Here is a 57,671-nt window from a genome sequence, read left to right as displayed (position 1 = left end):
AGTGATTCCGTCTGTAGAAATATCATCAAGACGTCCAAGGAAAGGAGAAACATAAGTAGCACCTGCTCTTGCAGCAAGAAGAGCCTGTGTAGCTGTGAAGATAAGAGTTACATTTGTATGGATGCCTTCACTTGAAAGAACCTTAACAGCCTTAAGACCTTCCGGAGTCATAGGAATCTTAACAACCATGTTCTTGTGCATCTTGGCAATCTCTCTGCCCTCTGCGATCATCCCCTCAGCTGTAGTTGTGCTTGCCTTAACCTCGCCTGAAATAGGACCATCAACGATCTCTGTGATCTCCTTCAATGTAGCCATGTAATCACGTCCCTCTTTTGCGATAAGTGAAGGATTGGTTGTTACACCGGCGATGATGCCCATGTCATTAGCCTGACGAATCTCATCTACATTTGCGGTATCAATAAAAAATTTCATGTTTTTCCTCCTGGTATTTTGACCAAAAACCAAGTCTTATCATCCTTGAAATCTCATTTCACAGACTCGGTCCATTACTACTAATATTTTATGACTTGAGCGCTGAAAGTCAATACTTCTGGGCATTATGTTACATCACAATTATGCGTTCCATATCCTTATCGATAAGTTCGATATGTCGCTTCATATAAACCTCGGCCACATCAGCATCCCTGTCCATAAGAGCTCTCAGGATTTTCTCGTGTGCCTTAATTCCATTCTCAACATTGTGTTTAATTTTAAAGGTCTGGAAACGGAAATTCATTATCCTTTTACTTACACTCTGATTGATCATTTCCATGACCTCATTTCCGGTCATCTTCATTATCCTGGTGTGGAATTCTTCATCAAGAAGTGCCAGCTTTTCGTCATCCATGACAGCTGCATATTCGATAAAATCATTATGAATCTTTTCAAGAGCCTTCAGATCCTTGTCAGAAGCTCTTTCTGCCGCCATTCTTGCCGCCGCAGGTTCAAGGATATTTCTGAACTCAACATAATCCTGTATTTTTCCTCTGTTTTTTGTAAACCAGCTGGCAAGAGCATCCTCATCATTTTGGGATTTTTTTACTATAAAAGCTCCTTTTCCGGGATTAATTGAAATGTAGCCTTCCGCCTCCAGATTTCTGAAAGCTTCTCTCACTGTACCTCTGCCGACGGATAATCTTTCACATACTTCTTTCTCCGTTGCAAGCTTATCTCCTATTTTTGCCTCATCAGACAATAAATACTTCTTTAATTCATTTATCGTTTTTTGTGTTGCCGATATTTTTTTCATAATCAGTGTCTCCTGGGAATGACCTCTCCCTGCTCGAGGATGTCACCGTTTCTGTATGCTGCCAGAAGCTCTTCGAGATCAGCTATCTGACTCTTAAGATTCTTTCCGTTGTCGGTTGCGCCTACTCTTACTCTTGTCTTCATCTGCTCCACGATCTGGATTTCAGGAGTATTCTCGGCGCCCTTCTGGAATCCCTTATGCTTAGCCAGAGCCAGATGACGGGAATTAAAGATAAGTGTGTAGCCGGCTATACCTGTTCTCGAGTGATAAGCCTTTGAGATACCACCATCAATGATAAACAGCTTACCGTTTGCCTTGATAGGTGACTCGCCAAGCTTCGTCTTAACCGGAACATGACCGTTAACGATATGTCCGACGGAAGCGTCCACGCCAAATTCCTCAAAGATCTTGTCTACATACTTCTCTTCCTTTGCGAAGTCATAGTAAACATTGAATTTTTCCTTGTGAGTCGCAGGATCTTCAATAAAGCAGTGCTCAAAGGTTGTTATCTTGTCCTTTCCGAAAAGAGGAGAATTGGGACCGCACCACATATACCAGAAAAAATCTGTTGCATAGAGCTTACCCTGAGGATCGTTTTCACCGTTAAGGAAATAAGCATCGATAGCCTTGTCATTAAAGTAATCAAGAAGCGCCTTTCCGGAGAATGTACCGTCAGGTGTCTTTATCTTTGTAAAGCTGCCGTCCTTTTCCATAGGTATGCAGCCGTGGTAAAGGATGTTGTTATTTACAACCTTATACATTGATCCGTTTGTAAAGAAGAAACGAATGTGTTTCTGAAGAAGCTGGGAATGAGTAAAGCTGTATATAAGCGTCTTCATCAAGGTCTCTTCTCTCTCTGTGAGCTTATAAGGATTCTTAGGATCAATGGTCGGGAAATTCTTGTCCTTCAGCGGATAAACCTTTCCGTCGATGTTTACGGTTCCCTTCGCATAGTCCACCCTCTCCAGAAGAAGTCTGTGCTCCAGATGGTACTCCGGGTGTCTCTTGATGAGAAGACCTTCCTCCTTAAGCATGATAATGGATATGGCTTTACACATCTTTGCCGCGAGATCCGGTGAAACCGAGTCGGAAACATTGGAATCCAGAAGATGTGGCTGGAAGCATTCACATGGATCATCCCCGTAAACCTCCTCCGCATACATGGAAAGCGGTCTCAGGTTTATACCGTAACCGTCCTCAAGTACATCAAATGAATTGTAGGAGGTGGCGATACGGAGAACGTTGGCGATACATGCAGGATTACCGCAGACAGCCCCCATCCAGTCAGCATCATGATTGCCCCACTGGATATCCACATCGTGGAAGCTCATAAGCTCCTCCATGATACGGTCAGCGTGAGGACCTCTGTCGAAAACATCACCGATTATATGGAGGTTATCGATAACGAGATTCTGTATAAGCTCACAGAGGGCAATAATGAAATCGTCCCCCATGCCGGTGTCGATTATGGCATTCATGATCTCGCGTAGATAATCCTTTTTGTCTTCATCATGATTGTCTATATGCAAAAGCTCATCGATGGCGTAAGCATAGCTCTGGGGCATCTTCTTACGAACCTTTGAACGGGTGAACTTTGATGAAACCACTCGGCAAATGTTTATAAGCCTGTTTATAGTTATGCGGTTCCACTCAGGAGTATCCTTTTCTTTATGTTTAGGACTTGAAAGGATGTCTCTCGGATAGTAAATAAGATTTGCAAGCTCAAGCTGCTCCTCCTCAGGAAGAAGATTTCCGAAGGTCTCATCAATCTTATCTCTTACGATACCGGATGCAGAACGCATAAGGTAGATAAATGCCTCACTCTCCCCGTGAAGGTCAGAGAAGAAATATTCTGTCCCCTTAGGCAAAGCACAGATAGCACGCAGGTTGATGATCTCCGCACCTGCTGCAGTAGCAGTGGGAAACTGTTTTGCCAAAAGTTTTAAATAATCAAGATCACGCATAATTACTCCCTAAAAATTATGTATACAGCCTTCGTCATGTTGTAATTATAACGATGAAGTAATATTTTTACTATACAAAATCACCATTGTACTAATAAAAAAACGTGCATAAATGATATAAAATTAACAAAAAACGCAGTGAAAGCGGGGGATGCCTGAACGGCCGGTATTATATTAGTTTGTCGGAGCCACAACCGAAGGATCAACTTCCTTTCGGTTAAGTATCTCCATGAACTCAGCTCCTGTAATGGTCTCCTTTTCGTAAAGGAACTTTGTGATCTCATGGAGCTTGTTGATATTGTCCTTAAGAAGCTCCATGGCCTTGTCATGCTGCGCCTTCACAAGGTCAACCGTCATCTTGTCAATCTTAGTCTGGGTCTCAGGCGAACAGGTAAGTGACGCATCACCGCCGAGATACTGATTCTGAAGCTGCTCCATGGCAACCATACCGATCTCGTCGGACATACCGTAGCGAGTGATCATGGCACGGGCATACTTTGTAGCCTGCTCGATATCATTGCTTGCACCTGTGGTGCAGGTATGGAAGATCAGCTCCTCGGCACATCTTCCGCCTGTAAGCGTTGCGATCTTGTTCTCAAGCTCTTCCTTTGAGTAAAGGTAATGGTTACCCTCTTCCTCAACCTGCATGGTATAGCCAAGAGCACCTGAGGTTCTCGGGATAATAGTAATCTTCTGAACGGGTGCACTATTCTTCTGAAGAGCCGCCACAAGAGCATGTCCCACCTCATGATATGAAACGATAAGCTTTTCCTTATCCGTCATTACCTTATTCTTCTTCTGGTAACCGGCTATAACAACTTCTATGGACTCTTCGAGGTCTGACTGGATAACTCTTTCACGTCCGGCTCTTACAGCTCTTAATGCAGATTCATTTATAATGTTGGCAAGCTCTGCACCGCTGGCACCTGCTGCGGCCTTTGCGATAGCTTCCAAATTAACATTTTCCGCCATCTTGATATCCTTTGCATGAACCTTCAGGATATCTACTCTGCCCTGGAAATCAGGAAGCTCAACCGGAACACGTCTGTCAAAACGTCCCGGTCTAAGGAGAGCGGGATCCAGGGAATCCGGCTGGTTTGTTGCCGCCAGGATAATGATGGCCTTTGAGGAGTCGAAACCGTCCATTTCGGTAAGCAGCTGGTTCAATGTCTGCTCACGCTCATCATTACCGCCCAGGGCACCGCCGCCTCTCTTTTTACCTATGGCATCGATCTCATCGATAAAAATGATACAAGGTGCTTTTTTCTTTGCCTGATCAAAAAGGTCTCTGACCTTGGCTGCACCCATACCTACGAACATCTCAACAAATTCAGAACCGGAAATGGAAAAGAATGGAACATTTGCTTCTCCGGCCACAGCCTTTGCCAGAAGTGTCTTACCTGTTCCCGGAGGACCTACAAGAAGAGCACCCTTCGGAATATGGGCACCGATCTCGGTATACTTGTCAGGCTCCTTAAGATAGTCCACCATCTCGCTGAGAAGCTCCTTGGCTTCATCCTCACCTGCAACGTCCTTAAAGGTTACCTTATTGTCGCCATTGGCTTCATATTCTCTGGCATTGGACTTTCCGAAGCCTCCGAACATTCCGCCGCCTCCCATGGAACCCATGCTTGAGGCCATTTTTCTGGAAAGCCAGTTTCCAAGCGCCCAGAAAATAAGGATAGGGAATATCCAGCTTAAAAGGAAGCTGATTATGGGACTTGTCTCAACCGGTATCTCCTCGATAAAATTAACATTCTGGTTGTAGAGAATGTCCAGCACAGAGGCTTCTGTGTACTCGTTTTTTATTCGTCCCGTGCGGCAGGTAAGTGCCTGGCCGTTAACATTGGCAACATAATAAATAGTGTCGTCGGTGAATTTAACATCCGTTATTGCGTTGTTGTTAACGGCATTTATGAACTCGGTATAGGTCGTGTCCTTCACTGAGCGGGTCATAATGGAAGGAAAAACAAAGGTGTTCAGCAAAAGTATGATCACCAGAGCCACGAAATAATAGAAAATCAGCGGCTTCCTGTTGCGGGGCTTGTAGCTGTTTCCTCCATTCTGGTTATTTTTATTGAACTGATTGAAAAAATCATTGAAATTGTCAAATCCATTGTCATTTCGGTTATTGTTCCCGGAATAGTTTTCATTTGCAAGATTCATCTGTGACTGTGGCTTCCTGCCTTTGAAAACATTTAAGATATTTATCATAAAATGTCCTTTCTGCTACTCTGTCTATATATCTATAAAACTATGGGTTTTAATGATTTTTGATTATATCTGGCAAATGTGTATTCATTGTGAACAATTGAAGAACCAAAAGAATGGATTTAAATAGTCATAGGGGACGGTTCTCACCGGAGAGAACCGTCCCCTATGGCTCGTCGAAATCCCGTAAAAAACAAATACTTCCGAAGAATAAAACCTCCGGAAGTTATATGGTATTGTTATTTCATTGTTTTCTTCAGAAGCTCACACAGCTCATCCACCGCGTCTTCTTTTCCGTCTTTTATATCCTCCACAACACAGGACTTGATATGCGAACTCAGGAGTTCTTTGTTAAATGAATTGAGAGATGCCTGAACCGAACTTACCTGGATAAGGATATCGGGGCAATACCTGTTGTCCTCGATCATCTTTTTTATCCCGCAGATCTGACCTTCTATACGGTTAAGCCTGGTTGTCAGGGCCTTTATCTGCTCAGGGGTTCTGTTCTTATGTCTTACATTTTCTCCGTCACAACAAGCAGGCATGTCATTCACCTTACTTTACGATGGAAACGAACTCGAAGTCGTGATCCTCCACAGCCTTTTTAATTGCTGCCTCATCAACGTCCTTTGAAAGCTCAATAACGGCTGTTCCGCTGTCATGGGAAACTGTTGCTGAAGTAACTCCGTCAAGGGCCTCCAGAGCCTTCTTAACTGTTGCCTCGCAATGTCCGCACATCATTCCCTTGATATTAACTGTTTCTGTCATGATTTCATTCTCCTTTTTTGTTTCTTCATTTGTATTTAACTCAGCTTCCTTTTCCGCGGTCGCTGTAGTTTTCCTTTTTATTTTTTTATCCTTTGATGCGTCGAATACATCGAAAAGATTCAGTCTCAGGGCATTCATACATACCGTGAAGCTGGAAATGCTCATGGCGGCTGCTCCCACCATAGGATTCATTTCAAAATCCCATCCGAAAAGAGCCGAGTAAAAGCCTGCCGCAAGAGGTATGCAGATAACATTATAAAAGAATGCCCAGAAAAGATTTTCATGGATATTCCTTATGGTGGCCCTGCCAAGTCTTATGGCTGCAGCTACATCCGTAAGCTTTGACTTCATGATGACCACGTCGGCAGCGTCAATGGCTACATCAGCCCCCGCTCCTATGGCTACACCAAGATCCGATCTTGTTAATGCCGGCGCATCATTGATTCCGTCACCAACCATTGCAACCTTGCCCTTTTTCTGAAGCTCACGGATAACCGCTTCCTTACCGTCCGGAAGAACACCGGCAATCACGTGATAGACTCCTGCCTGCTTAGCGATTGCCTGTGCGGTCTTTTCATTATCACCTGTGATCATATAGACCTCGATGCCCATACCTTTAAGCTCTTTTATGGCTTTGGCGGAATCCTCTTTTATTGTATCAGAGACAGCAATCATGCCAAGAAGCTTATTATCTTCGGAAAAGAAAAGCGGTGTTTTTCCCATTTCAGAAAGCTCATCGGACTTACGGACAATTGTATCATCAGCTCCGAATTTCTCCATCATGAACTTCCCGGAACCGCCGTAAAGCTCATGGCAGTCAAGCTTTGCAGTTATGCCGTTTCCCGGTAATGCGCGGAAGTCACTTACCTCAGGAATACGTATATGGTTTTCATTGGCATAGCTCATAACAGCCTTTGCCAAAGGATGCTCCGATTTCTGTTCCAGGGAAGCCGCAAGACTCAGCAGTTCTTCCTTTGTGACACCTTCCTCAGGTATTATATCCGTCACCACCGGCTCACCCTTTGTGATGGTGCCTGTCTTATCAAGTGCAACTATCTCTATACGTCCTGACTGTTCCTGGGAAGCAGCGGTTTTATACAGGATACCGTTTTTGGCTCCCATGCCGTTTCCTACCATTATGGCCACCGGTGTTGCAAGTCCCAAAGCACATGGGCAGGAAATAACCAGTACCGCAACTGCTCTCGGAATGGAGAACTCGATGCCTTTTCCCATAAAAAGCCAGATAAATAATGTAAGCACCGAAACGGTAATGACGAAAGGCACAAATACAGAAGCGACCTTATCCGCAATTCTTGCTATAGGAGCCTTTGTTGCGGCTGCATCCGAAACCATATTTATGATCTGGGATAATGTTGTATCCTTGCCGACTCTCGTAGCCCTTGACTTTACATATCCTGACTGATTGATGGTTCCGGCAGAAACCATATCCCCTAAAGTTTTGTCAACCGGTATGGATTCTCCCGTAAGGGCTGACTCATTTACAGAAGTTTCTCCTTCTTCTATGATTCCGTCCACGGGGATATTCTCTCCGGGTCTTACAACAAACAGGTCTCCGGTTTTAACCTCGGCAATAGGAACTTCTGTCTCCTTTCCGTCGCGGTAAAGAACCGCAGTTTTTGGAGAAAGCTTCATGAGGCTCTTAAGCGCATCTGTTGTATGTCCTTTTGACATTGCTTCCAGAAGCTTTCCTACAGTTATGAGCGTAGGTATCATTGCCGCTGTCTCAAAATATAGGTTATGTGCCAGATGATGGACTGTCTCCGACTCACCTCTGCCCATGGCATTTATCATGATATAAAGAGATACAAGTGAATATGCAAAGGATGCTGTGGATCCCAAAGCGATAAGCGCATCCATATTGGGGGAGCCGTCAAAAAGCGTCCTGAAGCCGTCTATGAAAAACTTCCGGTTTATATACATCACAACTATTGCGATGAGCATCTGAGTCAATGCATTGGCCGCAGGATTTTCAAGAAAGGCGGGAACCGGGAATCCTGCCATGTTGTGTCCCATGGAGAGATACATGAGTGTCAGGAGCAGTACCGCAGATCTGAGTAAGCGATTCTTCAATACCGGTGTTTCATGGTCTTTTAATGCTTCTTCCTGGGCCTTGAGGCTGTCTTCGTAGGTATTTTCCTCTGTCTTCTGTGCGCCTTTAACCGAAGCTCCGTAGCCGGCTTCTTCCACTGCTTTTATGATGTCACAGGATTCGGCGGTGCCGTCGACCATAAGTGTATTGGTCAGAAGTGAGACGTTGGCTTCTTTAACACCGGGTACTTTTTTTGCGGCTTTTTCTACTCTTGCCTGGCATGCGGCGCAGCTCATGCCGGTTACTATATACTGTTCCATCTCGTCCTCCGTGATGATCGTTAATCAATATACCCCCACTCCCTATCTTGAGGTGTGAGCTAAATATACCACCCGGGGGTATGTTAGTCAATACCTGTTTTTTTTAAATGGGACAGAAAATGCAGGGGATGCGCGACGGCCCACGAGATTGAAATAACAGTCGGCTTCACATGTTCGCCCCAACTGCACTGACGTGCATCTGGGTCGTACATGTGAAGCCGACTGTTATTTCAACTCGCAAGCCTAGCCGCACATCCCCTGCATTTTCTTCACGTATTGGCTAAAAGTACTTATTTATGCATTATTTATCAGAGATAAAAATTCTTTGACGTTCGCGGCTGCGTCACCAGCGTAAATGGCGGAGCCGGCAACGATGACGTTGGCTCCGGCTTTTACGATTTCCTGGACATTGTCTTTTTTGATGCCGCCGTCAACTTCGAGGTCGGCGTTGGAGCCGGCATCTTCGAGCATTTTTCTGACGGCTTTGATTCTGTCAAAGCTTTCGGGGATAATCTTCTGACCGCCGAAACCGGGTTCCACTGTCATGAGCAGAATCATTTCAACCTTGTCAAGATATGGTTTAAGTGTTGCTACATCTGTGCCGGGTTTGATGGAAATTCCTGCGTGCTTTCCGAGGCTGTGAATCTTATCGATAACAGCCATGGGATCCTCGGCAGCTTCCAGATGGAAGGTTATGCCGTCAGCTCCGGAAGCGGCTATTTCTTCAATATATCTTATAGGATCCACAATCATAAGGTGTACATCAAAAAAGATATCGCATGCGCTTCTGGCACTTTTTATAACCGGCATACCGAGTGATATGGACTTTACAAAAACACCGTCCATTACATCCACATGAAGATACTCTGCACCCGCATTCTTTACATCAACGATCTGCTGTCCCAGATTTTTGAAATCCGCAGACAGGATAGAGGGACTTAGTATTCTCATTTTATTTTCCCTGTCCGTAATATGCATTAGCACCGTGCTTACGATAATAATGCTTATCCATAAGCTCCTGAGGTGCAGGCTTAACATCTTTGTTGATAACTTCGCATCTGTATGCCATCTTTGCTACTTCCTCAGTAACAACCGCGTTATGAACTGCTTCATGGCCGTCCTTGCCCCAGGCAAATACACCGTGATTCTTGCAAAGAACCGCAGGAACTGCCACAGGATCCTTCTCCATACGTTGGAATTCGGATACGATAAGTTTTCCTGTATTCTCCTCGTAAGCTGACTCGATCTCATCCTTTGTGAGACATCTTACGCATGGGATCTCTCCATAGAAGTAGTCAGCATGTGTTGTACCGTAGCAAGGAATGCTGCGTCCGGCCTGAGCCCAGCTTGTAGCATATGAGGAATGGGTATGAACAACTCCGCCTACGTCTTTAAATGCCTTATATATTTCCAAATGTGTAGGAGTATCTGATGAAGGATTGAGTTTTCCTTCAACCTTATTTCCGTCAAGATCCATAACCACCATATCATCCGGAGTCATTGTCTCATAATCAACCCCACTTGGTTTGATTACAAATAAGCCGGACTCTCTGTCTATTGCGCTTACGTTGCCCCATGTGAAGGTAACAAGCCCATACTTTGGAAGAAGTATATTTGCCTCATAGACTTTTTTCTTAAGTTCCTCTAACATTGGAAAACCTCCTGTTTGTTAATAATAACTATCCCGGTACTTCAAAAGAACCCCGAGGATTCTTTCTATATTATATAGCAGTCAATATCGAAAATGCTACTGCTATACCCAGTATCAAAAGCATAAGTCCAATAATAAGTTGTATTGGTTGTGCATTCTTTTCCCTGATCTGTTGGGTTTTTTCATCATAAAACAGCGTTATCTTATCTCCTATGGGAAATGTCTTCTCATATTCAGAATCCACATGCAGGCGCATGATATTTTCGCTTCTGTTCATTTCATATTTAACCACAGGATAATAAATGAATTTATCTCCTCTTAATATCTTTGAAGACTTGGATATCTGCCTCTTATAGGTATCGATTATTTCTGCTTCAAATGGTTTAAGTCCCATACGGGAAACATTCACATAATTATGCACAAGGCAGGCTCCTGCTCCCATGAACAGCGCTGCCAGACATCCCATGGCATAAACCTCGTTTCCCTGATTTGTCCAGAGAGCCAGCAGGATAGTCAGTGCACCTCCCACCATAACGGCTACAGGATGAAATATGGTACTTTCATCTGCATCATTGATTACGATATTTCCGAATTCCGATGTTTTGGTCAGACGTACCTGCTGCCCCACCGCATATTCTGTCGGTGTCTTTATGGCGTGTATTTCTTTGTTTCCTGTTTTGGGATTAACATATTCGACTGTAGTATTGAAATAGTTGAAGGCTTCCCGGTTCTTTCTGTCTTTTTTTACAACATGCTCGCAGCGCACTACAAGTCCGTCTACAGAACCGTTCCTGTTGCTTGTGATCCACTTCCGCACCTGACCTGAGCCAAGAAGAAATATCACAATTCCCGGTATATATAAAAAATACTGTGTGAAATCCTGCATTACGCCTCCAACCATCACCTAACTACAATTATTTCCATTCCTAATCCCCTAAGCCTTTCAAGGATCTCTGGATCTGCCATATCATCCGTTATCAATGTCACCGGCTGCTCGTATATAAAGCTGCCATACAGGCTGCTTCTTTCCGAACCATGCATAAGCTTGGAATGATCTGCAAGGATATAAAATGATTCCTTTGTCCTGCTTATCATGGCTTCATTGATACCTATCTCGGTAGGTATGTCATACCTGAACTCACCATTATCATACACAGCAGCACAGCCTACAAAGGTTTTGTCCACAGACATATCCAGAAGATTTCTCATAACGTAATCTCCCACCATGGCCTTACCTCTGACCTGTCCGCCGGTAATGTGGATGGAAACATTCTCCGGATACTGTTCTTCAAATATCCATCCGTTGTTTGTTATTGCAGTGATATGTTTGTCATTTACAAATTTAAGTATTCCCAAAGCCGTTTTACTGGCATTGATAAAAATAGTGTCTCCATCTTCAAGAAGACTTGAAGCATATTGAGATATCTTATCACGATAAACTGCTATCTCAGGAGTAATCAATTTTGTATATCTGCTTCTTTCAAGAGACATGGCTCCTCCATGTGTCCTGAAAAGCATCTGCCTGTCCTCCAGATACTGGAGGTCTCTTCTGACTGTCATGGCAGATATACCGTATAGCTCAACCAGATCCTCTACCTTTATCTCACCCCGCTGGTTAACAGCTTTCAGGATATTCAGTTGTCGCTCCTCAACACTTTTTCGCGTATTCTTCATTAGTAATCTCCAAGAGCTTTTTTAGTAAAGATGGCAGAGTCGGTTAACACAAATGGTACTGATGCATCGACTCGGAAAACACACTTAGTATATACGGAAATACTGATCAATTACCGTCCTTAAGTATGAGCTTGTATATCACTTCCGCAACTGCAGAATTGTTGTTGTCATTTTCTGTTACCATATCGGCCACATCTTTTAGTTTTTGTGTTGCATTTTTTGTAGCTACACCTATCCCTGCCTGTTCCAGCATGGGAATATCATTTTCTTCATCTCCGACTGCTATGGAATGTCTCTTATCTATTCCAAGAACCTCCATAACCTTGTCAATTCCTGTTCCCTTATTCTGTCCGGATATCACGATCTCAAGCAGCGTACTGTGAGAAAGGAATGCATCGATCCGACCATCGGATATACGCTTTAGTTTATCACCGAACTCTTTAAGTCTTTCTTTTGAAGATTGGTCCACTCCGCTTATCTTATAGGAGTAAATATCATCCAGTCCATTCTCAGGAATAATCTTATACTTCAAACCCGGAAGACGGCCTATATAGTATCTGAGATCATCATCATCCCAATGGGACTCACAAAGTACATCCCATTCGTCAAACATATGGATATGCACCTTCTCTTTTACAGCTTCGGAAGATACCATTTTTATAAGTTCAGGAGATAAAGTAGATTTAAACAGAATCTTTTTGGTAAGAGGCTCATAAAGAAGACCTCCGTTAAAAGCAAGAACGTAACAACCCTCTCTTTCAAGGGACAGTTCCTTTATGATTCCGGTTACCCCGTAGAGAGGACGACCGGTATTTATGATAACTTTATGCCCTTTGGAGAGCATCAAATCTATCGCACTTTTATTTTCATTGCTGATCTTTTTCTGATCGTCCAAAAGAGTGCCATCTATATCAAGAAACAATACTTTTTTGTCCATAGCCGTTCTCTCAATCTGTTCTTATATGGAATAACAGCGAAACTCTCTATTTTTGAATTTCGCTGTTATCAAAGACATCGTTATCTGAATGAAGAATTAATCAAGCAGTTCTCTCTCTGCAAGTGCTGCTTCGATTTCCTTATCTGACATTACATTCTTAAGAGGAATAAGAACAGTTCCGCTTGCCTCAACACCCTCAAAAGTGTTAACAAAGGTCTTTGCACAGAACACAACATCATAGTTTCTTGAAGCTGTCTTTCCTTCAGAGATAGGTGCATGACGAAGCTCTGCAACCTTGATTCCGTTACGTGTAAGAACCTTCTTGATAGCATTCTCCATCATAAGTGAAGAACCTGCTCCATTTGCACAACATGCAAGAATTTTCTTATTATCTAATTTCTTTGCCATTTAATAGCCTCCTTTGAGAATATCGGAGTGACACATCTTTTGAAAGAATATGTCACTCCTTTTTTAGTTACATGTGATAATGTTTAAACCCCCGGCTTAAGCATTCCTCTTAGCAATGTGCTCCTTGTATGCCTCATAGTCCTCTGTGATAAGGAAGTATCCTTCAGGATCCTGACGATACTCAAGCTGAGGAAGAGCAAAGAGGATAACAACAACGATAGCGATACCAATATATCCAAGATAGTGCATAAGAACTGTGAAGCAAGGCCATACTGTATCCCAGTCGAACATTCCGAGATATCCGCCGTAGTTTGCAAGTCCAACCCATCCTGAGATGAAAGCTGCACCGAATACCTGGATGAGACCTGAAAGGAATGGAATTATGAGACAAGCCTTAAGTCCGCCCTTTTCGTTGGCAACAAGTCCGATTGTAGCATTATCAAAGAATACAGGAACGAATCCGCAGATGATGATGGTCGGGCTACCCATAACGATAAGTGCAAGGATAGCAACGATCTGACCTGTAAGACCTGCGAGGAAACCAAATGTAACAGCGTTTGAATCACCGAATCCGTAGCAAACTGCACAGTCAACACCGGGAACTGATGCAGGAAGAAGCTTATCAGCGATACCCTGGAAAGAAGCTGTGAGCTCTGTAACGAAGGTACGAACACCGAGCTGAAGGATTGCAAGATATACAGCGAACTGAAGTGATGTATTGATGATGTAGAAACCAAAGCTGTCAACCTTCATTGAACCATTCTCAACGAAGAAATCCTTACCGATAACCATCATGATGATTCCGAAGAATACAGTCATTAGGATCGCTGTACATACCATGTTCTCGTTAAAGATTGAGAAGAAACCGGGCATCTCCATCTCGCCAACCTTCTTAACTTCTCTCTTCTTCTTTCCACCGTCTGTTCCGAAGAACTTGTCAGCAACGATATAAGCAAGACGGATACCGAACATCTGCTGATGAGCGATAGCAAAGCCTGCACCATCTGTAAGCTCCTGCATAGGCTTAACTGTAAGGTTTGAACCAACTGCCCAATAAGAACCAAGAATGACAGCCATAACGATAAGGAGTGTCATATCATTGTTTCTGAGTGCAGGAAGTGCGAAGAGGATGAGCCAGTAAGCTGTAGCCGCCTGCTGTACCTGAACGTGACCTGTTGTGAAAAGTGAACGGCACTTTGTGATCTTGTTGAATCTTACAAGCAGGATATTTACGATGAACGCGATCAGGAGAAGTGTAAGAGCCTGTGAGAAGCCCTTTCCGAATACTTCCTCAACACCTGCCTCTACGGCGTTCTGTCCATAATAAGGATCGATAACTGCTGCGTTAAGGTTGAAACGCTCACGAAGACCTGCAAGGATAGGTCTGAAGTTACTTGTCAATCCGCCGGAACCAGCGTTCAGGATCAGGAAACCAACGATAGCTTTGATAGTACCACTGAGTGTCTCATACCATTTTTTGCCCATAAGGCAGTAACCGATAAGTGTAAGAAAGCCTACCATGTATGGAGCCTGTCTTAAGATATAGGTCGTGAAAAATTTCCAAATTTCCACAAGAATAGACATTTATTTTTCCTCCGTTTAAATAAATATAAACAACAATAAACTTTTATTCTTCGCAAGGATACTTCTTTGCTGCTTCAAGAATATCCTCAGGTGATGTCGCCTTTGCAAGTGCATCGATAAGCGGCTCATTTAAGAAAATCTCTGTGAGCTGCGAAATATTATCCAGATGCTCGTCAGGATTTGTGGAAGAAAGTGTAAAGAAAACATTGGCTTCTTTCTTCTCTCCGTCCTCATCTTCTCCGAAATCTATAAGCTTCTTTGATGCCATGAAGCCAATTCCGGTTTTCAATGCGCCGGTTGCATTTTCCTGGGTATGGGGCATAGCGATGTTATGCTCGAAAACCACATATGGTCCATACTTCTCGATGCACGCAACGATCTGTTTATAATAATCCTCAGATACAGTGCCTGATTTTATCATTGGAAGTGTTGACAGTCTGACAGCTTCCTGCCATGTGACGCCCTCTCCATCGATGAAACTGTAGTTGCCGGTTTCAACAATTTTTTCTAAAACTCCCATATGTTTCCCCTTTCATTTACAGACATGATCTGAATGGAATATTCTGTGGATGCTCGAAGCAATCCTCGAATCCTCTGCGGTGGTGATAGTAGATCTTATCCTTATCCTGAGGATATACATACTTACCGCCTACCTGCCAGAAGAATGGATGGAACTTGTACTCGTTACGATCCTTCTTGAAGTCGTAAAGAAGCTTGATCTCTTCGCAGTCAGCCTGGAAGTTTGTCCATACATCCCAGTGGATAGGAATAACAACCTTGCACTGAAGATTCTCAGCCATTCTGAGGACATCAACAGATGTCATCTTATCCTGCATACCGATAGGATTCTCTCCGAATGAGCCGAATGCCACATCAATGTCATGATCCTTGCCATGCTTAGCAAAGTAGATTGAGAAGTGTGAATCACCGGAATGATAAATGTTTCCTCCGGGTGTCTTAACAAGGTAGTTAACTGCCTTCTCATCCATATCTGTAGGACACTTTCCAGTAAGCTCTTCTCTGTCCTCACCGGTTGAATCTGTTGTTACGATACAAGTTCTGTCAAAGCTGTCGAGACATACGATCTCAATGTCCTTAATCTTGATCACATCGCCGGGCTTTACAACCTTACATCTTTCAACAGGAACGCCCCACTTAACCCAGGTATCAACTGACTTCTGTGGTCCGATGAAAGGAACAGGAATCTCTTTTCCGTTCTCATCAGTTGTTGTCATTCCTGAATTGATAACATGTGCTGCCCACTCAGCTGACATATGATCCTGATGATAATGTGTTGCAAGAACCGCATCAACCTGCTTGAAAGCAAACGGATCGATCACGAAGGGAACATTTCTCAGGTTAGGCTGCATCATACGTCCGCCGCACATATTTGCCATCTGATGGCCAACGGCCATCTTGCCGTTTCCATGGGTTCTCTTTCCGTTGCCGCACCACAAATCTATGGTAAGATTTGCGCCGCCCGGAGTCTTGAACCAGATTCCTGTACAACCAAGCCACCACATGGCAACCTGACCCTCGGGAACAACCTCATTCTCGATATCCTCGACCAACCATGTTCCCCACTCAGGGAATGTGCTATTGATCCAGCTCTCTCGTGTCATTTCTGAAATCTTGCTCATCAAAGATTTCCTCCTTTTTATAGATTCATTAAATAACTCAATGCGCCTTTATGAAAACATTAACAGAATAATGTGAATTTCGCAATAGTTATTTGTTTGTTTATATGTTCGTTTATTTTTGGTTTACACGTGAAAATCAACCATTTAATCACGTAAAATGGCGGTTTTATTGACATTTTATAAAAATTTTATATGTTCGTTTTACTAAATTTTTAACACATTAAAATTTTAAGGTGATTTTTTGTGCATATTTTTTACCATATTAGATGTTATAAGCTTGTATTAGTTGATTTTTATGTATTATAATAACTGTGGCTATCGCAAAAAACGCATTTTGACCGTTTTGCAAGCCGGTAAACCTTATTTTTTCACTTCTTTTGTTTACATTTAACGTTTATTTTATGAGCGTTTGTAACATTAGTAAATCCAGTTAAAGGAGAATGGTATGAAAGCATACAGTATCGGCCTTTATGAAAAGGCCATGCCGGGAAATCTTTCCTGGAAGGAGAAGCTACTATGTGCAAAGGAATGCGGTTATGATTTCGTCGAAATATCCATAGACGAAACAGATGACAAGCTTTCCCGTCTGGAATGGTCCAAAGAAGAACGTCTGGATCTCATCAAGACTATGTTTGAGACAGGTGTTCCACTCAGAAGCATGTGCCTGTCCGGTCACAGAAAGTATCCCTTCGGTTCCAAAGATAAGGCCACAAGAGACAGAAGTATGGAAATCATGGAAAAGGCCATATGTCTCGCCGATGACCTTGGCATAAGGATCATTCAGCTTGCGGGATACGACGTTTATTATGAAGACAGTACTCCGGAAAGTAAGGCTCTCTTCCTTGAAAACCTCAAAAAAGCCACTCTTATGGCTTCAGCCAGGGGCATAGTCATGGGCTTCGAGACCATGGAAACAGAATTTATGAACACCACCGAAAAGTCCATGAAGTATGTTTCTCAAGTGGATAATGCCTATCTCGGGGTTTATCCCGACTCCGGAAATCTTACAAACGCCGCAGTAACCTATTGCACCAGCGTTCTGGATGACCTGGAAACCGGCCGGGGACACCTTTTTGCATTACATCTTAAGGAAACTGTTCCGGGCAAATTCAGAGAGATCCCGTTCCTTACAGGTCATGTTGATTTCAAGAGCGTTGTAGAGAAGGCCTGGGATCTGGGCATCAGACGTTTCGTAACAGAAATGTGGTATGTCGGTCAGGACAGTTGGAAGGAAGACATTAAGTTTGCCAATAAGAGTATGAGTGAAATCATTGATAAGGTTTCAGAGTCTAAATAAGAGAGGTGAAAAATATGCATGTAGAAAAAAAGGTAATATCAAATCTCAATAAGTGTTATTCCATGGCAGAGCTGAACTACAAGGGTCAGCATTGTTTCCTTGTTGCAGCGGAGAAACAGGATCCCTGCTATCTCTTCAGTGAGGACGGGACACAGCTCACAACAGTATGGGAACAGCCCGGCGGCGTTATGACCATGGCACAGGTTCCCGGAACAGACGGACAGTTCCTTGCAACCCACAAGTTCTACTCCCCTAACGATTCTCTGAATGCAAAGATCGTTATCGCCACTCCGAGAGCCGATGGCTCCTTTGAGATAAGAACTCTGTGTAATGCTCCTTTTGTTCACCGCTTTGGTATACTTCACAGGGCAGGCGTCGATTATCTCATTGTCTGCTGCCTGAAGTCAGGACATGAGTATAAAAATGACTGGCGCTTCAAGGGTGCCTGCTACGGTGCAGTACTTCCCAAGGATCTTTCAGGTTTCAATGAAGACAATCAGTTGAAGCTCACCCTTATAAAGGATGGCATGCTTAAAAACCACGGATATGCAAAGACTTCTCACGGCGGTCACGATGCTGCATTGGTTGGCTGCGAAGAAGGAACCTTCCTCTTCGATCCTCCTGCAGTACCCGGTGCAGACTGGACTGTAACCCAGGTTTGTGATGTTCCTTCAAGTGATTCCGTACTTATCGATTTCGACGGAGACGGAAAGCCTGAACTCGGAATGATAAGTCCGTTCCATGGCAATTCACTTACAATCTGGCATCTCGACGAGCATGACAGATATGTTCCTCAATGGAAATATTCAGCTCCCGAAAAGGACACAGAGATGGTTCACGCAACCTGGGCCGCAGAGATACTCGGCAAGCAGACATGGATCGTTGGATGGAGAAAAGGAACAAAGGACACCATTGCCATCACATGGGACGATGCTGCCGGTGATTACCACGTTGATTTCATCGACAAGAATACCGGATGTGCCAACGCTCTTCATTTCAAAGACAAGGATGGCGTAGACGTTATCGTTGCAACCAACCGTGAGATAGACGAAGTTGCATATTACAAGATCACTCCTTAAAACGGATTTTCAAAAATCGAGTAGGGAAGATGAAATCGCACCCTACTCGCATGCGAGCCGCCGGTCAGCTTCAGCTGACATCTTCCTTTCGGCGGCTCTGCAATAATAAAGCCTCAGGGATTTTTAAATCCCTGAGGCTTTATCATGTTACAGATCAATCTGTTTGGGAACCCCTCAATTACTTTGAAAAACCGATCAATCTTCGCTTTGACTATTTTGGGTCATCACTCTTTGACCTTTTTTATAAGCATAAGGACATTCTCGTCCCCGTCCCTCTCATAAAGCACCTTGTCCATGGACTTCTTCACCATGAATATACCGAGGCCGCCTATCTGACGTTCGTTTGCGCTTAAAGTTATATCCGGATCTTCCTTTGCAAGAGGATTATAGGATATTCCCCTGTCCCTGAAGGTAATCTGAACATTATTCCCGGAAGGATCCTGTGACAGGGAAACTGAGGCAAGCCTGGGTACCCCGGGGTCAATATCCTGATAAGCGTAATGTGCAATATTTACAAAGATCTCTTCACAGGCGATACATATTTTAATTTCCATCGGTGTGCTGCAGCCCATTTCGGCCAGATACTCACTGATATAATCTGTAACATTATCAAGCTCTTCCAGAACTGCATCTACTACGATCTCTTTTTTATTGGTCTCAACTATATCCTTCATAACTATCGCACCTCTCCGTATGGTACTTTATAATTCATCTCTGCAGTTACCCTTGTAGCAGAATCCCAACATGGTAATATCATCAAACTGTTCCGACTCCCCCACAAAATTGTCTATTTTTTTCTTTACCTCTTTAAGAAGCTGCATCGGAACAGCATCGGGATCTTTGTTCAACGCTTCCAGCATCCTGTCTGTACCAAACTGCTCGTCCCCCACATCAGTGGCTTCCGGAACTCCGTCTGTATAGGTAAAAAGAGAAGCTTCTTCTTTCAGCTGGAACTCATATTCCTTATATCTTGAGCCTTCAAGCACACCCAACGGGAGACCATGAACATCCTCCATAAGCTCAAACCTTCCCTTAGGCTGCTTTAGGGAAGGATATTCATGTCCGGCATTGACCGCAGTAACTTTACCTGTATTGATATCTATTTTTGCAAGCCATGCGGTAACGAACATATTCTCATCATTATGATCACAAAGCTGATTGTTAACTATGCGAAAAAGCTCTGAAGGTGAACTTTCGGCAAAAGCATTGGTCTTTATGAGAATCTTGCTGATCATCATAAAAAGAGCCGCCGGTACGCCCTTACCCGAAACATCTGCTATCACCAGTACGATATTATCATCGTCGATTCTGAAAAAATCATAAAAGTCTCCCGCAACTTCTTTAGCGGGCGTCATGGTTGCATAGAGATCGAAATTCCGTCCTTCCGTAAACTCCGAAAAATTCACCGGCAGCATATGTGCCTGTATATCCGTAGCCAGAGACAGTTCCATTGCAGTATGTTCTTCCCTGGAAACAGCTTCTTTCATATCCGCCTGATATTTTTCAAGAGATTCCGCCATGTTGTTGAAGGATACGGCAAGACTTCCTATTTCATCATTCGTATACACTAAAGTCCTGTATTTCAGGTTCCCGAGACTTATCTTTTTCATATCCTCCGAAAGAACCCTCAGGGGATTACTAAGATTATACGACACTTTTCCCGCAATATACACAGAAATTATACTCAGAACAAAAAACAGTAAAAAACATAAGCCAAGCATGGACACTATGGTATTTTCTATAGATTTATTCATAAGCTCTGTATTTTGCTGTATTTCATTATCTATGTTATCTATAGGACCAAGCACAGAGCTTACGGGACTCTTTATCACAAGCTTCAGGTTGGTATATTCTATTTCAGCAAAGGCAAAAAGATACTCCTCCATGGTTTCCGGATCCGTCCAGAAAGCCGCTCCGTTCTTTTCATCCTTCCCGATCATGTCACTTATCTCAAAAAGATCGGGATGTTTTTCCGAATCGAATATGGTCACCATATCATCTGCATCATGATAACCATCCTTTTCCACAAGAATAGTACCTTTATCATCCACAATAAAAGCGGTTTCTGTCTCATTTGCACCCATATCCACAATCGGAGTATAGATATCCAGAGCTTTCACATCCAATGCCACGCAGCCGGCAATGTCTCCGTTCTTATAGCAGAAAGGCGCAACACAGGTCACTACATCTCCCCTCCCGAAGCCGTCCTTATAGCGTTCGGTAAAAACAGGTAAGGTGCTTTTTTTCATTCCAAGCCGGTACCATTCTGTATTTTTATAATCATAATACTTTGTATTTGCTATACCCTGCCCGGTTGATGATAAATTTTCATCATAGGTAAGCATCAGGCCATCTTCTGTAGCAATATATATTGCGATTATCTCAGAATGACGATCGGACATGGATCTTGCGATATCCTCAATATTGGCAAGATACCCCGCCTTTGCCTGGTCAAAGCCTTCATACTTAACATCTTCATCGCAAAGTGTCAGAAACAGTTTTCTGTACCCTATGGGTATTTTTTCAATCAAGGATATGTCTTTCTTTATGAATTTCCCCGTGTCCTCAAGTATTTCCTCCGCATACATAGAAAGATATTCCACATCCTCCATATATGTGTATAAATTCCAACTCGCAATATTAGCTTTGTCTCTGACTGTATTACTGACATTATCCCTGAAGGAAGCAAGAAGTGCCTCCCTGCTTTTTGACATTGCATCCATACCGAAGCTGATACTTTCGTTTTTCGCTTCGTCGTGAACCCTTCTTAATGCATACACACAAACAATAGTAGAAAGCGCTATGGCAGCCATTGTCGCCAAAAGAATCATGCCTGTAAGTTTTCCGGCAAATGCCGACCGCTTTCTCTTCCTTTTTTTACCACCCAGCCGGGTTTTAAGTCTGTCCTGTAGGTTCTGATGATTCATGACTCTCCGCCTTTCTGCGTAGATATGCCATTAAACTGAACGCAAAGCATAGTAAAGTCATCAAACTGAGGTGCTTCCCCCACAAAGTCATTTATACTCTTTTTCATGAAGCTGAGTATCTCCTCGGGAGTTTTGTCATATACCTTGTTTAATGCTTCCATCATCCTGTCAGTCCCGAACAATTTTTCTTCCTTATTTGTTGCTTCCGTAACACCGTCCGTATAGAGATAAAGCTTACTGCCCGGAGGCAGCATGAATTCATATTGCTTAAAGCTTATACCATCCATACATCCGACAGGCACTGTATGTACATCCTTGTAAAGCGAAAAGCCTTTCCCCGGAAGCATCATGGCAGGATACTCATGTCCTGCATTAACAGCTTTCACCAGACCGGTTTTGAGATCCAGTATCCCAAGCCATGCGGTCACGAACATATCGTCCTGATTGTTCTCACAGATAACCTTATTTACGAAGCTGAATATCTTTTCCGGAGAATCTTCAATGTAAGCATGGGTTTTAATGAGAGTCTTTGCAACAGCCATGAAAAGTGATGCCGGAACCCCCTTTCCGGATACATCCGCCATAACGATTGCAAGATGATCTTCATCAACCAGGAAGAAATCATAAAAGTCTCCTCCAACTACCTTGGCGGGATCCATGGAAGCATAAATATCGAAATCCTGCCTGTCCGGGAAAGCCGGGAAATTGTTTGGAAGAAGGCTTGTCTGGATATCCTTTGCCATGGAAAGCTCAGTTGCTATACGCTCTTCCTTTGCGGTTACAATCTTTATGGTTTCCATGTACTGCTGGATGGATGCTGCCATACCGTTAAAGGATCTTGCTAGGTCTCCGATCTCATCCCTCGTATCAACCTTACTCCTGTGTGAAAGGTCGCCCTTTGAAAACCTCAGCACATCCTTTTCAAGGCATCTGACAGGTTTTATCACCTTCAATGAATGAATAGCAGAAAATACTGAAGCCAGAACAAGGAGAAACGCAAATATAACGAGACAATGATTTATAACCTGCTGTATAGTCATATCAAAATTCTTCGATATGACCGCGATGCTGTTACCGATGTCTGACCTGATCTCGGTTGCCGCCCTTGTATATGATTCCATGGGTGCCTTTACAACGAAGATCCAATCAGTATGCCTGATATATGAGGCTCCGATATAACATTTTCCATCATTATCATCAACTGTATATATTACTGTTTCATCAGTTCCCTTACTATCAAGCTTACTTTTAAGCTCCTCAATACCTGGAAAGCTCGTGTCAGCGGTACCTTCCTCCATATCCTTACTCGCAAGTATCCTGCCGGAGGACTCAACAACATAGGCTTCCATGTTGTCGGAAATATTGCTGTTTACCATCGTCTGATACAGATTATCCGTATATATATCCATACCGACACAGCCCGCAAAATCACCCTTACCGTCATAGAAGGGTATGGCACATGTTGTTACATTACCCTTTATAAATGAATCAACATATCTTGAAATAAACCTGATCTCACGATCATTTTTTGCCTGCCTGTACCAGTCCCTTGACCTGAATTCATAGAACCTTTCACTTTCTTCAGCCGCTGCAGCTATTTCAGCAAAATCATCATAGCTTATAAGTACTCCTGTTTCCGTAGCCACATAGAGATCTACATATTCAGAATTAACATGTTTTAAAGGTTTAAACAGCTTAACGATATTCGCAGCGTATTCAGCCTCCTCTTTTACCCCTTCCTCATAACGGATGTCCTTGTTTGCAAGTAATTTGTACAGGGAAAGTTTTCCTGCCATATCCATAGACACATCCGATACCTGCAGGGGATGATAATTATCGGCATTTTTGTAAATATCATTCATGTAGGACTGTAGAAAAACCGCATCATCCATGTAGCTGTTGACAGCTTCGTTAACATAGGCTATTTTTTCACTCAGCTGATCTCCGACCTGATCCTCAAGATCGGCTATCATTGCTGCCTCACTTAAGTCAGCGGCACCATTGGCAAAGCCTGTATTTATCTTCTCTGTAAAAGAATGGACTCTTTTTATGGCAAAAATGCTGATAATGGAAGAAAGTATCAGAGTTATAACAACAATCCCAATGACAGCGCTGGACAGCTTAAAGAAAATGCTGCCTCTCTGTTTGCTTTCAGGATCGTAAGCCGCAGCATCCTTACCGTATCTTTTAAACATAACAAAATAAGATGCGGAAAAAATCAATATGATCAAACCAAATAAGATGAATATTAACGTTACCGTCGAAATGCCGGTCATCAGTCCACCTCTTCTTTATACAAGTCATTAAAAGGACAGATCCATACTCTTAAGTACATTTCCTTCAAAATCATATATAGTGAATACATCACCATCTATCAGAGCATAGCTGTTTGGGTTTCCTCCCTTCGGAATGGAGGTGCTGCCCGGATTCAAATGATAAAAGTGAACACCGTCCTTCTCAAGCTTCTCAGCATTGATAAGATGGGTATGCCCGTGAAGAAGCACATCCCCGTTGGATAAAGGCGGAAGCTTTTCTTCATTAAAGAGATGCCCATGAGTTGCAAAAATGGTATGACCATTCAGAACCAGTATTGCATAGTCCGAAAGCACAGGGAATTTAAGCACCATCTGATCTACCTCAGCTTCACAGTTTCCTCTTACGGCCCATATTTTATCCTTCAGAGGATTCAGCATGTCTATAACCTCTTTAGGTGCATACTCCCTGGGAAGATCGTTTCTGGGTCCATGGTACAGTAAGTCGCCGAGCAGTATCAGGCGCTCCGCACCTATCTTTCCATAGGCTTCCAATGTTTTTCTGCACCAGTATGCTGAACCGTGTATGTCACTGGCAATGAAATATTTCATTATTAACCTCTTCTATTTTTTGAAATGGTGTAATTGATCGTACCCGCCTGGTCAGAAGCGGTCTGGGGAAAACCGCTTCTGACCCCTTCGGGAATATATCCTCGTTTCTCCAAACGAGGATGCCATCCAGCCGGCGAGGCTGGTTTCGACTTCGTCGAAATCAAACGAAAATGCCTGCGCAAAGCGCATCTCAATGGCATTTTCTCCTATCCCCATATCGGTCGGAGTTTTGCTGATGCAAAACTCCTCTGTCAGGTCAGGTTCGGCCTGGGGAAGGCCTTCACCTGATCCCTTCGGGACAAGAGCTCCGCTCTTGCCATATCGGTCGGAGTTTTGCTGATGCAAAACTCCTCCCTCACATCCTTTCCGGAGCAGAAAATCCTAAGGTTTCTATGCAGGTGGTGAGGGTCTTCCAGGTGAGCATGAGAAGGCTCATGTAGCCATACTTCTTTTTCTCATCAGACTCGCTCAGGAACTTAACGTCATGATAAAAGCTGTTGAAAGCATTGGACACTTCATAAATATATGAACATATACGATGAGGTGCAAGCTCTCTCCATGCACCTTTTATCTCATCCTGATATCTTGTGAGGAGTGTTTCCAGAGTGTGTCCGCTCTTATCCTCTACAGGAAGGATCTCAAAGTCCACGGCGTGAGCTTTAATATAATCCTTTACCGATATATCATCCCCCATGCCCTGTTCCTGCATAAATTTACGAATAATAGAGCTTATACGGACAATAGTATAAAGGATATATGGTCCGGTATTTCCTTCAAATGCAGTGAATTTATCAAGATCAAAGATATAATCCTTTGTAGCCTGGTTACTGAGATCACCGTACTTAAGGGCAGCCAGACCTACAATGGAAGCGATCTTTTCAGCTTCCTCAGGACTTATCTCATCTCCCCTTGATTCCCTGATCCTGTCAAGAACCCTTGCATTGGTCTCCGCTATGAGCTTCTCAAGCCGGAGCACACCGCCTTCACGGGTCTTGAAAGGCTTTCCGTCCTTACCGTTCATGGTGCCAAAGCCTATGAACTTAAGTTCCTCATCAGGTCTTACATAACCTGCCTTGCGGGCAACTCTGAAGAACTGAGTATAGTGAAGTGACTGACGACTGTCCGCAATGTAAATGTATTCATCCGGCTTATAGAGCTTTTCACGTTCAATGATGGTACCAAGATCTGATGTGGCGTAAAGGGCACCTCCGTCAGATTTTCGTACCATACATGGAGGTATCTCTTTAGGATCCTCGGGCTCATTTACATCAACCACCAGAGCTCCCTGAGATTCATAGGCAAGACCCTTTTCAATAAGATCCTGTATAAGTCCCGGAATATACTGTTGGGCATCGCTTTCTCCCTTCCATAGATCAAAATGAACATCAAGGTTTCCATAGTTCTTCTTGAGATCAGCTACAGAAACTTCCATGATTCTCTTCCATACCTCACGGTACTTAGGGTCACCCTCCTGAAGCTTTACAGTTGCGGTATGAGCACGTTCCGCGAACTCCGGATTAACCAGTGTTCCGTCCTCATTCTTTTCCTTTGCTTTACCGGAAGCGAAAGGATATATCTCCTCAAGCTGTGCTATATCAAGTTCTTCATCAAGCTGTCCTCTGTCCTCAAGCTCAGCTATGATAAGTCCCATCTGAAGTCCCCAGTCCCCGAGGTGAACATCACCTATAACTTCATTTCCCTGCTGCTTAGCCATTCTCTTGATGGTTTCTCCGATAACAGCGGAACGAAGGTGTCCAACATGAAGTGGCTTTGCAACATTGGCTCCGCCGTAATCTACGATGATTTTCTTTCCCTCATGGGCATCAAGTCCCAGATCCTCACGGAAGGTCATCTCGTTAAGGTATTTCTTAACCAGCTCCTGTGACAGGTTAATGTTTATGAATCCGGGCATAACCGCTGAAACTTCTGAGAACATAAGGATATCATCTCTCTTCATATCCTTAAGCTTTTCTACAACTTCATTTGCGATATCAATAGGCTTTTTGTGATACTGCTTAGCGCCGGCCATGGCACCGTTACACTGGTACTCGCAAAGATCAGGACGATTGGAAACAGTCACCTTTCCAAGCTCTGAATCATAACCGCAAAGTGCAAAACCCGTTCTTACCGCATCTCCGATAACATTAAGTATGGTAGTCAATGTAAAACTCCTTTATGATAAAACATTTTTATTACAGTAAAAGAAAAAGGTTTCCTTTCGGGAAACCTTTCTCAAAAACGGAGATTTCTCCGTAAATCTTTATTTAACTAAAATTAGCCGCGAGACTCGTACTGACCTGTCTGTGTTGAAACGATAACCTTGTCTCCGATATTGATGAAAAGAGGAACCTGGATATCAACACCTGTCTCAAGAGTTGCAGGCTTTGTAGCACCTGTAGCTGTATTGCCCTTTACACCCGGTTCTGTATGTGTAACCTCAAGAGTAACCTTAAGAGGTGGCTCTACTGCGAATACCTTGCCCTGATATGAATCAACTCGAACTGTCTCGTTCTCCTTAACGAACTTCATGGAATCAGCGATCTCATCGTGTGAAAGAGCGATCTGCTCAAATGTTTCAGGATTCATGAAGTTGTACATCTCACCGTCATCATAAAGATACTGCATATCCTGTCTGTCGATGTGTGCTGGAGGGAACTTCTCTGTAGGACGGAATGTACGCTCTGTTACACCACCGTTGATTACGTTTTTAAGCTTTGTTCTTACGAAAGCTGCTCCCTTACCCGGCTTAACGTGCTGGAACTCAATGATCTGAACCACCTGACCTTCGATCTCGAGTGTGACACCGTTTCTGAAATCACCTGCTGATACCATAAAATCCTCCTAAATAAATGAAACTACTGAATATTTCTATTCGGTTTGTTTATCTTTTTTTAATTAAATTCTCGTGCTTTGTGGCACCATGATAAGCCATTCCGGCACTCGAGCTCACAAAATACTGATGTATTTTAATACATCGGCATCGATTTTGCAATACTTTCATTGACTTTTTTCATTCTTCTCGATCGGTCGGCCGGAGGCGGAGGGCATCCATCTGAATGCGAGTCGCTTCGTCGGAAAAATCTAAACTTGGACATCTAAGCGGCTCTAGGCCCTCGCCAATGTCTGAGTTTACTTTTATGAAAACTCAGACTTGGCGAGGGAGCTAAGGAAAAGGGAACCAAGAGCCGCTAAGATGTCCAAGTTTGATTTTTCTCGACTCAGCTCAACGCATTCAGATGGATGCCCTCCGCCTCCGGCCTAATTTTCATTAATAATGAATCACATCTGTTTCACTTTTGATTTTATCAATTACCTCTTTTGCTTCGTCGCTAGTGAAGTATTTGTATGTCGTCTCAGGAACAAGGTTTTTTATGCTTTCAAGCTCTCCGTCATGAATGTACTTTCTGACGGTGGAGGCAGAGATTGCTTTTCCGTCATGTTCCTTTCTGGGGACTATGTTGCATTCTATGCCGGCTTTGGGCAGGGCTTCGGACATGATGTCGTTGTAGATGCCTGTTACAAGTGAGGTGGGCTCATCTCCTACGAATCGGGAATTGATATGGAGTTTGTTTGCAATTCCCTCGAATACGTGAAGGTCTATTCCCGCCTGGCTCTTTATGACAGCATTATCGCCTTTTTGGAAGTAGGCCGGGAAGGTTGCGGAGCTTATGATATAGGAGCCCGAGTCATGATATATGATTCCCTTCAGGTCAGCAGTGCCTTCTTCTATAAGCTTACGTCTTACGGCGAATGGTACAAGGCTCGCATCTTCGGAGACCATGAAGAGATGGAGTATGTCGCAGTTCTCCATGGCTTTTTCTACAAGATATCTGTGACCGAGGGTGAAAGGATTTGCATTCATCACGATTGCTGATACCTTGAGACCCGGAGCGTCGCTTCTCATTACTGAAGCAGTGTCAGATGAACCTGCCTGTGTCGCAGGGTTTTCTGCAATACCGCTTCCAGAAGCTGATGCATCATTTTCAAGCAGGGTTTCGTAAGCCTTAGCTTTTTCAAAATCCATTTCCTTAAGCTGTGCCAATGTCTCCTTCTTTAGATTCTCAAGATAATCCCTGAAGCCGGTTCTCTTGTTTTCCATGAATACGATATTGCATTCTTCCATACGGGCTATTTCTTTAAAGCCGAGGCTGTTGAAGAAAAGAGCTGTGTTGCATTTAGTATAAAGAAAGATATGATAGTTACCTCTGCCGAACTGATATTCGATAAGATGGGATACGATATCGTTCATCAGGGCTTCTCCCTGATGGTCGGAGCTTACCGCCATGCATCTCAGAGTGTTTCCGAAACAGCTGCCGGTAGCGATGACATTGTAATCATCGTCCAGCATGGCTGCCGTGTAATCCAGATTTTTATCTAAGTGGATGCCTTCTTTTTCAAGGAGGGCCTCCACCTGTGTTTTCATATATCGGTCACCGGGACCGACTGATGTTATAGAATAATTTGCCTCTGCCATAACTCTCCTTTTTGGTCAGGTTCGGCCCAAGGAAGGCCTTCACCTGATCCCTTCGGGACGAGAGCTTTGCTCTCGCCATATCGGTCGTAGTTTTCCCGATGGAAAACTACTCCACTCAGAAACGATGTCCGCCGCCACCGCCGTGGTGGCCGCCGCCTCCGCCACCGCCGCCACTGAAGCCGCCTCCGCTGCGATGGCTTCCACCACTGCTGGATGAAGGCGGTATATATTTCTTGGTCTGTCTCAGGAACTGCTCCACGCTGGCACCCAATATAAAGCTGTTCACCGCATGTACCAGAACCTCATCACTTCTTATCTCTCTCTTGTATGCTCTTCTTGAAAATGTAAGAAGACCGTAATTTATAAGCAACGCAAGGATGATGGCAAGGACAGCATTACTGGTGTACTTCATGGGCTGTGCTATACGTCCGCCCTCCAGCACCTTCAGTATCTGTTCAAAAACAAGGGATGCGCAGCCAAAGTAATCACCCTTCCCTGCAAGTCTGTAGGCATTATCCGTTATAGTCTCTGCTCTGTCGTTATTTACAATACCGTATACATCTCCGTCACTGTGTATAAAAATCTCTCTGTCCGCCATATCGATCATGAACATGGTTCCGCTGTCCCAGTCAAACAGCTCCTGATATCTGTCCTCGGTATAGTAGGCGGTTGATTCACTATGAGCTTCTTCATTGGTAACAAAGGCTGCATTACCGTATTCCGTGATGCCTGTCATTTTTTCGGAAAGGCTGTTTTCTTCATCATCGGTAAGGAGGTTCGCAGCGTCATCAATATAAACCACATAATTTGTTTCGGGGTTAGTATACTTCACCTCCCCGGCAATACTTTCCGATGCGAAAATGAATATAAGGACAAGCATCCCCAAAAGAGCTCTCATAAAGGCTGATACCCTGTTGTTTCTGATATTTGCCTCATTCGCCTTATATTGTTTGATGATATTTTTAAGAGTTAGATCGGTCAGTAACAAGCCCATAAGCTTTGTTTTATTCTTAAGCATGAATGTTACCTCCTTCCCTGTCAAAGTACTCCGGTATGGGATGTGTGGACAAAATGTTGTACTTCTTTATGATTCCTGTAATGGTGTAAACTATGCCTGCGAAAACCGCAGTACTTGCTGCATAAAAAATGATGTCTTCCACAGGATTCCATATGATCACCACACCGGCTATAACAAGTCCTATTATCACTCCCGCCATCTCTGTGTAGCTGTATTTTTTGGCTGCCTTCTTGTCACCGGCAGCCTTTGCCTTGTCAGCCTTCTTACTGTCTGTCATGTAGATATAGAACACGAATATTGCCAGTACGAAAAGGATGCCCACAACTATATACCAGTACTCCATCAATATAAATATGACTCCCAGGATCATCTCCAGTCCCCAATAGGCTACAAAAAGATATCCAAGTATCGATCCGCAGCCTCCGGGCTGATAGGTCTTCTTCTCTGCGGTTTTTGATTTGAACTCTTTGTAGGCATTGGATTCTACCTTTGAACCGTCCTTAAAGACTCCTCTGCATCTCGCAGCCACATAACCCTGGTCTTCCGCAGGGTCCTCCTGCTTCTCGATCTTATCTATCTCTGTAAGATACAGGATTGCCGTCACCAACGCCATGATCATGGCGAAGATCAGCACGGATCCGGGCTGAATGGTGAACTGCAGGTTAAGGAGGAAAAAGATAGGTATCGCCATAAGGAAGGAAGCGATATAGAAGGACTTAAAATCCACCGGTATATCTGCGGAAAGCTTTCCGGTAACACCATTCATGACAGAATAACATACACGGTCTCCCTTCCTGTAGGTAAGGAACCACACCGGAAGCATCGCTTCCTTTTCCCCGTTATATTTAAGCTTCACCACATCCTCTGCTTTTTTGACTCCGGATCCCAGATTATCTCGATTAAAGCCCTTCTTATTACACTCCTTGTCTATCATTTCAAAGGTATGCTCAAGGACATAAATCTCCGCATCATCCCTATAAACATCCGAGGGCACATCCGGGATGTCCGCATAAAAGCCGCAAAGGAAGGACGGTGTGAACTCTATCATATCCTTTGCATCGTAAGGGGCGATAACCTCAGCAATGTGGTCATCAAAGGAGCTTGAAGCGTCAAAGGCTATTCCGTCAAAATGTCCATCCACATCCATGGTAAGGCTGTATTTATCTGTGATCTCATATCTGCCCTCCATCTTTGTTTTGGAAACAGGGACTATAGCCTTTGGACCAACGGAAAAACCGTAGACCCAGTAGGGCATGTAAACGCCTACGAATCCTGATAATGCTTCAGGGTCCGTAAGCTCCTTTGGGGCATAAATCGCCCCCTTTATCCGCTTTACAAATTTTTCCCTGCAGGCCGCCTTGTCTATCTTGAAGGGGATGATCTTCTCAGGCCGCCTCTCATTACTTATTCTTGAGGAGAACACCGCAGGCTGTCCGCAGTAGCTGCAGAATCCGGCAGCACTCAGGTTCGTACTGGATATTTCCGCACCGCAGCTCTTACAGGTAAATATGGTCACCTGCAAAACCCGCTTACCCTCTGCGTCTCCCTCATTTCCGGCTTTCCCGGATGTCTTTTTGGCTTTAGTACCGGCAGGATCCACTTTTTCCCCGGATAACTCCGGGGCATCTGCACCGGCGGAATCCACAGCATCCCCGTCATCATCCCCAGTCGTCTCCGGAGCCTCCACTTCTATAGTATGTTCCTCAACATCCTGCTCCTTTTCAACAGAATAAGGGTCAAATGTAGCATCACAATGCTCACATTTAAGCATCTGTGAAGGTATGTCAAATCTCAGATCTCCACCGCAATTCGGGCACTCATACATAACTATTCCCCTCCAGCTTTAAAAGCAATATGGTTACCGCGAGAATATCCGCCGCCCCGCCGGGACTGATATTCTTCTCAATACATTTTACATTAAGTTCCTCAATTGCCGAAAGTCCTTCTTCACTAAAAGCCGCTCCCAGCCTGAGGATTTTAGCGCTCTCCGCCCTTAGCCACTCCATTTCTTCATAAGAGCTCCTGGTGAGAACATTGGTATCCTTGAGCTCTGACATGATGGCTATGAGGGTGCTAATGTTTACGGCATTCTCATAATGCTCATCCCGCATACTTCCTTCCCCTTCAAGAAGGTCGGTTCTTAATGTCGCAGTTTCAGCAATCTCACTTCGAAGTTTCATATCCTCCGAAATATTCATGAACTTGCGCATGGTCGGAATGCCTATATCCCGGATGATGGGGAAACCCGCCATGGCCTGACCCCGGATACCCTTTTCACCGTATTTATGATAGAGCATTTCACCATGAGTTCTCGGTTCACGTTTTTCCATCTCTTCGAAATCTCTCTCAAGAATCCGGGCAGACATACGCATTCCGGTCTCGAGTATCTCAGGTATGTCAAAGAGTCTTTCAGCCGTTCCTGTTTTATCCTCTCCGAAAGTTTTATATTTCTCGCTGAAAACATCTTCATCAGACACTGTATTATCACAAAGCTTAGTAAAAAAATCCCTGCCTGCATTTATGCCTGCTGCCGCAAGAAGTATCCCCATGGTAAAGATCATGCCCTTATGGGTGTTGACATTACCGGTGGCAGCATACATGGCTTTTTCAGCTTCTATTCCTGTTTTTCTGATCTCTAAGAAAACCGATTCCTCGTCAATGAAGTTTGCTTTACCGGAATCATCCGAACCTGAGGGAGCTTTTGTTTCAACATCCTCCGTTTTCCCGAAAACATCAGAATCTGAATTTTCACTTCTTTGATGATTCATCCCCTGTCTGAACATCTCTGTAAGATATGGTGTTATAGCTTCAGTGCTGGCCAGAAACGTCTCGAAGGTCATATCTTTGTGGGCACCTGTATCTCTTCTGTCCACAAGCCCGGGTTTGGGGGTTGCATATACTTCTCCCAGAAGAGCATTCCTCACATGCCATCCGACAGTCTCCGCCAGCTCTTCTCTAACCTTTATTCTGTTTTTTTCGCTGTACTGTATGCCTGACATTGTCCCTGCTTTTATAGTGAGTTTTAAAGTTCCGAAAACTATTTTGATCACTCATGTGCTTTTCGCATCCCTGATGATCCTTTTTATCTCTTCCACCATGTCACTGACTTTATGCGTCCTGTTTCTTGCACAGAAATGGGCTTCCTCCTCACACATAAGGCACTTTCTCGGACCCATTCCAAATTCCTCACGGCTGACCTTCGTCCCATCGGTTTTTATCACATCAATGTCAAAAATACGTCCCAGCCTGTCAGCCTCTTCTATCTCACACATGGCTTTTTTAATGCTTACAGAATCACTGTCAACAGAAGCATAAAATAAATATCCTGTTACATGCTCTTCTGTTTCTTCATACACGATTCTGAAGTCATTAGCCTCAAGTTTATGCTTTATTCTGCTGACACCTTCATGAAATGCCCACGAAAAGTCTTCCGACACTTTGTGGGGGCCTGGAACATTAAGCATAAAACAGATTACGGGATGTCCGGTATTCCCTATGATACTTCTCTGCATTTCTACTCTGTGATCCCGTGCTTCCATCATTTCCGGCACTGTAACCTCATGTTCAAAATCAAGTATTTTCGGCATCTTACATCCTCCCGGGCCATATATATCTTAAAACAATTTATTCCTCACACATTCCGCACTCCCGGGCCTGAAAAAGCGTCCTTACGTGCTTCGTGACATCAATATCATTATACAAAAGAATGGCGCTGTGATGTATCCAAAAGACCACCACAACGCCATCTTTAATTAAATGTTAAGTTTTACAACTTAGCTTAAATATTCATCAGTCCTTGAACTCGAAAGGCTTAATCTGACGAACAACGTCCATGATAGTACCGTCACGGCCCTCGATGATACCTACGATACGGTCACCGAACTGAACCTTCTCAGGCTCGCCTGTGATGCTGTAAGCAATGTCTCTGAGCTCTTCGATAGTCTTGAGCGGAAGTCCCTTATCCTTTGTAGCCTCAATGAGGTCTGTTCTCTTAGGATTGATAGCGATACCGTAATCGGTAACAACTACGTCAACATCCTCACCCGGAGTTGTAACGGTTGTGCAATCTGTGCAGATTGTAGGAATTCTTCCCTGCATGATAGGTGCGATAACGATTGTGCACTTTGCACCGGCAGCTGTATCAGGATGTCCGCCCTGAGCACCGGTGATGACACCGTCAGAACCTACTACTACGTTACAGTTGAAATGTGTATCAACCTCAAGAGCAGCGAGGATAACGAAGTCAAGCTTGTTAACATAAGCACCCTTGTTGAAAGGATCAGCATACTCACTTGCTGTGATGTAGTGATGGTTAGGATTTGTTGCAACAGACCTGATAGCGTCCTGATCGAAATCCTGTGTATCTACGAGAGTCTTGATGAGTCCTTCCTCAAGAAGATCACACATTGGCTTAGCGATACCACCTACACCGAAGGACATGTGAATGTTCTTCTCTCTCATTATCTCAGCAAGGAACTTTGTGGAAGCGATAGAAGCTCCGCCGACACCTGTCTGATATGAGAAGCCTTCCTTGAAGTAAGGAGTAGCTACTACGAAATCTGTGCAGTACTTAGCCATGAGAAGCTTTCTCTGGTCTGTTGTGGGCTTTGCAGCACCTGTAGCGATCTTTGTAGGATCACCGATCTCGTCAACCTTAACCACATAATCAACATAGGTCTGTGTGATCTGTGCAGGAAGGTTAGGGAAAGGTACAAGTGTATCTGTAATAGCTACTACACGGTCAGCATACATAGCATCTGCAGCTGCGTATGAAAGAACACCGCAGTCAGCCTTACCGCCGTTAGCATTAAGGTTACCGTACTCATCAGCTGTAGGAGCACCGATAAATGCGATATCGATATGTGTCTCACCGCTCTCGATAGCTCTTGAACGGGCACCGTGTGAACGCATGATGGCAAGTCCCTGAAGTCTTCCTTCAGAAATAGCCTTACCGATCTGACCACGTACACCTGATGACTGGATATTTGTGATTGTTCCGTCATCAAGCATATAAACGATTGGATCGTTCTGGCTTCCAAGTGATGAAGCACAGATTGTGATATTCTTGATTCCCATGTTATGAACTTCTTCCATAACCATGTTGAGAACCTTATCACCATTACGGAAGTGATGGTGGAATGAAAGAGTCATGCCATCCTTGATTCCGCACTTTACAAGAACCTCGTGGATGTTATCAACGAGCTTTGTTCCGTTAGAATTTATAACGCACTTTACTTTATGTGAAGCTGTCTGATACTCATAACCGTCGAAGTGATGAGTTCCCTGGAAAACTTCCTTACCTGTAGCCTTTAAGATCTCCTCAGGTATGTCTCTACCAACTGCATTAATCATAATTACAGATCCCCCTTATATACTCCGGCAGCCTTTGCAAGCATGATGTTTCTCTTAGCACCGTCATAGAAAGCGATATCGATCATCTTTCCGTCAACTGTGAATACACCGATGCCCTTAGCCTTCTTTTCATCGATCTCCTTGATAACCTTCTCAGCAAATATGATTTCTTTCTGAGTAGGAGTATAAATATCATGAACGATGTCGATCTGACGAGGGTTGATACATGACTTACCATCAAATCCCATATCATGGATCATCTGAACTTCCTTACGGAAGCCTTCCATATCATCAAGATTTGTCCATACTGTATCGAAGCACTGAACACCTGCAGCACGAGCAGCGATGATCATCTGCTGACGAGCACCCATAAGCTCTACGCCTGTTCCTGTGATTCTTGTCTGAAGATCCTTTGTATAGTCTCCGCCTGAAAGGGCAACACCGATCATACGGTCTGATGATGTACATACCTCATATGCATTCATAACACCCTTACAGGACTCAAGAGCTGACATGATGAGAGTTGAGCCCGGCTCACGGTCAAACTCCTCCTCAGCTGCAACGATCTTCTCTTCAACGGCATGTACCATTGAAGCATCCTCTGTCTTAGGGATACGGATAACATCAGCACCACCTGCTACGCAGACTCTGATATCCTCTTCCCAAAGATCTGTATCAAGTCCGTTAATACGAACAACTCGCTCTGATCCTCTGTAATCAATTGTCTTTAAAGCATGGTAAAGAGAAAATCTTGCTGTATCCTTGGCTGTAACAGCAACGGCATCCTCGAGATCAAGCATGAGAGAGTCAATCTTGTAAATATATGGATCCTTGATGAGTGATGGCTTCTGAGCATTCAGGAACATCATGGATCTTCTTAATCTCTTCTTGTTAGGATTCTCAATCATCTGATTGCACCTCCCCATGGTAAATCTTTGTACTGGTCAACTGAACGGAAAACTGCTCCCTCAATACGTGCCTTGATAGTACAGTCAAGAGCACCCTTATCAACGATAGAAATCTTTACGTTATCTACGCCAAGATTCTTGAGTGTCTCCAGTGTCACCTTGCGGATCTGGTTTCCGAACTGATGAGCTACAGCAGAATCCAGTGTGAAATCGATTTTTCCGTCACCAGGTTCAACAGTTACCTGGCAGTCACTGGATTCCATAGTGCCCGCTACAGCAGGTTTCTTAATTTCCATAGTTTCCTCCTTGGATGCAGGATCCTTTCCTTTGATCCCGCGTAAACAATTGTGACTTTAAAGTTCTTTCATAACGCTCATTTAAGGAAGCCGGAAAGCCCCTCAAAACAGCTGTTATTTACAATCCCTATGCGCTGTTAACTGCGCTTAAACTATTAGTAATTATAACCTAGCGCTTCGGAAATTTAAACTTTGTAATTGTGTTATTTCTATAATAATCCGTATATTTTTTATAGTAAAATATTTGTGATGTTATGGCATTTATAGGTTTTTCCTATTGCATTTTGAACTTAATATGCAAACAGTTTTTATAGGGATGCACCGGGGACGATTCTCGCCGGTGAAAACTTCCCCGGTGGATATGAAACCGGGTTTCTTTTTACAAAAAAAGAAATGCTTTCATCTACGTACGTGAAAGCATTTCTCCTTGTCTATAATCATTTTGGAATGTCGAAATCAAAGCTTCCGGCTTAGCTGCAATCCATTTCCATCAATGATCAGAATTTGTATTTCTATTATTTGTTATGTCCAAACTTGTTGTAGTTGATGAGGCATCCATCCTGAACGATCTGGCGCTCATTCTCTGTCATAGGAAGAACATAAAGCTCGATTTCTGTAGCCTTTCCGTCCTTGATCACATAAGCCTTGACATCGTCGAGCTTGTTGTCCCTAAGAGCCTTCTTTATGCCCGGAACATAGATGTAATCATCTACCTCGAACTTGTCAGGCTCGCCCTTAAGATGGAACGGAACCATACCCCAGTTCATGCAGTTCGATCTGTATCTCTTTGTAGCATACTCCTGAGTGATGTTTGCAAGAGCTCCGAGAACTCTCTGGCAGGAAGCAGCCTGCTCACGGGCAGAACCGTCACCCGGCTTGTTAGCGTAGATTGTAGAACCGATCTCAACGTCTGAAGCCTTAACATTCTCCTGACCGGGAATTGTGTTGATAACCTTGAATACATCAGCTACCTCTGCGGGAACCTTTCCGTTCTTACGCTCAGCCTCAAGATCTCTTACAGCCTTTGCCTTTCCAACGTACTGAGGATCTCTTCTTGAAAGTGTAAACTCAGCAAGTCCGAGAGGATTTGATCTGAAGGATGAGGTCTCACCTGAAGGGATAAGCTCATCGGTGGTTGTTACAGGATCAAGTATCTTTGATGCAACCTTAAGGAGAATATTGTCTGTCATCTCCTCCTGCTCAGGCCAATCCTTGATGTTAGGTCCGAAACGAAGCTCTGTATCAAGCTTAGCCTCACCCACGCCCTGATACAGTCTGTTTCTGTAAGCCTTGTCATCGTAGTTGTACTCAGGAATATCGCCCCAGCAATCAAGCTCTTCAGCTGATGTAAGGATACCCTTGTTAGCAGCTGTTGCTGCGATTGAACGAGCATCCATGAGACATACAGCAGACATCTGACCGTTACCCGGCTTTGAACCTTCACGGTTAGGGAAGTTACGTGTTGTATGACGGATTGAAAGAGCATTGTTAGCAGGTGTATCACCGGCACCGAAGCAAGGTCCGCAGAATGCTGAACGGATGATAGCACCGGCATCCATAAGATCTGCAAGAAGTCCCTTACGGTCAAGGTCTGTATATACAGGCTGTGATGAAGGATATACGCTGAGATAGAACTCACCGTCGCCGATGTTCTTGTCCTTAAGGGCATGTGCAGCCTCAACAACGTTTGTATAGTTACCGCCGGCACAGCCTGCGATGATTCCCTGCTGTACCTGAAGCTTATGATCAGCTGTAATCTTATCAAGAAGAGTAAAGTGTGCTCTTCCTTCAGCTACCTTCTCTGCTTCCTTCTCTGTCTCGCGAAGGATATCCTCAAGGTTTGCATAGAGCTCTGTGATCTCGTAAGCATTTGAAGGATGGAAAGGAAGTGCGATCATAGGACGGATTTCTGAGAGATCGATCTCTACGCAGCCGTCATAGTATGCAACCTCAGCAGGATCAAGCTGCTTGAAGTCTTCTCCTCTTCCATGCTTTGTAAGGAATGCCTTTGTATCGTCGTCTGTTCTCCAGACAGAAGAAAGACATGTGGTCTCGGTGGTCATAACATCTATGCCGTTTCTGTAGTCTGTTGTCATAGATGAAACGCCGGGTCCTACGAACTCCATTACCTTATTCTTAACGTAGCCGTTCTTGAATACTGCCTTAACGATTGCAAGTGCGATATCATGAGGTCCTACAAATGGTGCAGGCTTTCCTGTAAGGTAGATACAAACCACACCGGGATAAGCAACATCATAGGTCTGCTGAAGGAGCTGCTTTGAAAGCTCTCCGCCGCCCTCACCGATAGCCATGGTTCCGAGAGCACCGTAACGTGTGTGTGAATCAGATCCGAGGATCATCTTTCCACCGCCTGCGAATTTCTCACGCATGAACTGGTGACATACTGCAATGTGAGGAGGAACATAGATTCCACCGTACTTCTTTGCAGCTGTAAGACCGAAGTAGTGGTCATCATCATTGATGGTTCCGCCTACTGCACAAAGTGAGTTGTGGCAGCAGGTAAGAACATAAGGAAGAGGGAACTTCTCCATTCCTGAAGCTCTTGCTGTCTGGATGATACCTACATAAGTGATATCATGTGATACCATTGCATCAAACTTGATCTTGAGATCATCCATGTTTGAATTGGTATTGTGAGACTTCATGATACCATATGCGATAGTACCCTTCTTTGCCTCTGCCTTGTCTGCAGCCTTGCCGGTAAGCTGCTCTACCTTAGCTGCTTCCTTCTCGGGAACGATTTCTTTTCCGTTTACGAGATATACGCCGCCTTCATGAAGCTTGACCATAATAAAACCTCCTTAATAGTGCCCTTATGGGTTAAAATATACGTTTTTGAAAATCCATAGACATATGCATGTTGCACAGTACAAAAGTGGTTTTTAATAGTAAATTTACGATTATTGTACCACATTTTTAATCCGCAATCTGCTTTATGCCATCAATTATCTATGCAAATATATTAATTCAGATATGAATATTAGTAAAATATATATATCGATATAAAAGCCATAGGCATTTCCTATCGTCTCCACCACCTTGTATACAGTCTTCCTATGCTTATGAGAAAAAACATACCGTCCCTACCACATTTTCCTATGAGTAGGAACGGCACTATTTATTCTTCTCTCAGGGTGAAGCTTGTATTGTGCTTGAAATCCGGAATTAATAGAAGAGATGTCCGAGATTGAATACACCAAGCGCAGCCATGATTACGTTGATAACAACGTTCATTACCGATAAGAGAAAAAGAGTTTTGAACATCTTGTTCATCTCATCTGTTGTTGTTTCTTTAGCTGCCGAGTAAGATGACATGATGATCGCACCACCTGTCGAAAGAGGGCTGATAGCTGCAGCAAAGGATGTAGCTGTAACCGCTGATATAAGCTCTACATAGCTTACATTTGATCCGAATGTCTTAACAATGTTGTCACAGATAGGATAAAGTGTAGGCATTACAACACCGGTTGTTGAACTTACCCATGAAAGGATACCTGAAGTAGCTGCCATGATAGGTGCTGCTGTGCTCTGGTTCATATGTGAGCTTAAGAAATCTGATACAAGTGTGATACCGCCGAGCTTGTCGATAACATTTACAAGTACGCCTACACCACAGATGAGCATCAGTGTGCCCCAAGGGATTGACTTAATAGCCTTCTTCTCATCTGCACATCCGAGAAGGATAAGTACTGCAGCTGCAACGAATGCGAAAAGTCCTGTGTCAAGCTTGAAACCGATACATGCGACAACCATGATAACGATAGCTGCAACTGTGATCTTCTGATCTCTGTTAAATGCAGGAATATCTGAAAGCTTAAGAGGGTTGTCTCCCTTTACCTTGTAACCCTTATAGTAGATGTAAAGAATAAGTGTGAAAACGAAACCTGAAAGAAGTGTTGTAAGGAAAAGGTGAGTGCCAAATCCTGTGTATCCCAGAGGCTCACTGAGGTTCTTCGCCAGGATACCCGTCATGGAAAGGGTTGAAGCGCATCCTGCATTGGCACCGAGCTTTGCGTAAAGAGCGGTTGCCATAGGGTTGATATCAAGCTCAAATGCAAGATATACAGCGAAGGTTGTCATGAGGATTCCGGCTGCGATATGTCCGGGTCCGATAGCTGAGATGAATGCTGAAAGAGCAAACATAAGAATCGGTATAAGATAAGTTCTCTTTCCTACGAGAGCTACGATTTTCTTGGAGAAAAGATCAAGTGTACCATTCTGTGAAGCCATTCCGAAGAAGAAGGTAACACCTACAAGTGTAACAAACATGGAGCTTGAAAAGCCCTTTGAAATATCCTTTGCTGACATCTCTCCTGCCAGACCAAGGAGGAACGCTGCTCCGATTGAAAAGAAACCGATATTTATCTTCTTGATAAATCCGACTGCAACTACTACAGCCAATACTACAAGCGAAATCAATGCAAAATTCATTTCTAAATCTCCTAAAATTTTCCGAGGCTGAATGCCTCTACCATAGATTCAAATATCCCAAACGTTATATATCCAAAGAATTACTATCCTTACTTCCGATTTGTCCGGCTTACCGGAATCAGAAGAATTTTATTCTATACTATTATGTCTTTCTTATCAGCCTCTTATGACTGCATTACCTTCCATGATCAGGTTTGCAGTTCTGAATCCAAAGGTGTCATCGATTTTTGGTACACCTGGCTTTTCTGCATCTGCAGCATAGTCAACTCCACACTCAAGAATGCCGCTTGCATGTCCTATACGGATGAACTGTGTATCTGTACCAACTGAAAGAACCTTATTAACAACGCTTCCCTCAACTACTGCCGCAGCTGCTGTACACATAGCACCTGTCATAGCATAGCTTGGATGAGCCTTCTGCATTGACATCATTCTGGAAAGAAGGTCAATGTTTTCTTTCTTGATTTCCTTGCCATCCATAGTTATGTAATCCGCAGCTTCGGAAACGAAGGTCATCTTAGGAATACCGGGGGTCTCCCATGCTGACTTTGTATAGTCATCTATAAGACCAAGCTTTACTGCTGCAAGACCTCTTACTTTTTCAAGAAGATCAAGCTTTTCAGCATCTCCGTTAATATCATCAGGTGTCTCGCCACCGTTTAAGCCAAGGCTCTGTGCCTTTACGAATACCAGAGGATTTGCTGCATCAACGATGGAAACCTCAACCTTGCCGAAATCAGGAACATCCAGGACATCTACCGCATTACCTGTAGGAAGAAGTCCTTTTCCAAGGGTTCCTGCCGGATCTATAAATTTAAGCTTTATGGGGGATGCTGTTCCGGGAACTCCGGCTATTGCGAAATCGCCGTCATAAACTACTTCTCCGTCTTCAGTCTTAACTTCCTCTTCGATGATCTTATCTGTGTTTGTATTGAAGACACGAACGCTTGTCATTCCGTCCTTTACTTCAACCAGTCCCTTTTCAATTGCGAAGGGTCCTACACCGGAAGAAATGTTTCCGCAGTTTCCTTTGTAGCTTACGATAGGCTTATCAACCGATACCTGAGCGAAGGTGTAATCAACATCTGCATCAGGTCTGTCAGACTTCTTAATGATAGCTACCTTACTTGTTACTGACTGTGAACCGCCAAGTCCGTCTATCTGCTTTTTGTCAGGACTTCCCATAAGTCTCAGAAGGATGTTGTCCCACTCGCTTTTATCCTTTGGAAGGTCGCTTTCAAGAATGTAAACGCCTTTGCTGGTTCCGCCTCTGATGATAGTAACCGGCAGCTTCATCGCACTTCCTTGCATCTTTCCCATATTATCTCCTTTTGCTGCTACTCCCTTAAAGCTCAGCATCTTAATAAAAGAATCGGGAAATGTTACTCATCAGGGGGATGACGGGCAACATTTCGTTAGGTTTTCAATGAACAAGTGCGCATTTGTTTCTGTAGCTATACATTAGCATTTGTACTTTTATATATCCAATGCATTTATTCGATAAAATATATGCATTGAACGTATAGTCGGGTTTAGTGTATGATTAATACGGATCACGCAGGTGCCTGATTCACCATGAATTCTAATATTCATCATTTAATAGGCTATGGCTGAGCTATTGCACAGAAATTTAAGCAAGGAGTTATTATGGATTTCAAGGATCTTACATATCTGATTGCGATTGAAAAGTATGGAAATATTTCGAAGGCGGCGGAGGCACTTTTTCTGTCACAGCCTTCTCTTTCAAGATTCTTACAGAATACAGAGTCCTCCGTTGGGCAGCCCTTGTTTAACCGGATAGGGAACAGGTATGTGCCGACTTATATGGGACAGCGTTATCTTGCGAGAGCTAAAGAAATATTGAATATAAAAAAAGAACTGGATCAGGAATTGGGAGACATCCTGAAGAATGATTCGGGTTTACTCAATGTGGGCTTTCCTGCCATGAGAGGAACCTACATGCTGCCCTGTACCCTCCCTATATTCCACAGTCTTTATCCGAATGTAAAGATCAAAATCCATGAGGCCAGCTCCAGCCGCCTTAACGAGCTGATCCTGAACGGAGACATCGACCTTGCGTTTTACAATCAGCCGGATGACAACCCCAATATAGAGACCGAGATCATAAGCCATGAGGAGATGGTTTTGGTAATGTCTCCGGAAAATCCTCTGTGTGAGCTGGCCTACCCCATGGAGGGCTGCCGCTATCCTCACCTGGATCTTAATTATTTGGAGGAAAGGGGGCAGGGTGTGATAATGCAGAATCCCAATCAGCGTACCAGGATCATAGTGGACAGGCTTTTCAGGCAGCACCGCATCACCCCCAACATAATCCTTGAAACCAGCAACATCCGGGCTGAGGCAGAGCTTGCCTCCAGAAATTACGGGGTCTGCTTCATTACGGAGACTCACCTTAAGCATATGACTCTTGACAGACCTCTGAAATATTTTTCAGTGGGAGACCCCAGTACACCCATCAATTTCGTGGCGGCTTATCGGAAGAACAGCTATCTGCCGTACCATGCCACGGAGTATATAAAGATTGTTAGGGACTTCACGTAATCTCAATCCGGACAGACAGACCAGAGGGGCATCCCTGATACACCGAGTCGCCTGCAGTGTATCAGGGATGCCCCTCTGGTCTGCCTTGACTGTATTTATATCAAGTATCTGACTGATCAAATCTATATCCTACTCCACGAACTGTTTTAAGATATATAGGGTTTTTAGGATCTGCTTCTATTTTGCTTCGTATGCGTTTCACATATACCGTGACGGTGTTTTCGTCTACCACTGCGCCGCTGTCGTCCCAAATCTGGCGGTAGAGCTGTTCTTTGGTGAATACTTCGCCGGGGTGCTCCATGAAGAAACGGAAAAGGGCGGTTTCGCGGCCGGTGAAGTCCAGTCTCTCTCCGTTTTTCAGGCATTCAAGTTTCAATGTATCAACACTGAAAGGACCTGTTTTTATCTGGTCATTGTTTGCCTGGGCGTATACCTGGGATCTTCGGATAAGGGCTTTCACGTTTTGTATGAGGAGGGCTGTATGGAAGGGTTTTGTGATATAGCTGTCTGCACCGTACAGGAGGCCTGTCATCTGATCGGTTTCATCGGATTTTCCGGACAGCATGAGAACCGGGGTCATGTCATTGGCTCCTCTCATTTGCCGGAGCACTTCATAACCTCCCACATTTTCCATCATCACATCAAGGATGATGAGGCTGAATTTCTGTTCCTTCAGGAGCTTGAGGGCAATGCTTCCGTCCGACGCTTCCGTAACCCGCATCCCTTCCCTCTTCAAGGCTGTACGTATAGCCATACGTATTGAAATCTCATCATCTACCACCAGTATGTTTTCATTAGCCATAAAGCACTCCCCTTCGATTATCATCCTTTCGTATCATAATACCATAAAAAGAGCTCCCGCACAGTGCGGAAGCTCCGATTATTTACAGTTTCTATTATGAAATTATGCTGCCTTCTTCTTTGAAACAAGAGGCTTAACAAACGGATATACAAGCATGATCACACAAGCTGTTACAATTACGAATGTGATAGGCTTTGAGAATATAGCCATAATGCTTCCGTTTGTGAGTGTATATGCTCTACGGAAGTTAGACTCACACATCTGTCCAAGTACGAGACCAAGAACAAGTGCTGCCGAGTTGTATTTAAGCTTTGAGAACAGATATCCGATGATACCCGCACCTACCATGAGAACAACGTCACCTGTGTTATTGTTTGTGGCATATGCACCGATGGTTGCAAGCATAACGATAACCGGTCCGAGGATTGAATACGGAACGGAAAGGATCTTTGCGAATACCCTCGCAATACCCATGGAAACAATTACCATTACGATATTGGTAACGAACATTGATGCAAATACTGACGCAAGGTACTCAGGCTGCTGTTTGATGAGAAGCGGTCCTACCTGCACGCCCTGGATAACGAGAGCTGTCATCATAATGGCAGCTGCATTACCGCCAGGGATACCAAGTGAAAGAAGAGGAACCATGGCACCACCGGTAGCACCGTTGTTGGCTGCCTCGGAAGCTACGATACCGTCAGGAATACCTGTACCCAGAAGTTCAGGATGCTTTGAAACCTTCTTCTCAATTGCATATGAAAGGAAGGAAGCAATGGTTGCGCCGGCACCCGGAAGGATACCTACTACTGTACCAAGTATTGATGCACGGATCATTGTCCATTTTGTATCCCAAAGCTCCTTGAATGAAGGAAGCTTTGCGGATGTATCTCCGCCCTTTGAGGTAGAATCCTTCTCCACATCGATCTTCTTCTGCTTGTTTGTCTGCTTAAGAACCTCAGTTACGGCAAAGAGACCGATCATAACAGGGATCATCTCGATACCTCCAAGGAGTGTTGAGCTTCCGAAGGTGAAACGGGCGATACCAAGCATAGGATCCATACCGATACATGCAAGCAAAAGTCCGATACATCCTGAAATAAGAGTCTTAACGATATTGTCACTGTCAAGACATGAAAGAACTGAAAGTCCGAGGAAAGATACTGCGAAAAGCTCTGAAGGTCCGAACTTAAGAGCTACTGCTGCAAGCTGCGGAGAAATAAGAGCCATGGCGAAGGCTGCTACAAGTCCGCCGAAGGCAGATGCGATAAGTGAATATCCCAGAGCCTTACCTGCCTCACCTCTCTGAGCCATGGGGTAACCGTCGAAGGTTGTAGGCGCAGATGAAGGAGTTCCCGGAATCTTGAAAAGGATAGCTGTGATTCCGCCTCCGGTGATGGATGCGCAGTAAACTGATACAAGAAACGCGATAGCAACGATGGGCTTCATCGCGTAAGCAAATGGCAGTGCAAGGGCAACCGCCATGGATGCTGAAACACCCGGCATTGCTCCGAAGATAACGCCGATGATGGTACCACCTACGATAAAGAGGAAGGTAGCAGGCGCAAATACTATAGAAAATCCTGTTACAAGTAAATCAAACATACTCTTATCTCCTCCTTAGAACGGTAATATCTTTTCAAATGTAAGTGCAAGCTCACGGAAGAAACCTGTTCCTCTTGGAAGCATGATGTCAAGAGCACCCTGGAAAAGAATATAAATGACGATGGTGATAAGAACTGAAACTATTGCAAGCTTAGGGATATTATCTGCCTTAAGCAGGATTCCGTAACCGATAAGGAACAGAATACATGACGGTACAAATCCGATGGTAGGAAGTACCAGGGCAAGGATCGCAACTGCTATCATACCGATAAAAAGCTTGCTCTTAAAGAAGCCTGCAACATCAATCTCTGAAGTGATGGTCTTGCCATCAGCCTTAAGCTTCTTTAATGAAGTAACGATATTCACTACTGAAAGAATGATCATTATGCCGAGAATGATCTGGGGCCAGAATGCTGCACCAAGCTCTGTTGGTGACGCTGCCGCTGCGGGATCTGCACCGATCATTGCAAAAAGCCCTATACCGGCAATGATTAAAACTGCTGAAAAAATGATATCCAAAATAAATCCCCCTTTTGAAAAATCGGGGAAACAATATCCTGTTCCCCCGACCAAACCTAACTCTTTATACTAATATCATGAATTACTTGGTACCAAAGAGAGCTGTAAGATCCGCATAGTCTGCATCCCAAGCGGCTGTGTAGTCAGCTGTGTTGAGCCAGCCCTGTCTCTGATCAAGACCCTGCTGCTTGCAGAACTCCTGGAAAGAATCAGATGCAACAGCCTTCTCAGCAGCAGCCTCGAATGCCTTTAAAGCTGCATCAGGTGTTCCAGGGATGTAGAAGATACCACGTGCAGGACCATAAGTTGTCTCGTTATTGATGTCAGCGGTTGTCTGAACATTCTCCCAGCCCGGAAGTGTAAGGTGCTGGTCTGTACAAGCACCGATAACCTTCATGTCGCCTGACTCTACCATTGCAGATACCTCAGCAGGACCCTCACATCCAAGGTTGATGTGTCCGCCTACGATATCAGCATTGAGCTGTGATCCCTCTGTATAAGCAACAGCCTCAACCTCACCATCAAATGCACCCTGTACGCAGGCTGCGTCAAGACCTGTGATAGTCATAACTCCGCACTTTACAGAACCCGGATTTGCCTTAAGGTACTCCTTAAGCTCTTCCATATTGTTGTATGGCTCATCCTTACCTGCTACGAATACGTTAACGTCATGTACGAGCTGGCAAAGAGGCTTGATTGAACCGTAAACATCGAAATCTGTAGCGCCTGTGATCTGTGCAAGCATAGGTGACTGTGTGCAGAGGAGATATGTATATCCGTCTGCAGGCTGTGAGGCTGCAAACTGTACACCTGTAACTCCGCCTGCTCCTGACTTGTTGTTTACAACAACCTTAACACCGATCTCACTCTCAAGAGCTGTAGCGAATGCTCTGAGTGTAGTATCAGCTCCACCACCTGTTCCCCAAGGGCAAACGATTTCAATGTTGCGCTCCCAGGTCCAGTCGCTTGCAGCAGCATCCCCAGCTGCAGCAGTCTCTGTCTTGGCATCTCCGCCTGCAGCCTTAGTCTCAGGTGCTGTAGATGAACCACAACCTGTAAGAACTGCCATTGACATAGCCGCAAGAATTGCGACAGTACCTAAAAATGATTTTTTCATAATAGAACTTCTCCTTTCGTTCTTTAACCTATGGGCACATTATATTTTTCATTGCATTTGAAGGCAATATTTTGGGCACATTTAACAATGACAGTTTTGTCATAAAACTTACAGACAAACGGTCGGGCATCCGTTTAAATGGATGCCCGACCGCTTGTATAAGCTATTTTTCCGGCAGTATTACTCCCCTGTTGCTCCGGGAAGGTTTAACGGGTCTGATGATATGAGCTGACTCAGCTCTTTATAGAAGTCTTCAAAAGTCACATGACGGTCAAAATAACCATTGTTGAGATACCATTCAAACTCGATCATCTTTTCTTCACTTGTGAGTATGAGTCTTATTTCCGGATTAAGACTCCTTATGATGTTCAGGGTTTCCACTCCGTTCATAATAGGTGTGTGATAAGACGATATGACCATACCGAAATAATCCTTATTCCTCTGTATGATCGATATTACAGCTGCCGGATGATCAAAATATTCAATCAGATATTTACTTCCCCTGAATATCTCTTCAATTCTTCTCAGATCCATACGTTTGTCATAAATGATCGCTATACGCCTTATGGCCGATAACCTGCTCAGGGATCTTGTCTGTTCGTTTTCTTTTATTGGAAAATGAATGGTGAAGGTTGTGCCTTTACTGCTGCTCTTAACATTCATCCTTCCGCCCATTGACGTAACTGTATTCCTCACCACCGAAAGTCCAAGTCCGGTGCCTTGCCTGCTGCCCTTGGTTGTATAGAATGGCTCGTAAATCTTCTCTATTATCTCATTCGGGATTCCGCAGCCTGTATCCGACACCGTGAGCACAGCTTCATCTGCTTCTTTTTTCAGAGTCACTTTGAGAATTCTCTCCTCGGAATTCTCCATGGCATCAAAGGCATTTTTACTGAGATTAAGCAATATATGTTCAATGCTTCCGTTTCTTCCGTAGAGATGAATGTCTTCGTGTGTGATCTCACTCTCAAATTTGATCTTGTGTGGAGTCAGACGTTTCACAATATTCACAGCTTTTTCTGTTTCATCCCTAAGATCCATAAAATTAAGCTTCGCACCGGTATCCTGTCTCGCAAAGCTGAGCAGGTCCGTAGATAACTGCTTTGCCTGGTCAAGAGATGTAGACATTTGCCTCAAGAGCTCGTGGTTTTCTTCCGAAATGTCAGGGTCCGACTCAAGAAGATCCACATAGACCATTACCGGCGTAAGGAAATTATTGAACTCATGGGCTATATGACTGGACATCATTCCAAGAGACTGAATCCTTTGATAATTCCTTATTTCATCACTTTGTTTCTGGATCATCTCCATGCCGCTGTTGATCTCACGAAGATAGCTGATCTCTCTGTTCTGCCTCATGATATTCATGACAACTGCGGTCCCTATGATGGCTATCAAAAACATGATAAGTGTGATGATAAAGAAAATATTGAGAAATTGTCTTAGGGGCTGAGACAAAACCTCCATGGGAAGAATAGCCGTTATCGTCCATTCTTCGTTCTGGATATACAGTTTTGTAAATGCTCCGATGACTGTTTCGGGATTTATGATTTCACCATCCCTTTTATAAATATTAATGACGTCATATCCCTCAGCCGCTCTTTTCTGGTAGTTGCTCCACCGGAACATATCATCAAAGGCATTGGGATCTCCTGTGGTGTTTTCATATATGGATTGAAAACCGGTGGTGCCTACCTCCTCTGTTACGGGATGCATTATTATGGTGTTCCCGGTATCCTTGATATAGATATATCCGCCTCCGTTTATACGCACAGGTTTGATGATCCTGTTGTAGATTTCGTTTAGATCCAGGGAATAAACGGCAGTATAGGGATCACCGGAAATGCGCAGGGATTTCTTTACATACAGAGCAAATTTCCCTTCTTTAGTGTCATAGCTCTTTCCTACGATTTCAGCTCTGTAGTTTTTTTCAAGACTGTATTTTTTAGCCCCCATCATAATCTTATCTTCCCGATAGGCATCCTTTCCCCCGGGCATGAACAGATCCACGATATTATAGTCCTTATCCATAAGGACATATCCGTTGTAAAGAGGAAAGCTGTCATCCAGAAGGTATTTGTTACGGACATGCACTTCAGAAAGATCACTGCATTCTTTTGAAAAAGTCACGTCTATCTTATCTCTTTCCTGCTTAAGGAAATTGTTGAGATTGTCACCTACGATACGCGCTATGGAAAGAAGTTCTGTCTCCTGCTGTTTTATGAGAACATTGCTGTAAGTCTGAAAGCTCTTGTAATCCACATATAGGATGATGAACACAAGGATCAGTGATATGACAAGCCCCGACCTCTGTAAGATGTTCGTGAAAAGCATGTTGTTTTTTTTAAATGACATATTTTTCATAAATATACATTTCCCTTAAGTCAGTTTTTTAAATATATTACATTATATGCTGTGGAGACGCAAAGCAGGCAGGAGGAAAAATTCCTCCTGCCCGGTTTATACGTTGTATTAAGTTGGAGTCTCGGGAGTTCTGTACCCCCTTCTTCGAATGAAAAAATCTGAACACTTAGGCTGCCATTGCGATCAGCTTTTTGATCTCGCTGACCAACGCGTCTGTATACTCGGTTGTACTTGCATTTCCGCCGATGTCTCTTGTTGTGTGAACACCTGCGTTCATAACATTGCTAATAGCTGAACGGATAAGATCAGCGTAATCATTTAATCCGATGTGATCCAGCATCATACATGCTGACCAAAGGAATGCTGTAGGATTTGCGATGTTCTTTCCTGCGATATCAGGAGCTGATCCGTGAACTGCCTCGAACATTGCCATATCTGTTCCTACATTTGCTGAAGGCATGAGACCTACACCACCGATGAGACCTGAAGTAAGGTCTGTAAGGATATCGCCGTAAAGGTTCTCAGTTACAAGAACATCAAACTTTGTAGGATCCAAAACAAGATTCATGGCACAAGCATCAACTATCATGTTGTCTGCAATGATATCCGGATAATCCTTGGCAACCTCCTCAAATACATGAAGGAAAAGTCCGTCTGAAAGCTTCATGATGTTTGCTTTGTGGATGCAGGTTACCTTCTTACGTCCGCAGTTTCTTGCGAATTCAAAAGCTGAACGGCAGATTCTCTCGGACTTGCTTCTTGTGATAACCTTGATGCTGTGCATCTCATCATCTGAAATCTGCTCTTCGATTCCTGCGTAAAGATCTTCTGTATTCTCACGGAAGGTTACGATATCAGTGTTAGGGAATGGTGTAACTACTGCCGGATTTGACTTTGCAGGTCTGAAGTTTGCGTAGAGATCGTATTTCTTTCTCATGGTAACATTCAGTGAACGGAATCCCTTACCAACCGGTGTTGTGATGGGGCTCTTTAAAAGAACCTTTGTCTTCTCGAAGGAAGCGAATGCCTCGTCCGGAATAAGCTTTCCGTTTCTGTTGTACTCTGCTTCACCTACGTTGTATATATCAAACCTAACGGGAACATGAGCCGCCTGGAATACTGCAAATACAGAATCTGAAATCTCAGGTCCGATACCGTCACCCATAAAGAATGTAACTGTCTTTATTGCCTTATTATCTGTTGCTCTCATAGTTTACCTCCCACCCCATTGCTTTAATATTTTGTCGTTATATCGGGTCTTGAATCATTTGTTGTTTATTTCTCGTCTTTAAATGAATTGCAGACTCAACTTTGACTTTATGCTTTGTTTAGGACTTGTTTGTTGTGTCCTTTTTCCTTATGTGTCTTATGATATACCTCATTTAAGGACGTGTCAAGCATGTCTTTTATTATTTTTGGGAATGGGTTATATAACTGAGGGATTGTTATTCATTTTGGAATGGGGCAGAAAATGCAGGGGATGCGCGACGGCCCACGGGATTGAAAAGACATACGGCCTTGTATGTTCGTCCCAGAAGCACTCACGTGCGTCTGTGCCGTACATACAAGGCCGTATGTCTTTTCAACCCGCAACAAGGAGAAAATGCCATTTGAATGCGCTACGCGCAGGCATTTTCGTTTGATTTCGGCTTACGCCGAAACAGCCTCGCCGCCTGGGGGCATCAGCATTTCTTACGAAACGCTGATAAAGCAAGCCTAGCCGCACATCCCCTGCATTTTCTTCACTTATTCTATTTATTTACAAATGCCATCTTTTACTCTTACATTACCGTCCAAACAAGTGAAGGACGGTTCTCGTGCGAGAACCATCTCACTTGTTTTACGTTGTCAAATGCCTGAATGTTGATTATGTCCTAAACTACAAACCTAATGAACTATAACTATAAATAGTCGTGTAGTCAGAGTGTTATTAACCGAATGCAATATTACAGAAAAAAATTAGTATAGCCAGAATGAAAAGTTCTATGATGTTGTCATCGGAATAAGGATAGCTCTACATGAAACATCCTTAGTTTCTTTGTGTGTTTTATTATCCTTTGTAGTGATTTATTAAACATCCTGCAAGGAGTATTTTTCTTTCTTCTTCTGTCAGGATATCGAGTTTTGCTTTTATCGTCTTGACTTTATGACTTTCGATTTCCATCTGATCAAGGTTTCTAACTTCATCTTCGGTAGATACATCAAACTTTTCATCAAGAATTTGTATCTCAACTTCGCTTCTGCCGCTTCTTAGTATTTCTTTTATGTCCGAAATAAAGAGATATTTTCCGACGGGTATATCCAGGGGTTCTTCTGTACGTAATGGTAATATGCCCCAGTTTATGAGGTTGCTTCTGTAGCGTTTTGTGGAGTATTCGTTGGCCAGGTTGGCAAAACCGCCGAGGACTTTCTGACAGGAGGCTGCCTGTTCGCGGCTGGAGCCGTCTCCTATCTGATCAGATATCATGATAGAACCAAGGGTTATGTTACCGGCTTTTTTGTCAAGGTTTAAAGCTGTTTCTATAGTTCTCAGGGCTTTTGCTCTGCCAACATATTCAGGGTCTCTGGAGATCATGGTGAAGCCGGAGATTTTTTCGGGATTGGATCTGTAGGAGCTGGCTTCTCCGGATGGGATAAGTTCGTCAGTTGTTACTGAGCCTTTATAGGAGCCGGCAACCTTCAGCAGTATATGGTCTTTCAGGGGAGCCATTTCAGGCCAGTCAGCGATATTTGGTCCCTTAATCAGTTCTTCCGAAGGGTTCTCATGTCCGTAATTATCAAATACCTGTTTTTCGTATATCTTTCTGTTGAATATGTGCTTAAGTTCACGGTAGTTTATGTCCTTAAGTTCATCTGCTCCGGTGAGTTTTCCGCCGTTTCTTACTGTTGTAGCTATTGAGCGGGCATCCATCAGGCATACTGCGGACATTTGTCCCTGACCGGGTTTGCTGCCTTCTCTGTTTGGATAGTTTCGTGTTACATGTCTGATAGAGATCTGATTATCTGCCGGTGCATCGGTGACGCCGAAGCAGGGACCGCATATACAGGGGCGCATGGTTACGCCTGAAACAGCAAGCTCCGATCCTATACCTTTTGTCATCAGGTCTTCCATAACAGGAAGGGATGCCGGATTCACATGAAGGTTCAGTTTATTACCCGGGATACCGTAAATGTCATCATTAAGACCTGACTTCAGGATATCCGCTACAGCTACTATATTCTCAAAGAGTCCGCCTGCGCAGCCTGATATCAATGCCTGGTCCGGATAGAATTCACCATCCTTAATATGATTCATGATCCTGAAGGGTTCGCCATGGTTACCTTTTATCCTGTTGCCTTCTTCTTCGATCTCCTTCAATATGTTTGTCATGTCGGCTTTAAACACACGTATAGGCATAGCATGGGAAGGGTGGAAAGGCAGTGCAATCATGGGCTCAACATTATCCATATCTATTTCGATAAACTTGTCATAGTAGGCACCTTCTTCGATACGGAGGCACTTGTACTCCCCGGCTCTTCCATGCTCAGCCAGATACTGCTCCGTCAGCTCATCTGTTTCCCATATGGAGCTTAATGCTGCCGATTCCGTTGTCATTACATCGATACCCATTCGGAATTCCATGGAAAGGTTCCTGATTCCGGGGCCCATTATTTCAAGTACATTATTTTTATTAAATCCGTTTGCGAATGTCTTTGCAATCAAAGCAAGTGCCACATCCATCGGTCCCACACCGGGTTTGGGCTTTCCGAAAAGTTTAATGCCTACAATTTGTGGATATGCTATATCATAGGTCTGTCCCACCAGCTGTTTTACAAGCTCACCGCCGCCTTCTCCTATACCCATGGTACCGAGAGCACCGTATCTTGTATGTGAATCGGAACCAAGGATCATTTTTTCTCCTCCGGCCATCATTTCACGCATATACTGATGCAGTACTCCTCTGTATGGCGGAAGGAATATTCCTCCGAATTTTTTTGCATTGGACAATCCAAAAGCATGATCATCCTCAAGTATGGTTCCACCTACAGCACATAATGTATTGTGACAGTTGGAAAGTACATAAGGCATCGGAAACTTTTTGAGTCCTGAAGCTTTGGCTGTTTGCAGAATGTTTACATAGTTGTTATCCGGAGACACCATGCAGTCAAATTTAAGCTTAAGCTGCTCCATGTTACCGCTGTGATTATGTTTTTCCAGGATCTTATAAGCCATGGTTTTTTTACGGCCTTCTTCAACATTCCCGAAATTATCCGCTCCCAAAATCACATTATAAGACTTGTCTATAAAAACTCCATGTTCAATCAGTCTGACCATATCTGCTCCTTATACAAATAACAACACCTTCATAATCTAAACACGATTATAAAGGTGTTGTTTCCATAAGTAAAATATATCGATTTGAATACTTTTTATACGATATTATTTATCTGACATCTGTCATACCAAAGCTGCTGTATCTGATCGAACATACTGTTTATCATTATTTTTTAACTGCTTTGTCAGCGAATGCTTCCTTCATGGTTTTAATCAATGCCCGCTCTGCTTCATCAAGATAAATGCCTTCCTTATAAACCACATTCACATCCCATGAGTCTTCTTCATCACTGAAATTATAGACATTGAAATCAGGATTTTTAAAGGGTTCAATGGCTCTTTCCGGAACAATGGTTATGCCAAGACCGGAGCTTGCAAGCTGAGTAGCCGATATGCAGCTGGATACCTCCATAACTTCTTTGGGTATAAAATCATATCTCTTGAAGACAGCATCGACCTTTCTTCTGATATACTGTCCTCTCTTCAGAATAATAAACGGCAGCTCCGATAATTTTTCAAAATCAACCCGTGGATAATCTCCCTCCGTTAAATGATCTTTGATCCATTCTGAAGCAATCATATCTTTTGAAGTAACAAGATAAAGCCTCTCTGTATAAATATATTCAGTTCTGACTCCAGGCGGTAAATGATCATTACCACCCGGCAAAACGCAAAAGGCTATTTTGTCATTCATCAGATTATTAATGATTTCTTCCGATTTTGACTCCTGAAGATATATTTCGACATTTGGATATATTTCCCTGAATCTGCCTATAACCTTAGGAAGCATATATCCGGCTCTTTCTGTAGGTATGCCAATGTTTATACGTCCCTTTTGACCATGACCTATATCAGATAACTCACGCCTCAGATTATCCTTCAAAACAAGTATCTGCCTTGCGGTTTTTACATACCGCTCCCCTGCATAGGTAAGACTTATGGGATTTGTTTTTCTGTCAAAAAGTTTTACACCCATATCCTCTTCAACCTTGGAAATTATATAGCTTAAGGAAGGCTGGGATATATAAAGTCTTTTGGCAGCTTCCGTTACAGAATGATAATCCGCAACCGCGGTAATATAAGTCAACTCTCTAAAATCCATAGAATCACTTCTCCTATTGAAAAAAGCATCTGTCAGAAATCAGCTCAGCAAAGGATAAAATTGCATGGCAGATTTATAAATTCTTTCAATTATCCTGTAGCTTCAGTTTTATTCTAAAGCAGATCATAGAAGATATCTATAGATTATTAGTATTTGAATACAATTTTAATGATTCAGATGTTGAAGGATTATCTGCAATATGAACTAAGCAGATGTTCAGTCTCCCGGTGTAAAATCAATATTCCTGTGAATTAATTTCTGATATAAACATATCCGTCCATTATGCGTCTGGCTGTTCTCTGAACTGCCACACCGGGAATCTTGTATCCGGCCGGATCATTACCTTCCTTTATTACTGTAGGAACCATAGTCATTATTCCGCTTGGATGACCTATTCTGACGGTTATCTGACTATCCTTTACAGGAGCAATTTGATTTACTATAGTGCCCTCAAGAAAGGCTGCCGTAGATACTGAGCTTGCTGCTGTAAGAGGTATAGCCTTATGACATTTGAAAACAGAAATAACTCTGGCGCAGACATCCATCTTTTCTGCATCTACGTCTTTCCCTTCAATATCAACAAAATTCTTTGGAACAGTAACAAATCCAACCTTCGGAACACCGGGCTGATTATCTGTAGCTTCTTTAAGATCCTTGGCCAGTCCCATCATAACACAGGCAGTACCGCGGATTTTCTCCAGCTTATCCATTACTTCGCTGTTAGAATTGATCTCTTCAGGAAGCTCTGTTCCATTCATACCTAAATCTTCTGCCCTTACAAGTACGATGGGATTTGACACATCAATTATGGTAGATTCGATCTTTCCAATACCGGGTATATCCAATACATCCACAACATTACCGGTAGGAAGAAGCTTACCTGTTTTAGAACCTGCTGGATTCAGAAAATCCACCTTTAATTCAGCAGCTGTTCCGTCAACTCCTGCAATTTCACAATCACCGTCCTGAGCAAATGTATGTGTTTCAGGATCGATTGGTACATCGACATTAATGTATTTATCCGTATTCTTATTAAGCATACGTACAGTTGTTACCGGCTCCTTAATATCAACCATACCTTCTTCAACACAGAATGCCGGAACTGCAGCAGTCATATTTCCACAATTGGATTTATAATCCACCTGACGTTTTCCAACTATAACCTGGCCAACCAGATATTCAATGTCTACATCCTTTTCCTCTGATTTCCATATGATTACAATTTTGTTGTTGGAAGAAACAGTTCCACCCATACCATCAATCTGCTTGGGATCGGGACTTCCCATAACCTCAAGAAAGATATCATCCCATTCGGCTCTGTCAGCAGGAAGATCTTCTTTCTTGAATAAACAGCCCTTAGATGTACCGCCACGCATAAATACTGTTCTGAATTTTCTCATATAGCTTCTCCTTTATATAAACTTACACAATCAACTATCATTTGATATTTGAATTATAATTCAAATATTGTCATCCAGATAATATATATACTTGTATCTTTCTTATAATAATTATTCTATGACCATAATTATAGAACTTCTTTTTGATATTCACACATAAATATAATAAACAAACGAATATGACTTTATGTTTTAAATAAACAAAACAGGTATGAAAATAATAAAGATAATCACAAAAAAGCTTTACGTAACAAAAAAAGCTTTCCAACTACTATAGTCAGAAAGCTAAATATATCTATATATAAAGACATAATCCTAACGGATTATTTTGAACCGCTCAAAGCCGCACGGCTCTTTTGATCTACGATCAAAAGCAGTATCGTACCTTCAAAACAGCATACCATTTATGAATCATTCTTGGTAATCCATCATTCCTCTAAACCTTTCCAGCCTTTTTGGACAAGCCCTCGACCTATTAGTAACTATCACCTGAATGCTTTACAGCACTTACAGCTTAGCCCTATCTACCTCGTAGTCTTCAAGGGGTCTTACTCTAACGATGGGATATCTCATCTTGAGGGTGGCTTCACGCTTAGATGCCTTCAGCGTTTATCCAGTCCCGACATGCCTACCCTGCACTGGAGTTGATCTCCAACAGGTCCAACAGAGGTCAGTCCATCCCGGTCCTCTCGTACTAAGGACAGCTCCTCTCAAATATCCTACGCCCGCGCCGGATAGGGACCGAACTGTCTCACGACGTTC

The 57,671-nt window shown here is 43.5% G+C and carries 45 protein-coding genes and 1 rRNA gene (1 of these 46 running past the window's edge); 3 read left to right on the top strand and 43 right to left on the bottom strand.

What is annotated here, in order from left to right; translation table 11 throughout:
* The 15 genes from fsa to ulaG all read right to left on the bottom strand — a co-directional run.
* Window positions 1-432, bottom strand: partial view of a fructose-6-phosphate aldolase gene (fsa, locus tag G625_RS0106415; RefSeq protein ID WP_029200460.1) — the 5' portion only. It extends 225 nt beyond the left edge of the window; 432 of the gene's 657 nt are visible here — the first part of the coding sequence; its start codon is at window positions 430-432; its stop codon lies off the left edge, out of view.
* Between the two features lie 130 nt (window positions 433-562).
* Window positions 563-1,249, bottom strand: coding sequence for a FadR/GntR family transcriptional regulator (locus tag G625_RS0106410; protein WP_029200459.1), 687 nt, complete (start codon window positions 1,247-1,249; stop codon window positions 563-565).
* Window positions 1,250-1,251: 2 nt separating this feature from the next.
* Entirely contained in the window at window positions 1,252-3,213 is a 1,962-nt protein-coding gene (locus G625_RS0106405; RefSeq protein WP_044931851.1) for a fructose-bisphosphatase class III, read from the bottom strand.
* 174 nt (window positions 3,214-3,387) lie between these two features.
* A complete protein-coding gene (gene ftsH / locus G625_RS18675; RefSeq protein ID WP_330364999.1) occupies window positions 3,388-5,427 on the bottom strand; it encodes an ATP-dependent zinc metalloprotease FtsH in 2,040 nt (679 codons plus the stop codon).
* 236 nt (window positions 5,428-5,663) lie between these two features.
* Window positions 5,664-5,969: a metal-sensing transcriptional repressor gene (locus G625_RS0106395; protein WP_029200457.1), complete on the bottom strand. Its 306-nt coding sequence runs from the start codon at window positions 5,967-5,969 to the stop codon at window positions 5,664-5,666.
* Window positions 5,970-5,979: 10 nt separating this feature from the next.
* Window positions 5,980-8,562, bottom strand: coding sequence for a heavy metal translocating P-type ATPase (locus G625_RS0106390; protein ID WP_029200456.1), 2,583 nt, complete (start codon window positions 8,560-8,562; stop codon window positions 5,980-5,982).
* 294 nt (window positions 8,563-8,856) lie between these two features.
* Window positions 8,857-9,513, bottom strand: a complete 657-nt coding sequence (gene rpe, locus G625_RS0106385) for a ribulose-phosphate 3-epimerase (protein ID WP_029200455.1) — start codon at window positions 9,511-9,513, stop codon at window positions 8,857-8,859.
* A 1-nt stretch (window position 9,514) separates the two neighbouring features.
* Complete coding sequence (locus G625_RS0106380) at window positions 9,515-10,213, bottom strand: L-ribulose-5-phosphate 4-epimerase (RefSeq protein ID WP_029200454.1); 699 nt, start codon at window positions 10,211-10,213, stop codon at window positions 9,515-9,517.
* A 70-nt stretch (window positions 10,214-10,283) separates the two neighbouring features.
* Window positions 10,284-11,099, bottom strand: coding sequence for a hypothetical protein (locus G625_RS0106375; RefSeq protein WP_029200453.1), 816 nt, complete (start codon window positions 11,097-11,099; stop codon window positions 10,284-10,286).
* A 14-nt stretch (window positions 11,100-11,113) separates the two neighbouring features.
* The gene (locus G625_RS0106370; protein WP_029200452.1) at window positions 11,114-11,887 is read right to left on the bottom strand and encodes a DeoR/GlpR family DNA-binding transcription regulator; all 774 of its coding nucleotides are present in this window, start codon (window positions 11,885-11,887) and stop codon (window positions 11,114-11,116) included.
* Window positions 11,888-11,993: 106 nt separating this feature from the next.
* Complete coding sequence (locus G625_RS0106365; protein ID WP_029200451.1) at window positions 11,994-12,824, bottom strand: Cof-type HAD-IIB family hydrolase; 831 nt, start codon at window positions 12,822-12,824, stop codon at window positions 11,994-11,996.
* A gap of 96 nt (window positions 12,825-12,920) precedes the next feature.
* Window positions 12,921-13,232 carry a PTS sugar transporter subunit IIB gene (locus G625_RS0106360; protein WP_029200450.1) on the bottom strand — a complete coding sequence of 104 codons (312 nt, stop codon included), beginning with the start codon at window positions 13,230-13,232 and terminating at the stop codon, window positions 12,921-12,923.
* A 96-nt stretch (window positions 13,233-13,328) separates the two neighbouring features.
* Entirely contained in the window at window positions 13,329-14,816 is a 1,488-nt protein-coding gene (locus G625_RS0106355; RefSeq protein WP_029200449.1) for a PTS ascorbate transporter subunit IIC, read from the bottom strand.
* Window positions 14,817-14,859: 43 nt separating this feature from the next.
* Window positions 14,860-15,336 carry a PTS sugar transporter subunit IIA gene (locus G625_RS0106350; protein ID WP_029200448.1) on the bottom strand — a complete coding sequence of 159 codons (477 nt, stop codon included), beginning with the start codon at window positions 15,334-15,336 and terminating at the stop codon, window positions 14,860-14,862.
* Window positions 15,337-15,352: 16 nt separating this feature from the next.
* A complete protein-coding gene (gene ulaG, locus G625_RS0106345; protein WP_029200447.1) occupies window positions 15,353-16,456 on the bottom strand; it encodes an L-ascorbate 6-phosphate lactonase in 1,104 nt (367 codons plus the stop codon).
* Between the two features lie 445 nt (window positions 16,457-16,901).
* Here ulaG and G625_RS0106340 point away from each other — a divergent pair, with 445 nt between their 5' ends.
* A complete protein-coding gene (locus G625_RS0106340) occupies window positions 16,902-17,753 on the top strand; it encodes an L-ribulose-5-phosphate 3-epimerase (protein WP_029200446.1) in 852 nt (283 codons plus the stop codon).
* 14 nt (window positions 17,754-17,767) lie between these two features.
* Window positions 17,768-18,832 carry a hypothetical protein gene (locus G625_RS0106335; protein ID WP_029200445.1) on the top strand — a complete coding sequence of 355 codons (1,065 nt, stop codon included), beginning with the start codon at window positions 17,768-17,770 and terminating at the stop codon, window positions 18,830-18,832.
* A 224-nt stretch (window positions 18,833-19,056) separates the two neighbouring features.
* On the opposite strand, the gene G625_RS0106330 is transcribed toward G625_RS0106335, so the two are convergent.
* From G625_RS0106330 to G625_RS0106245, 18 genes are all read right to left on the bottom strand, one after another.
* Window positions 19,057-19,506, bottom strand: a complete 450-nt coding sequence (locus G625_RS0106330) for an ATP-binding protein (protein ID WP_044931849.1) — start codon at window positions 19,504-19,506, stop codon at window positions 19,057-19,059.
* Between the two features lie 27 nt (window positions 19,507-19,533).
* The gene (locus G625_RS21100; protein WP_049895766.1) at window positions 19,534-21,759 is read right to left on the bottom strand and encodes a SpoIIE family protein phosphatase; all 2,226 of its coding nucleotides are present in this window, start codon (window positions 21,757-21,759) and stop codon (window positions 19,534-19,536) included.
* Complete coding sequence (locus tag G625_RS21095) at window positions 21,756-23,954, bottom strand: SpoIIE family protein phosphatase (RefSeq protein ID WP_198014871.1); 2,199 nt, start codon at window positions 23,952-23,954, stop codon at window positions 21,756-21,758. The genes G625_RS21100 and G625_RS21095 overlap by 4 nt, the downstream gene beginning before the upstream one ends.
* A gap of 108 nt (window positions 23,955-24,062) precedes the next feature.
* Window positions 24,063-24,623 (bottom strand): phosphodiesterase, encoded by a 561-nt coding sequence (yfcE, locus tag G625_RS0106315; protein ID WP_029200443.1) that lies wholly within the window; start codon window positions 24,621-24,623, stop codon window positions 24,063-24,065.
* A gap of 51 nt (window positions 24,624-24,674) precedes the next feature.
* The gene (locus G625_RS0106310) at window positions 24,675-24,968 is read right to left on the bottom strand and encodes a hypothetical protein (protein ID WP_029200442.1); all 294 of its coding nucleotides are present in this window, start codon (window positions 24,966-24,968) and stop codon (window positions 24,675-24,677) included.
* A gap of 10 nt (window positions 24,969-24,978) precedes the next feature.
* A complete protein-coding gene (gene argS, locus G625_RS0106305; RefSeq protein ID WP_029200441.1) occupies window positions 24,979-26,784 on the bottom strand; it encodes an arginine--tRNA ligase in 1,806 nt (601 codons plus the stop codon).
* Window positions 26,785-26,897: 113 nt separating this feature from the next.
* Window positions 26,898-27,455, bottom strand: coding sequence for an elongation factor P (efp, locus tag G625_RS0106300; protein WP_029200440.1), 558 nt, complete (start codon window positions 27,453-27,455; stop codon window positions 26,898-26,900).
* Between the two features lie 436 nt (window positions 27,456-27,891).
* Entirely contained in the window at window positions 27,892-29,097 is a 1,206-nt protein-coding gene (locus tag G625_RS0106295) for a [citrate (pro-3S)-lyase] ligase (RefSeq protein WP_029200439.1), read from the bottom strand.
* A gap of 115 nt (window positions 29,098-29,212) precedes the next feature.
* A complete protein-coding gene (locus G625_RS18660; protein WP_049895764.1) occupies window positions 29,213-30,115 on the bottom strand; it encodes a TPM domain-containing protein in 903 nt (300 codons plus the stop codon).
* A complete protein-coding gene (locus G625_RS0106285) occupies window positions 30,108-31,940 on the bottom strand; it encodes a hypothetical protein (RefSeq protein WP_029200438.1) in 1,833 nt (610 codons plus the stop codon). Before G625_RS0106285 ends, G625_RS18660 begins: the two co-directional genes overlap by 8 nt.
* Complete coding sequence (locus G625_RS0106280; protein WP_029200437.1) at window positions 31,933-33,114, bottom strand: triphosphoribosyl-dephospho-CoA synthase; 1,182 nt, start codon at window positions 33,112-33,114, stop codon at window positions 31,933-31,935. The genes G625_RS0106285 and G625_RS0106280 overlap by 8 nt, the downstream gene beginning before the upstream one ends.
* A 51-nt stretch (window positions 33,115-33,165) precedes the next feature.
* Window positions 33,166-33,702: a citrate lyase holo-[acyl-carrier protein] synthase gene (gene citX, locus G625_RS0106275; protein ID WP_044931848.1), complete on the bottom strand. Its 537-nt coding sequence runs from the start codon at window positions 33,700-33,702 to the stop codon at window positions 33,166-33,168.
* Between the two features lie 202 nt (window positions 33,703-33,904).
* A complete protein-coding gene (gene citF / locus G625_RS0106270) occupies window positions 33,905-35,467 on the bottom strand; it encodes a citrate lyase subunit alpha (RefSeq protein ID WP_029200435.1) in 1,563 nt (520 codons plus the stop codon).
* Window positions 35,468-35,469: 2 nt separating this feature from the next.
* Window positions 35,470-36,372, bottom strand: coding sequence for an aldolase/citrate lyase family protein (locus G625_RS0106265; protein ID WP_029200434.1), 903 nt, complete (start codon window positions 36,370-36,372; stop codon window positions 35,470-35,472).
* Window positions 36,372-36,671: a citrate lyase acyl carrier protein gene (gene citD / locus G625_RS0106260; RefSeq protein ID WP_029200433.1), complete on the bottom strand. Its 300-nt coding sequence runs from the start codon at window positions 36,669-36,671 to the stop codon at window positions 36,372-36,374. Before citD ends, G625_RS0106265 begins: the two co-directional genes overlap by 1 nt.
* 515 nt (window positions 36,672-37,186) lie before the next feature.
* Entirely contained in the window at window positions 37,187-39,481 is a 2,295-nt protein-coding gene (locus G625_RS0106255; protein ID WP_029200432.1) for a hydratase, read from the bottom strand.
* 376 nt (window positions 39,482-39,857) lie between these two features.
* Window positions 39,858-41,123 carry an SLC13 family permease gene (locus G625_RS0106250; protein WP_029200431.1) on the bottom strand — a complete coding sequence of 422 codons (1,266 nt, stop codon included), beginning with the start codon at window positions 41,121-41,123 and terminating at the stop codon, window positions 39,858-39,860.
* A 156-nt stretch (window positions 41,124-41,279) separates the two neighbouring features.
* A complete protein-coding gene (locus G625_RS0106245; RefSeq protein WP_198014870.1) occupies window positions 41,280-42,443 on the bottom strand; it encodes a 2-methylaconitate cis-trans isomerase PrpF family protein in 1,164 nt (387 codons plus the stop codon).
* A 327-nt stretch (window positions 42,444-42,770) separates the two neighbouring features.
* On the opposite strand from G625_RS0106245, the gene G625_RS0106240 reads away from it, so the two are divergent.
* Window positions 42,771-43,685 carry a LysR family transcriptional regulator gene (locus G625_RS0106240; protein WP_029200429.1) on the top strand — a complete coding sequence of 305 codons (915 nt, stop codon included), beginning with the start codon at window positions 42,771-42,773 and terminating at the stop codon, window positions 43,683-43,685.
* A gap of 100 nt (window positions 43,686-43,785) precedes the next feature.
* On the opposite strand, the gene G625_RS0106235 is transcribed toward G625_RS0106240, so the two are convergent.
* From G625_RS0106235 to G625_RS0106190, 10 genes are all read right to left on the bottom strand, one after another.
* A complete protein-coding gene (locus G625_RS0106235) occupies window positions 43,786-44,487 on the bottom strand; it encodes a response regulator transcription factor (RefSeq protein ID WP_029200428.1) in 702 nt (233 codons plus the stop codon).
* Window positions 44,488-44,589: 102 nt separating this feature from the next.
* Entirely contained in the window at window positions 44,590-46,092 is a 1,503-nt protein-coding gene (locus G625_RS0106230; RefSeq protein ID WP_029200427.1) for a tripartite tricarboxylate transporter permease, read from the bottom strand.
* Between the two features lie 15 nt (window positions 46,093-46,107).
* Window positions 46,108-46,611 carry a tripartite tricarboxylate transporter TctB family protein gene (locus G625_RS0106225; RefSeq protein ID WP_029200426.1) on the bottom strand — a complete coding sequence of 168 codons (504 nt, stop codon included), beginning with the start codon at window positions 46,609-46,611 and terminating at the stop codon, window positions 46,108-46,110.
* Between the two features lie 82 nt (window positions 46,612-46,693).
* On the bottom strand, window positions 46,694-47,728 hold the full coding sequence (locus tag G625_RS0106220; protein ID WP_029200425.1) for a tripartite tricarboxylate transporter substrate binding protein: 1,035 nt from the start codon (window positions 47,726-47,728) through the stop codon (window positions 46,694-46,696).
* 180 nt (window positions 47,729-47,908) lie between these two features.
* Entirely contained in the window at window positions 47,909-50,092 is a 2,184-nt protein-coding gene (locus G625_RS0106215) for an ATP-binding protein (RefSeq protein ID WP_029200424.1), read from the bottom strand.
* A 166-nt stretch (window positions 50,093-50,258) separates the two neighbouring features.
* On the bottom strand, window positions 50,259-51,302 hold the full coding sequence (locus tag G625_RS0106210; RefSeq protein WP_242826605.1) for an isocitrate/isopropylmalate dehydrogenase family protein: 1,044 nt from the start codon (window positions 51,300-51,302) through the stop codon (window positions 50,259-50,261).
* 840 nt (window positions 51,303-52,142) lie between these two features.
* Window positions 52,143-54,407 (bottom strand): hydratase, encoded by a 2,265-nt coding sequence (locus G625_RS0106205; protein ID WP_029200422.1) that lies wholly within the window; start codon window positions 54,405-54,407, stop codon window positions 52,143-52,145.
* Window positions 54,408-54,573: 166 nt separating this feature from the next.
* Window positions 54,574-55,509 carry a LysR family transcriptional regulator gene (locus tag G625_RS0106200; RefSeq protein ID WP_029200421.1) on the bottom strand — a complete coding sequence of 312 codons (936 nt, stop codon included), beginning with the start codon at window positions 55,507-55,509 and terminating at the stop codon, window positions 54,574-54,576.
* A gap of 251 nt (window positions 55,510-55,760) precedes the next feature.
* A complete protein-coding gene (locus G625_RS0106195) occupies window positions 55,761-56,909 on the bottom strand; it encodes a 2-methylaconitate cis-trans isomerase PrpF family protein (protein WP_029200420.1) in 1,149 nt (382 codons plus the stop codon).
* 455 nt (window positions 56,910-57,364) lie between these two features.
* A 23S ribosomal RNA gene (locus G625_RS0106190) occupies window positions 57,365-57,671 on the bottom strand; the annotation flags it as partial.

Source organism: Oribacterium sp. NK2B42 (assembly GCF_000424445.1).
Lineage (GTDB): Bacteria > Bacillota > Clostridia > Lachnospirales > Lachnospiraceae > Oribacterium.
Note: the sequence above shows the minus strand (reverse complement) of the source record. Positions and strands in the feature narration are given on the sequence as shown.

Excerpts from the sequence above, each read along its gene's own strand:
- G625_RS0106410 (WP_029200459.1), bottom strand. The coding sequence starts at position 1,249 with ATGAAAAAAATATCGGCAACACAAAAAACGATAAATGAATTAAAGAAG.
- G625_RS0106405 (WP_044931851.1), bottom strand. The coding sequence starts at position 3,213 with ATGCGTGATCTTGATTATTTAAAACTTTTGGCAAAACAGTTTCCCACT.
- ftsH (WP_330364999.1), bottom strand. The coding sequence starts at position 5,427 with ATGATAAATATCTTAAATGTTTTCAAAGGCAGGAAGCCACAGTCACAG.
- G625_RS0106395 (WP_029200457.1), bottom strand. The coding sequence starts at position 5,969 with ATGCCTGCTTGTTGTGACGGAGAAAATGTAAGACATAAGAACAGAACC.
- G625_RS0106390 (WP_029200456.1), bottom strand. The coding sequence starts at position 8,562 with ATGGAACAGTATATAGTAACCGGCATGAGCTGCGCCGCATGCCAGGCA.
- rpe (WP_029200455.1), bottom strand. The coding sequence starts at position 9,513 with ATGAGAATACTAAGTCCCTCTATCCTGTCTGCGGATTTCAAAAATCTG.
- G625_RS0106380 (WP_029200454.1), bottom strand. The coding sequence starts at position 10,213 with ATGTTAGAGGAACTTAAGAAAAAAGTCTATGAGGCAAATATACTTCTT.
- G625_RS0106375 (WP_029200453.1), bottom strand. The coding sequence starts at position 11,099 with ATGCAGGATTTCACACAGTATTTTTTATATATACCGGGAATTGTGATA.
- G625_RS0106370 (WP_029200452.1), bottom strand. The coding sequence starts at position 11,887 with ATGAAGAATACGCGAAAAAGTGTTGAGGAGCGACAACTGAATATCCTG.
- G625_RS0106365 (WP_029200451.1), bottom strand. The coding sequence starts at position 12,824 with ATGGACAAAAAAGTATTGTTTCTTGATATAGATGGCACTCTTTTGGAC.
- G625_RS0106360 (WP_029200450.1), bottom strand. The coding sequence starts at position 13,232 with ATGGCAAAGAAATTAGATAATAAGAAAATTCTTGCATGTTGTGCAAAT.
- G625_RS0106355 (WP_029200449.1), bottom strand. The coding sequence starts at position 14,816 with ATGTCTATTCTTGTGGAAATTTGGAAATTTTTCACGACCTATATCTTA.
- G625_RS0106350 (WP_029200448.1), bottom strand. The coding sequence starts at position 15,336 with ATGGGAGTTTTAGAAAAAATTGTTGAAACCGGCAACTACAGTTTCATC.
- ulaG (WP_029200447.1), bottom strand. The coding sequence starts at position 16,456 with ATGAGCAAGATTTCAGAAATGACACGAGAGAGCTGGATCAATAGCACA.
- G625_RS0106340 (WP_029200446.1), top strand. The coding sequence starts at position 16,902 with ATGAAAGCATACAGTATCGGCCTTTATGAAAAGGCCATGCCGGGAAAT.
- G625_RS0106335 (WP_029200445.1), top strand. The coding sequence starts at position 17,768 with ATGCATGTAGAAAAAAAGGTAATATCAAATCTCAATAAGTGTTATTCC.
- G625_RS0106330 (WP_044931849.1), bottom strand. The coding sequence starts at position 19,506 with ATGAAGGATATAGTTGAGACCAATAAAAAAGAGATCGTAGTAGATGCA.
- G625_RS21100 (WP_049895766.1), bottom strand. The coding sequence starts at position 21,759 with ATGAATCATCAGAACCTACAGGACAGACTTAAAACCCGGCTGGGTGGT.
- G625_RS21095 (WP_198014871.1), bottom strand. The coding sequence starts at position 23,954 with ATGTTTAAAAGATACGGTAAGGATGCTGCGGCTTACGATCCTGAAAGC.
- yfcE (WP_029200443.1), bottom strand. The coding sequence starts at position 24,623 with ATGAAATATTTCATTGCCAGTGACATACACGGTTCAGCATACTGGTGC.
- efp (WP_029200440.1), bottom strand. The coding sequence starts at position 27,455 with ATGGTATCAGCAGGTGATTTCAGAAACGGTGTCACACTCGAGATCGAA.
- G625_RS0106295 (WP_029200439.1), bottom strand. The coding sequence starts at position 29,097 with ATGGCAGAGGCAAATTATTCTATAACATCAGTCGGTCCCGGTGACCGA.
- G625_RS18660 (WP_049895764.1), bottom strand. The coding sequence starts at position 30,115 with ATGCTTAAGAATAAAACAAAGCTTATGGGCTTGTTACTGACCGATCTA.
- G625_RS0106285 (WP_029200438.1), bottom strand. The coding sequence starts at position 31,940 with ATGTATGAGTGCCCGAATTGCGGTGGAGATCTGAGATTTGACATACCT.
- G625_RS0106280 (WP_029200437.1), bottom strand. The coding sequence starts at position 33,114 with ATGTCAGGCATACAGTACAGCGAAAAAAACAGAATAAAGGTTAGAGAA.
- citX (WP_044931848.1), bottom strand. The coding sequence starts at position 33,702 with ATGCCGAAAATACTTGATTTTGAACATGAGGTTACAGTGCCGGAAATG.
- citF (WP_029200435.1), bottom strand. The coding sequence starts at position 35,467 with ATGATTAATGCAGTTGGTAGAGACATACCTGAGGAGATCTTAAAGGCT.
- citD (WP_029200433.1), bottom strand. The coding sequence starts at position 36,671 with ATGGAAATTAAGAAACCTGCTGTAGCGGGCACTATGGAATCCAGTGAC.
- G625_RS0106255 (WP_029200432.1), bottom strand. The coding sequence starts at position 39,481 with ATGGTCAAGCTTCATGAAGGCGGCGTATATCTCGTAAACGGAAAAGAA.
- G625_RS0106250 (WP_029200431.1), bottom strand. The coding sequence starts at position 41,123 with ATGAATTTTGCATTGATTTCGCTTGTAGTATTGGCTGTAGTAGTTGCA.
- G625_RS0106245 (WP_198014870.1), bottom strand. The coding sequence starts at position 42,443 with ATGGGAAAGATGCAAGGAAGTGCGATGAAGCTGCCGGTTACTATCATC.
- G625_RS0106240 (WP_029200429.1), top strand. The coding sequence starts at position 42,771 with ATGGATTTCAAGGATCTTACATATCTGATTGCGATTGAAAAGTATGGA.
- G625_RS0106235 (WP_029200428.1), bottom strand. The coding sequence starts at position 44,487 with ATGGCTAATGAAAACATACTGGTGGTAGATGATGAGATTTCAATACGT.
- G625_RS0106230 (WP_029200427.1), bottom strand. The coding sequence starts at position 46,092 with ATGTTTGATTTACTTGTAACAGGATTTTCTATAGTATTTGCGCCTGCT.
- G625_RS0106220 (WP_029200425.1), bottom strand. The coding sequence starts at position 47,728 with ATGAAAAAATCATTTTTAGGTACTGTCGCAATTCTTGCGGCTATGTCA.
- G625_RS0106215 (WP_029200424.1), bottom strand. The coding sequence starts at position 50,092 with ATGAAAAATATGTCATTTAAAAAAAACAACATGCTTTTCACGAACATC.
- G625_RS0106210 (WP_242826605.1), bottom strand. The coding sequence starts at position 51,302 with ATGAGAGCAACAGATAATAAGGCAATAAAGACAGTTACATTCTTTATG.
- G625_RS0106205 (WP_029200422.1), bottom strand. The coding sequence starts at position 54,407 with ATGGTCAGACTGATTGAACATGGAGTTTTTATAGACAAGTCTTATAAT.
- G625_RS0106200 (WP_029200421.1), bottom strand. The coding sequence starts at position 55,509 with ATGGATTTTAGAGAGTTGACTTATATTACCGCGGTTGCGGATTATCAT.
- G625_RS0106195 (WP_029200420.1), bottom strand. The coding sequence starts at position 56,909 with ATGAGAAAATTCAGAACAGTATTTATGCGTGGCGGTACATCTAAGGGC.